The organism is Noviherbaspirillum aerium, from assembly GCF_008929045.1.
GTDB lineage: Bacteria > Pseudomonadota > Gammaproteobacteria > Burkholderiales > Burkholderiaceae_D > Noviherbaspirillum > Noviherbaspirillum aerium.
In genome coordinates this window covers 1-57511 of the sequence record NZ_VFAH01000013.1, presented here as the reverse complement: position 1 = coordinate 57511, position 57511 = coordinate 1, and the positions used below count along the sequence as shown (strand labels likewise).

Annotated in this window: 54 protein-coding genes, 2 tRNA genes and 1 pseudogene (1 of these 57 cut by a window edge); 33 read left to right on the top strand and 24 right to left on the bottom strand. The window is 57.8% G+C overall.

Going from position 1 to position 57511, the window contains the following annotated elements; all coding sequences use genetic code 11:
* On the bottom strand, nt 1-299 hold the beginning of the coding sequence (gloB, locus tag FH061_RS18285) for a hydroxyacylglutathione hydrolase (RefSeq protein WP_151637275.1). Its footprint begins 475 nt before the window's first position; the window shows 299 of its 774 coding nt (coding positions 1-299); it begins with the start codon at nt 297-299; its stop codon lies off the left edge, out of view.
* A 3-nt stretch (nt 300-302) separates the two neighbouring features.
* Here gloB and FH061_RS18280 point away from each other — a divergent pair, with 3 nt between their 5' ends.
* The 6 genes from FH061_RS18280 (at nt 303) to FH061_RS18255 (ending at nt 6733) form a co-directional block, all read left to right on the top strand.
* Nucleotides 303-1079, top strand: a complete 777-nt coding sequence (locus tag FH061_RS18280; protein WP_151637274.1) for a class I SAM-dependent methyltransferase — start codon at nt 303-305, stop codon at nt 1077-1079.
* 4 nt (nt 1080-1083) lie between these two features.
* Nucleotides 1084-1530, top strand: coding sequence for a ribonuclease HI (gene rnhA / locus FH061_RS18275; protein ID WP_151637273.1), 447 nt, complete (start codon nt 1084-1086; stop codon nt 1528-1530).
* 86 nt (nt 1531-1616) lie between these two features.
* Nucleotides 1617-2789: an efflux RND transporter periplasmic adaptor subunit gene (locus tag FH061_RS18270; RefSeq protein WP_151637272.1), complete on the top strand. Its 1173-nt coding sequence runs from the start codon at nt 1617-1619 to the stop codon at nt 2787-2789.
* A gap of 12 nt (nt 2790-2801) precedes the next feature.
* Entirely contained in the window at nt 2802-5903 is a 3102-nt protein-coding gene (locus FH061_RS18265) for an efflux RND transporter permease subunit (RefSeq protein WP_151637271.1), read from the top strand.
* A gap of 2 nt (nt 5904-5905) precedes the next feature.
* The gene (gene dnaQ, locus FH061_RS18260) at nt 5906-6622 is read left to right on the top strand and encodes a DNA polymerase III subunit epsilon (RefSeq protein WP_151637270.1); all 717 of its coding nucleotides are present in this window, start codon (nt 5906-5908) and stop codon (nt 6620-6622) included.
* 36 nt (nt 6623-6658) lie between these two features.
* Nucleotides 6659-6733: transfer RNA gene (locus FH061_RS18255), tRNA-Val, on the top strand.
* Between the two features lie 105 nt (nt 6734-6838).
* Here FH061_RS18255 and FH061_RS18250 read toward each other — a convergent pair.
* Nucleotides 6839-7267 (bottom strand): response regulator, encoded by a 429-nt coding sequence (locus FH061_RS18250; RefSeq protein WP_151637269.1) that lies wholly within the window; start codon nt 7265-7267, stop codon nt 6839-6841.
* 261 nt (nt 7268-7528) lie between these two features.
* Here FH061_RS18250 and FH061_RS18245 point away from each other — a divergent pair, with 261 nt between their 5' ends.
* Complete coding sequence (locus FH061_RS18245; RefSeq protein WP_151637268.1) at nt 7529-7906, top strand: hypothetical protein; 378 nt, start codon at nt 7529-7531, stop codon at nt 7904-7906.
* A 52-nt stretch (nt 7907-7958) separates the two neighbouring features.
* Here FH061_RS18245 and FH061_RS30550 read toward each other — a convergent pair whose 3' ends face one another.
* The 4 genes from FH061_RS30550 to FH061_RS18230 all read right to left on the bottom strand — a co-directional run bounded on the left by FH061_RS30550 (nt 7959) and on the right by FH061_RS18230 (nt 12004).
* Nucleotides 7959-8102, bottom strand: coding sequence for a hypothetical protein (locus FH061_RS30550; RefSeq protein WP_192805127.1), 144 nt, complete (start codon nt 8100-8102; stop codon nt 7959-7961).
* 663 nt (nt 8103-8765) lie between these two features.
* Nucleotides 8766-10988 carry a YgiQ family radical SAM protein gene (locus tag FH061_RS18240; protein WP_151637267.1) on the bottom strand — a complete coding sequence of 741 codons (2223 nt, stop codon included), beginning with the start codon at nt 10986-10988 and terminating at the stop codon, nt 8766-8768.
* 152 nt (nt 10989-11140) lie between these two features.
* A complete protein-coding gene (locus FH061_RS18235) occupies nt 11141-11632 on the bottom strand; it encodes a hypothetical protein (protein ID WP_151637266.1) in 492 nt (163 codons plus the stop codon).
* A 3-nt stretch (nt 11633-11635) separates the two neighbouring features.
* Nucleotides 11636-12004, bottom strand: a complete 369-nt coding sequence (locus tag FH061_RS18230) for a hypothetical protein (RefSeq protein ID WP_151637265.1) — start codon at nt 12002-12004, stop codon at nt 11636-11638.
* Nucleotides 12005-12282: 278 nt separating this feature from the next.
* On the opposite strand from FH061_RS18230, the gene FH061_RS18225 reads away from it, so the two are divergent.
* A complete protein-coding gene (locus FH061_RS18225) occupies nt 12283-12612 on the top strand; it encodes a hypothetical protein (RefSeq protein ID WP_151637264.1) in 330 nt (109 codons plus the stop codon).
* Between the two features lie 129 nt (nt 12613-12741).
* Here FH061_RS18225 and minE read toward each other — a convergent pair whose 3' ends face one another.
* The 6 genes from minE to kynB form a co-directional block, all read right to left on the bottom strand.
* Nucleotides 12742-13005, bottom strand: coding sequence for a cell division topological specificity factor MinE (gene minE, locus FH061_RS18220; protein ID WP_151637263.1), 264 nt, complete (start codon nt 13003-13005; stop codon nt 12742-12744).
* Nucleotide 13006: 1 nt separating this feature from the next.
* Nucleotides 13007-13822 (bottom strand): septum site-determining protein MinD, encoded by an 816-nt coding sequence (gene minD, locus FH061_RS18215; RefSeq protein WP_151637262.1) that lies wholly within the window; start codon nt 13820-13822, stop codon nt 13007-13009.
* A 25-nt stretch (nt 13823-13847) separates the two neighbouring features.
* On the bottom strand, nt 13848-14636 hold the full coding sequence (gene minC, locus FH061_RS18210) for a septum site-determining protein MinC (protein ID WP_151637261.1): 789 nt from the start codon (nt 14634-14636) through the stop codon (nt 13848-13850).
* A 252-nt stretch (nt 14637-14888) separates the two neighbouring features.
* A complete protein-coding gene (kynA, locus tag FH061_RS18205; protein WP_192805126.1) occupies nt 14889-15728 on the bottom strand; it encodes a tryptophan 2,3-dioxygenase in 840 nt (279 codons plus the stop codon).
* A gap of 11 nt (nt 15729-15739) precedes the next feature.
* Entirely contained in the window at nt 15740-16990 is a 1251-nt protein-coding gene (gene kynU, locus FH061_RS18200) for a kynureninase (RefSeq protein WP_151637259.1), read from the bottom strand.
* The gene (kynB, locus tag FH061_RS18195) at nt 16987-17634 is read right to left on the bottom strand and encodes an arylformamidase (protein WP_151637258.1); all 648 of its coding nucleotides are present in this window, start codon (nt 17632-17634) and stop codon (nt 16987-16989) included. Before kynB ends, kynU begins: the two co-directional genes overlap by 4 nt.
* A gap of 134 nt (nt 17635-17768) precedes the next feature.
* On the opposite strand from kynB, the gene FH061_RS18190 reads away from it, so the two are divergent.
* From FH061_RS18190 to FH061_RS18180, 3 genes are all read left to right on the top strand, one after another.
* Nucleotides 17769-18242, top strand: coding sequence for an Lrp/AsnC family transcriptional regulator (locus tag FH061_RS18190; protein WP_151637257.1), 474 nt, complete (start codon nt 17769-17771; stop codon nt 18240-18242).
* Between the two features lie 294 nt (nt 18243-18536).
* On the top strand, nt 18537-19283 hold the full coding sequence (phbB, locus tag FH061_RS18185) for an acetoacetyl-CoA reductase (RefSeq protein WP_151637256.1): 747 nt from the start codon (nt 18537-18539) through the stop codon (nt 19281-19283).
* Nucleotides 19284-19416: 133 nt separating this feature from the next.
* Complete coding sequence (locus FH061_RS18180; RefSeq protein WP_151637255.1) at nt 19417-20133, top strand: phasin family protein; 717 nt, start codon at nt 19417-19419, stop codon at nt 20131-20133.
* 176 nt (nt 20134-20309) lie between these two features.
* Here the strand turns inward: FH061_RS18180 and FH061_RS18175 are convergent, their stop codons facing one another.
* The 3 genes from FH061_RS18175 to FH061_RS18165 form a co-directional block, all read right to left on the bottom strand.
* Nucleotides 20310-21191, bottom strand: a complete 882-nt coding sequence (locus tag FH061_RS18175) for a Crp/Fnr family transcriptional regulator (protein WP_225984721.1) — start codon at nt 21189-21191, stop codon at nt 20310-20312.
* 612 nt (nt 21192-21803) lie between these two features.
* Nucleotides 21804-22448, bottom strand: coding sequence for a response regulator (locus FH061_RS18170; RefSeq protein WP_151637254.1), 645 nt, complete (start codon nt 22446-22448; stop codon nt 21804-21806).
* Nucleotides 22445-23611: a PAS domain-containing sensor histidine kinase gene (locus tag FH061_RS18165; RefSeq protein ID WP_151637253.1), complete on the bottom strand. Its 1167-nt coding sequence runs from the start codon at nt 23609-23611 to the stop codon at nt 22445-22447. The genes FH061_RS18170 and FH061_RS18165 overlap by 4 nt, the downstream gene beginning before the upstream one ends.
* A 441-nt stretch (nt 23612-24052) precedes the next feature.
* On the opposite strand from FH061_RS18165, the gene FH061_RS18160 reads away from it, so the two are divergent.
* A complete protein-coding gene (locus tag FH061_RS18160; protein WP_151637252.1) occupies nt 24053-24511 on the top strand; it encodes a DUF2721 domain-containing protein in 459 nt (152 codons plus the stop codon).
* Nucleotides 24512-24595: 84 nt separating this feature from the next.
* Here the strand turns inward: FH061_RS18160 and FH061_RS18155 are convergent, their stop codons facing one another.
* From FH061_RS18155 to FH061_RS18145, 3 genes are all read right to left on the bottom strand, one after another.
* A complete protein-coding gene (locus FH061_RS18155) occupies nt 24596-25561 on the bottom strand; it encodes a peptidase U32 family protein (protein WP_151637251.1) in 966 nt (321 codons plus the stop codon).
* A gap of 454 nt (nt 25562-26015) precedes the next feature.
* Nucleotides 26016-26091 (bottom strand) — tRNA-Asn (locus tag FH061_RS18150).
* 122 nt (nt 26092-26213) lie between these two features.
* Nucleotides 26214-27428, bottom strand: coding sequence for an amino acid aminotransferase (locus tag FH061_RS18145; RefSeq protein ID WP_151637250.1), 1215 nt, complete (start codon nt 27426-27428; stop codon nt 26214-26216).
* A 118-nt stretch (nt 27429-27546) separates the two neighbouring features.
* On the opposite strand from FH061_RS18145, the gene uvrB reads away from it, so the two are divergent.
* The 12 genes from uvrB to iscX all read left to right on the top strand — a co-directional run bounded on the left by uvrB (nt 27547) and on the right by iscX (nt 38443).
* The gene (uvrB, locus tag FH061_RS18140; protein WP_151637249.1) at nt 27547-29640 is read left to right on the top strand and encodes an excinuclease ABC subunit UvrB; all 2094 of its coding nucleotides are present in this window, start codon (nt 27547-27549) and stop codon (nt 29638-29640) included.
* Nucleotides 29641-29728: 88 nt separating this feature from the next.
* Nucleotides 29729-30520: a uracil-DNA glycosylase family protein gene (locus FH061_RS18135; RefSeq protein WP_151637362.1), complete on the top strand. Its 792-nt coding sequence runs from the start codon at nt 29729-29731 to the stop codon at nt 30518-30520.
* 208 nt (nt 30521-30728) lie between these two features.
* Nucleotides 30729-31241 (top strand): low molecular weight protein-tyrosine-phosphatase, encoded by a 513-nt coding sequence (locus FH061_RS18130; protein ID WP_151637248.1) that lies wholly within the window; start codon nt 30729-30731, stop codon nt 31239-31241.
* A 255-nt stretch (nt 31242-31496) separates the two neighbouring features.
* Nucleotides 31497-32492: a hypothetical protein gene (locus FH061_RS18125; protein WP_151637247.1), complete on the top strand. Its 996-nt coding sequence runs from the start codon at nt 31497-31499 to the stop codon at nt 32490-32492.
* Between the two features lie 288 nt (nt 32493-32780).
* A complete protein-coding gene (gene iscR, locus FH061_RS18120; protein WP_151637246.1) occupies nt 32781-33254 on the top strand; it encodes a Fe-S cluster assembly transcriptional regulator IscR in 474 nt (157 codons plus the stop codon).
* A 15-nt stretch (nt 33255-33269) separates the two neighbouring features.
* Nucleotides 33270-34523: an IscS subfamily cysteine desulfurase gene (locus FH061_RS18115; protein ID WP_151637245.1), complete on the top strand. Its 1254-nt coding sequence runs from the start codon at nt 33270-33272 to the stop codon at nt 34521-34523.
* A 27-nt stretch (nt 34524-34550) separates the two neighbouring features.
* Entirely contained in the window at nt 34551-34952 is a 402-nt protein-coding gene (gene iscU, locus FH061_RS18110; RefSeq protein ID WP_151637244.1) for a Fe-S cluster assembly scaffold IscU, read from the top strand.
* Nucleotides 34953-35001: 49 nt separating this feature from the next.
* On the top strand, nt 35002-35325 hold the full coding sequence (iscA, locus tag FH061_RS18105; protein WP_151637243.1) for an iron-sulfur cluster assembly protein IscA: 324 nt from the start codon (nt 35002-35004) through the stop codon (nt 35323-35325).
* Between the two features lie 94 nt (nt 35326-35419).
* On the top strand, nt 35420-35935 hold the full coding sequence (gene hscB, locus FH061_RS18100) for a Fe-S protein assembly co-chaperone HscB (RefSeq protein WP_151637242.1): 516 nt from the start codon (nt 35420-35422) through the stop codon (nt 35933-35935).
* A 54-nt stretch (nt 35936-35989) separates the two neighbouring features.
* On the top strand, nt 35990-37855 hold the full coding sequence (gene hscA, locus FH061_RS18095) for a Fe-S protein assembly chaperone HscA (RefSeq protein ID WP_151637241.1): 1866 nt from the start codon (nt 35990-35992) through the stop codon (nt 37853-37855).
* A 40-nt stretch (nt 37856-37895) separates the two neighbouring features.
* On the top strand, nt 37896-38234 hold the full coding sequence (gene fdx, locus FH061_RS18090) for an ISC system 2Fe-2S type ferredoxin (RefSeq protein ID WP_151637240.1): 339 nt from the start codon (nt 37896-37898) through the stop codon (nt 38232-38234).
* Nucleotides 38235-38248: 14 nt separating this feature from the next.
* Nucleotides 38249-38443, top strand: a complete 195-nt coding sequence (gene iscX, locus FH061_RS18085) for a Fe-S cluster assembly protein IscX (RefSeq protein WP_151637239.1) — start codon at nt 38249-38251, stop codon at nt 38441-38443.
* A gap of 47 nt (nt 38444-38490) precedes the next feature.
* Here iscX and FH061_RS18080 read toward each other — a convergent pair whose 3' ends face one another.
* The 6 genes from FH061_RS18080 to FH061_RS18055 form a co-directional block, all read right to left on the bottom strand.
* Nucleotides 38491-40020, bottom strand: a complete 1530-nt coding sequence (locus tag FH061_RS18080) for a PAS domain-containing sensor histidine kinase (protein ID WP_192805125.1) — start codon at nt 40018-40020, stop codon at nt 38491-38493.
* A 262-nt stretch (nt 40021-40282) separates the two neighbouring features.
* Nucleotides 40283-40978, bottom strand: coding sequence for an outer membrane lipoprotein (locus FH061_RS18075; protein WP_151637237.1), 696 nt, complete (start codon nt 40976-40978; stop codon nt 40283-40285).
* A gap of 286 nt (nt 40979-41264) precedes the next feature.
* The gene (gene lysS / locus FH061_RS18070) at nt 41265-42791 is read right to left on the bottom strand and encodes a lysine--tRNA ligase (RefSeq protein WP_151637236.1); all 1527 of its coding nucleotides are present in this window, start codon (nt 42789-42791) and stop codon (nt 41265-41267) included.
* Nucleotides 42792-42842: 51 nt separating this feature from the next.
* Nucleotides 42843-43947 (bottom strand): peptide chain release factor 2 gene (gene prfB / locus FH061_RS18065; RefSeq protein ID WP_151637235.1). Its coding sequence is split into 2 segments (ribosomal slippage): nt 42843-43865 and nt 43867-43947, totalling 1104 coding nucleotides; the frame shifts between segments, so codons are not numbered across the junction.
* Nucleotides 43948-44102: 155 nt separating this feature from the next.
* Nucleotides 44103-45797: a single-stranded-DNA-specific exonuclease RecJ gene (gene recJ / locus FH061_RS18060; protein ID WP_151637234.1), complete on the bottom strand. Its 1695-nt coding sequence runs from the start codon at nt 45795-45797 to the stop codon at nt 44103-44105.
* Complete coding sequence (locus FH061_RS18055; protein ID WP_225984720.1) at nt 45794-46930, bottom strand: hypothetical protein; 1137 nt, start codon at nt 46928-46930, stop codon at nt 45794-45796. Before FH061_RS18055 ends, recJ begins: the two co-directional genes overlap by 4 nt.
* 68 nt (nt 46931-46998) lie before the next feature.
* Between FH061_RS18055 and FH061_RS18050 the strand changes: the two genes are divergently transcribed.
* The 9 genes and pseudogenes from FH061_RS18050 to eno all read left to right on the top strand — a co-directional run.
* The gene (locus FH061_RS18050) at nt 46999-48264 is read left to right on the top strand and encodes a lipoprotein-releasing ABC transporter permease subunit (RefSeq protein ID WP_151637233.1); all 1266 of its coding nucleotides are present in this window, start codon (nt 46999-47001) and stop codon (nt 48262-48264) included.
* A 16-nt stretch (nt 48265-48280) separates the two neighbouring features.
* Complete coding sequence (gene lolD / locus FH061_RS18045; protein ID WP_192805124.1) at nt 48281-48967, top strand: lipoprotein-releasing ABC transporter ATP-binding protein LolD; 687 nt, start codon at nt 48281-48283, stop codon at nt 48965-48967.
* Entirely contained in the window at nt 48957-49754 is a 798-nt protein-coding gene (locus tag FH061_RS18040; protein WP_151637231.1) for a TatD family hydrolase, read from the top strand. The genes lolD and FH061_RS18040 overlap by 11 nt, the downstream gene beginning before the upstream one ends.
* A gap of 5 nt (nt 49755-49759) precedes the next feature.
* The gene (locus FH061_RS18035) at nt 49760-52261 is read left to right on the top strand and encodes a DNA internalization-related competence protein ComEC/Rec2 (RefSeq protein WP_151637230.1); all 2502 of its coding nucleotides are present in this window, start codon (nt 49760-49762) and stop codon (nt 52259-52261) included.
* A gap of 120 nt (nt 52262-52381) precedes the next feature.
* Complete coding sequence (locus FH061_RS18030) at nt 52382-53185, top strand: alpha/beta fold hydrolase (RefSeq protein WP_151637229.1); 804 nt, start codon at nt 52382-52384, stop codon at nt 53183-53185.
* An 8-nt stretch (nt 53186-53193) separates the two neighbouring features.
* The gene (locus tag FH061_RS18025; protein ID WP_225984719.1) at nt 53194-54135 is read left to right on the top strand and encodes a lipid A deacylase LpxR family protein; all 942 of its coding nucleotides are present in this window, start codon (nt 53194-53196) and stop codon (nt 54133-54135) included.
* Nucleotides 54136-54294: 159 nt separating this feature from the next.
* Nucleotides 54295-55956 (top strand): CTP synthase, encoded by a 1662-nt coding sequence (locus FH061_RS18020; RefSeq protein WP_151637228.1) that lies wholly within the window; start codon nt 54295-54297, stop codon nt 55954-55956.
* Nucleotides 55953-56807, top strand: coding sequence for a 3-deoxy-8-phosphooctulonate synthase (gene kdsA, locus FH061_RS18015; RefSeq protein ID WP_151637227.1), 855 nt, complete (start codon nt 55953-55955; stop codon nt 56805-56807). Before FH061_RS18020 ends, kdsA begins: the two co-directional genes overlap by 4 nt.
* Nucleotides 56808-57174: 367 nt before the next feature.
* Nucleotides 57175-57511, top strand: a pseudogene (gene eno / locus FH061_RS18010) (phosphopyruvate hydratase); the annotation flags it as partial.

Below are 57511 nucleotides of genomic sequence, written 5' to 3'. Positions count from 1 at the left end.
CCCAGTTTCGGGACCGTCACGGAGTTGCCCTCGTTCAAAGGATACGTAATCCCTGGAATCGGTTCTTGACGCGGGCCAAAAACCGGTACGGAAAACCGCGCAAGCAATTGCGGGACACCACCGACATGGTCAGCATGGTGATGTGTCAGTAAAATAGCAGAGAGGACGAGGCCGTGGCGATCCAGGCAGTCGAGGATCGGCGCCGCGTCGCCGGGGTCGACCACTGCAGCGTTTACGCCATCGTGAATCAGCCACAAGTAATTGTCCTGGAACGCCGGTACAGTCAGTACACTTAACATACGATGGATCATCCCTTGCCCGAAAAGGCCATTATAGCGCTCGGACCCTGGCTCGAAACGCCGGTGGGCGGCTACGTTCGCGCCTGGCAGCAGGAGCGCCTCGACATGCTGACGGCCGATATCTTCGGATTCAATGCCTTGCAGATCGGCCTGCCGCAGATCAACGCGCTGCGCGCCAACCGCATGCCCAACAAGTGGCTGACCGATACCCACATGCCGTCCGACCCGGCGAACACCGCCGCTACGCCGATCGTCGTGGTGCATGACTTCGCCGAATTGCCGTTCGCTTCGCAGAGCCTGGATCTCATCGTGCTGCCCCATGTGCTGGAATTCGCCGAGGAACCCCACCAGGTTCTGCGGGAAGTGGAGCGGGTGCTGATACCGGAAGGCCAGGTCATCATCTGCGGTTTCAATCCGGCCAGCCTGTGGGGCCTGCGCCAGGTGACCGGACGCCTGACCGGCGCTCATTTTCTTCCCGAGCATGGGGAATTCATCAGCCTGCCGCGGCTGAAGGACTGGCTCAAGCTGCTCAGCATGGAAGTCAACCGCGGCCATTTCGGCTGTTATGCGCCGCCTTGCCTGACGGAGAAATGGCTCACCCGCTTCGCCTTCATGGAAGAGGCGGGCAAACGCTGGTGGCCCTATCTCGGCGCCGTATACATGGTGCAGGCAGTCAAGCGGGTACGCGGCATGCGCCTGATCGGACCGGCCTGGATCAAGCAATCGGCCAAGGCGCCGCAAGGGGTCCCCGTGACAAATCGCGTACAAAAACACAAGTAGAAACATGGAAAAAGTTGAAATCTATACCGATGGCGCCTGCAAGGGAAACCCGGGCCCCGGCGGCTGGGGTGCATTGCTGATAGCAGGCCCCCACAGGAAGGAAATGTTTGGCGGCGAGCTCAATACGACCAATAACCGGATGGAACTGAAGGCTGTCATCGAGGCTTTGTCGGCCTTGAAGAGGCCATGCGAAGTCATTGTTCATACCGATAGCCAGTATGTGCAGAAAGGCATCAGCGAATGGATACACGGCTGGAAAGCCCGCGGATGGAAGACCGCCTCCAAGGAGCCGGTAAAGAATGTCGATCTGTGGCAGGCGCTGGACGCTGCGCGGTCGACGCATCAGATTGAATGGCGCTGGGTGAAAGGACACGCTGGCCACGACGGCAATGAGCGCGCCGACGCCCTCGCCAACCGGGGCGTTGCTTCGGCCGGCGCAACTGTTCTATAGTGTTACAGTTGCACAATGGAAAAATTGTGCCCGGGACCTGGACAGCGTCCCTCACATTATCGAGCGCATAGAACGACTCAAACAAAATGAAGCCACGGAGACTCCTTTACCCCACGGTTGCGGCCCTGGGCATCATGACGCTGGGCGCCTATGCCTATATCGAACAGCGCAAGCCTCATACCCCGGCCGAACAGACCGGCGCCGCCAAACCGGCGGACAACGCTGGCAAGGCAGGGCAGAGGGCTGGCTCCGGGGGGCCTGCGGCGGTCGATGTGACGCCCGTGACCGCGGTGCGGCTGGTCGAAGACGTGAATGCGACCGGCACCTTGCGGTCCAATGAGGCGGTCATGATCCGGCCGGAGGTGGCAGGACGGATCGCCAGACTGAACTTCAAGGATGGCCAGCAGGTAAGGAAGGGACAGGTTCTCGTCGCCTTCGATTCCACGGTGAACCAGGCCGAGGTGCAGCAGGCCAAGGCAGAGCTTGGCATTGCAAAGGCAAACTTCGAGCGGAACGCCGATCTCGCGAAGCAAAAGTTCATTTCCGAACGCGCACGTGATGAATCGCAAGCCAACGTTCAGGTTCTGGAAGCCAAGCTGGCGCTGGCCGAAGCCCGCCTGTCGAAGCTGGAAATCCGCGCGCCGTTCTCAGGCATCGTCGGCATTCGCAACGTCAGCGTCGGCGACTATGTAAAGGATGGCGCCGACCTGGTCAACCTGGAAGACATTTCCAGCGTCAAGGTGGATTTCCGTATCCCCGAACGCTACGCGGACGTCGCCCGCACCGGCCAGGCTCTCGAAGTGCTGGTCGACGCGCTGCCAAACAAGCCTTTCCGCGCAAGCGTCGATGCGATCGATCCGCAGGTCGACAGCTCTGGCCGCTCGGCGTTGCTGCGCGGCCGCATCGCCAATCCCGAAGCCCGCCTCAAGCCAGGCATGTTCGCCCGGGTACGCCTGATTCTTGCGGAAAGAGAGCGGGCGCTGGTCGTGCCTGAAGAGGCCATCGTCCCGCAGGGCACGAAAACGATGGTATGGAAAGTGATCGACGGCAAGGCGTCGAAGGTGGAGGTCAAGACCGGCCTGCGCCGCGCGGCCAAGGTCGAGATCACGCAGGGACTGGAGGAGGGCGACATTGTCGTCACCGCCGGACAGATCCGCCTGTCGCGTGACGGCACGCCGATCCGGATTGCGCCCGGCGGCAAATCCGCTACCGGACCCGTACCGCCGGACGGACCGGCCGCCCCTTCCAACAAGAGCTGAGCGGAGCCTGCCATGGTGTTATCCGATATCTGCATCCGACGTCCGGTCTTCGCGACGGTGATGTCGCTGGTGATCGTACTGATCGGCCTGGTCTGCTACAAGCGACTGGCCGTACGCGAGTACCCCAAGATCGATGAACCGGTGGTCACGGTGGAAACCCGCTATCCCGGCGCGAGTTCGGAAATCGTCGAGTCCCAGGTCACCAAGCCGATGGAGGACTCGATCGCCGGCATTGACGGCATCGATGTGCTGACCTCCATCTCCCGCGCCGAGCAAAGCCAGATCACGGTGCGTTTCCGTCTTGAGAAGGACCCGGATTCGGGCGCCAACGATGTGCGCGACCGCGTATCGCGCGTGCGTTCGAAGCTGCCGCAGACGATCGAGGAACCGGTGATCGCCAAGGTCGAGGCCGATGCCAGTCCCATCATCTGGCTGTCGTTCTCCAGCGATACCCTGTCGCCGCTCGACCTGACGGACATCGCCAACCGCATCGTCAAGCCGCGCCTGCAACTGCTGCCCGGCGCCGCCGACGTCCGCGTCAACGGCGAGCGCAAGTATGCGATGCGCATCTGGCTCAACCGCGACAGGCTCGCGGCATACAGGCTGGCGCCGGCGGATGTGGAAGACGCGCTGCGCAAGCAGAACATCGAAATCCCCGCCGGACGCATCGAATCGAAACAGCGCGAATTTTCCGTCGTCTCCCAGACCGACCTGACCACGCCGACCCAGTTCGAAGATATCGTGGTGCGCACCGTCAACGGCTATGCTGTGCGTATCCGCGATGTCGCCACCGTGGAAATCGGTCCGGCGGTCGAACGCTCCTCGGTGCGCTTCAATGGCCAGAATGCGGTGTCGCTCGGCGTGATTAGGCAGGCGACTGCGAACCCGCTGGAGCTGGCCGGGTATGTGAAGGCGGAACTCCCGAAGCTGAACGAGGAACTGGAGCCGCAAGGCGTCAGGATCAGCATTTCGGTCGACAACACCGTCTTCATCGAACGCTCGATCAGCTCGGTGTACAAGACCATCGGCGAAGCGGTAATCCTCGTCGCCCTGGTGATTTTCGTATTCCTGCGCTCGGTCCGTGCCTCCATCATCCCCCTGGTGACGATTCCCGTCTCGCTGATCGGCGCGTTCGCGCTGATGTCGCTCGCCGGCTTCACCATCAACACCCTGACACTGCTGGCGCTGGTGCTGGCGATCGGCCTGGTGGTGGACGACGCGATTGTCGTGCTGGAAAACATCTACCGGCATATCGAGGATGGCATGCGCCCCTTTGACGCGGCGCTCAGGGGCGCGAAGGAAATCGGTTTCGCGGTGATCGCGATGACGATGACGCTGGCTGCGGTGTACGCCCCGGTGGCATTCACGCCGGGCCGCACTGGACGCCTGTTCGTGGAATTCGCGCTCACGCTGGCCGGTGCGGTGATCGTTTCCGGCTTCATCGCCCTCACGCTGTCACCCATGATGTGCTCGGTGCTGCTGAAACATCAGCCTGCTCAGCAGCATGGCGTGATTTACCGAGCCATCGAAAGCGTATTGAACGGCATGACCGCCGCTTATCGCCGCCTGCTGACGATGACGCTTAGCGCGCGCTGGCTGGTCGTGCTGGTGTACTTCGTCGTCATCGGCGGACTGGTGTGGCTCGGAAGCACCATGAAAAAGGAACTGGCCCCCGTGGAAGACAGGGGAATCATCTTTACCGCCCTGACCGGACCTGACGGCGCATCGCTTGCCTATACCGAGAAGTACGCGCGCCAGCTCGAAGGCATCGCCGCCGAGACCAAGGAAATCGACCGCGTCTTCATCGTCGCGGGCAATCCCACGGTCGAGCGCGGCGTCGCCTTCATGCGTACCGTCGACTGGTCCGAACGCAATCGCAGCACCCTAGACATGATCAAGGAAATGCAGCCGAAGATGGCGGGCGTGCCCGGCGTGCTGGCCTTTCCGAATGCGCCGCCTTCTCTTGGCCAGTCGATCCGCGAGCGTCCGGTCAATCTCGTGGTGCTGAGCAACGCTTCCTATGAAGAATTGCAGCAGGTTGTTCAGCGCATCGTGGCCGAAGCCGGCAAGAATCCCGGCCTGGCCAATATCGACACCGATCTGCGCCTCAACAAGCCGCAGGTGAACGTGGAAGTGGACCGCGACAAGGCGGCCGATGCCGGCGTGCAGATCGAGACCGTCGGCCGCACGCTGGAAACCATGCTCGGCGGCCGCAACGTGACCCGTTTCAAGAAGGGCGGCGATCAGTACGATGTCATCGTGCAGATCAAGAACGGCGAGCGCGACGCGCCGGACGATATCAACAACATCTTCGTCCGGGCGGTCAGCAAGACACCCGGCGCGCAGGAGCAGATGGTGCCGTTGTCCAGTCTGCTGAAGGTGCGGGAAGCTGTGGCGCCGCGGGAGCTTAATCACTTCGGACAGCGCCGCGCCGTCGTCATCTCGGCCAATCTTGCCAACGGATACACGCAGGGTGAAGCGATCGACTTCATGGAAGACACCGCAAAGGCCATCCTCAAGCCAGGCTATGCCACCGACCTGGCGGGTTCCTCGCGCGAATACCGCGCATCAAGCGGCAGCCTGGCGATGACCTTCATTCTTGCCCTGGCCTTCATCTACCTGGTGCTTGCCGCCCAGTTCGAAAGCTTCATCGATCCTTTCATCATCATGCTGACCGTGCCGCTTTCGATGGCAGGGGCGCTGGCGGCGTTGCAATGGACCGGTGGCACGCTGAACGTGTACAGCCAGATCGGCCTGATCACGCTGGTAGGCCTGATCACCAAGCACGGTATCCTGATCGTGGAGTTCATCAACCAGTTGCGCGAGGAAGGCAAGGCACTGCAGGAAGCCATTGTCGAAGCGGCTGTCCTGCGCCTGCGTCCGATTCTCATGACCACCGGCGCGATGGTGCTGGGCGCCGTTCCGCTGGCACTGGCCACCGGCGCCGGCGCTGAATCGCGCATTCAGATCGGATGGGTGATTGTCGGCGGCATGACTTTCGGTACACTGCTGACTTTGTTCGTCGTTCCGACGTTTTACACTTTCTTTGCACGCCAGAAAACGCATGCGCCCGTCCCCGGGGCGCTGTCCACACCTGCTGCAGCTACACACTAGACATGCGACAAATCGTTCTCGACACTGAAACCACAGGCCTCAATCCCCGCTCCGGCGACCGCATCATCGAGATCGGCTGCGTGGAAATCGTCAACCGCAGACTGACGGGCAACAATTTTCATCTCTACATCAATCCGGAGCGCGACTCGGAAGAGGGCGCGCTTGCGGTACACGGCCTGACCACGGAATTCCTCAGCGACAAGCCGAAGTTCGCTGAAATCGCCGCTGAATTGCGCGACTATGTGCGCGGCGCCGAAATCATTATCCATAACGCTCCCTTCGACCTCGCCTTCCTCGATGCCGAGTTCGAGCGCCTCGGCTTGCCGCGCTTCAAGGAACATGTCGAAATGGTCACCGATACGCTGGTGCAGGCGAAGGAACTGCATCCCGGCAAGCGCAATTCCCTGGATGCGCTGTGTGATCGATACGGCATCTCCAACGCCCACCGTGTGCTGCACGGAGCCTTGCTGGATGCGGAGTTGCTGGCGGAAGTCTATCTCGCGATGACGCGCGGCCAGAACAGCCTGACCATCGAACTCGCCGTAGATGAACCTGACGCGGACGCTGAACAGATCATCGCGGCTGCGCCTGTGGAAGAGATGATTGTGCTTGCGGCGGATGACGGCGAACTGGCCGAGCATGCCTCGCTGCTGGACAAGCTCGACAAGGAAGTGAAAGGCACCTGCATCTGGCGTGCCGAACCTGCTCCTGCAAATTGATTCGCCGGAGCATTTGTGCCATAATAGCGAGCTCTCGGACAGTTAGCTCAGGGGTAGAGCACCGCCTTCACACGGCGGGGGTCACTGGTTCAATCCCAGTACTGTCCACCAGAATTCAAGACACCATCTTATAGCCATTCTTTGCGGCGGATGGGTCCAACAAAGGCCTGCACTCGCAGGCCTTTTGCATTTCAGGACCTTTTTCATGAATGCATCTTAGGCTGATTGCCGCGTGTGCGACGTCTGAGCTTCCATCGCATGGCAGAGTTTTTCACTGAAACCCTGCCATTCCATCGGCTTGACGATATAGCTGCTGATGCCGAGCGCATGGGCTGCTTCCAGGTCCTTGTCGATAGCCGAAGCAGAAAGAATGATGACCGGAATGGATGCCAGTTCGGGGGTTTGCCGTATTTTCGCGAGCACTTCAATGCCATTTATTCTTGGCAATTTCAGATCAAGGACGATGACGGCAGGATTCTCGCGCACCCGGGAAGCATGGGCGCCTGAAGCGAGCAGGAAATCAAGTGCTTCCTCACCATCGCGAACAACTTCCACTTCATGGGGAAATCCGCATTTTTCCATGGCAATTTGAACGAGTTCGATATCGAGCGGGTTATCTTCAACGACGAGGATGGTATCGGACATGAAAATTCCAACGGTACGTGCAGGTTTATCTCAAGCGCTTCTTGGCTAAGCAATGAAACCGGTTTTCAGGAACTGCCCGCGAACTGGGCATGATCAAAGATGCGTCTTGTTCAACTCTTGACGGCTTTCCGGGAAAAGGGTTCGCGGACCACGGACTGAATAGCCGGAAGGCGCCCCGTCCAGGAAGCCCGCCTTCGATCAGCCAAGGCCTTTGAACGGCAAGAGGCAAATCCTGACTAATAGGCAGGAGGCTATGATCTTATGAACAATAATGAACGCATGCCGTTCCAGAAGTTAAAGCTTTTCCTTCAATACATCTGGCGACTTGCAATACCGTTCTGGAAGTTCAAGGATGCGGGACGCGGAACAGTGGAGCAGCGTATTGCCAATTATCGGCACAATCGCGAACAGCGTGGCGTTTTGCCGTTTTATATGTGGAAGTGGGCAGGTATTGCACTTTGCATGATGCAACTCATGCGGGTGCTGTCAGATGTCATGTCGAATATGTCCGCCCAGAGTGCCAATTACCTCTGCGCGGCATTGTTTTGTATGAGCGCGGGAATCGGCTTTGCGTTTGCGTGTATCGTGCTGACACTGCTGATCGCAAGCTATCTCTATCTCAGTTATGTAGAAAGATAGATGTGGAAGGGGGATGCGGTAGACATCCCCGACATGGCGCTGGAATGTTACTTCAGGCGATCCATTGAATCGCAGCGTAGATCATGCCGATACTTACCGCGGCAGAGGAAGCGATGCACAGTGCGGCTTGAAGCTTGTTGTAGTTGAAGGTCTTTTCCGACTGGATGACGACTACGTCTTGATGTACGTTATGCATGCTGTCCCCATTGAGATAAAGCAATCGATTGCCTTGAGTCATTGTATAGAACAGCTTCTTCGAATCAATAGTCTTTTAGGCAACTTTTGCAAATATTTGATTGAGAATACGCAAAGCGAGTTGACTCGCGCAAATAATTGCAAAATTGCTACGGTATATAGTTTGCCATTCCTGCAAGTTAAAACGGAAGGGCGCGGATGCCAGCGCCTGGAGCGGATTGCGGGGAGTGTAGGGACGAATTGCTCTGTCTCGAAATGCAGGGCAAGGCAAACCGATGCTTCCGTACACTCATCCGCAATCCGCTCTAAAGGCAGGCTTAGCGACAAGTGCATCCACCTGCAATTCGCACTTGACTGTGTTTGATAAGCTGCTGCCGATCCCGGGACGCGCCTGCGGTGCTCGGCGTACATTCGTGCGCGTGCGCTCGGGCTCCTGAACGCAACGCGACTCCGAACCGCTCGCGACGCTTATCAAACACAGGTTAGTGCCAATGAGCGTCATTCGATGTCATGAGACTGCGCTTTCTCCCGACTGGTCGCGTTCCGTTCGCCGTCCATTGTCCATAGTCCCGCTATGGATTACTGATCTACCATCCCTGACTTGCCATGTAAAATCCGCTGACGCCATCCGACGTGGGAAGACACGGGATTGGCGTGAGCAGTTTTATTTCCTGCCTGCCTTCGCCGGCGCACTGAACTTTCCTGGCCGGTTGCCGGCAGGTTTTGGTCTGCGGGCCTGCTGCGCCTGCAAAGGCGAAGAGCCTGGTTTCTTGGTGCGGTTGAGGTCTTTCGGCATCGTTCGTTGCGACAGCTTGCCGCCCATGCCCATTGCCGGTGTGTCATAGCGGGGGACAAGGTGCCGGTCGCTGCTGCCGATCAGGTCGCCACGTCCCATGCGTTGCAGGGCTTCGCGCAGCATCGGCCAGTTTTCCGGGTCGTGATAGCGCAGGAATGCCTTGTGCAGGCGCCGGATCTTGCCCGCCCGTACCGTTTCCACGGTTTCCGAGTCTGCGGAAACCTTGTGCAGCGGATTCTTGCGTCCATGGTACATGGCAGTTGCCATGGCCATCGGGGTCGGAAGGAAGGTCTGCACCTGGTCGAGCTGGAAATTGTTTTGCTTGAGCCATAGCGCCAGCTTCAGCATGTCTTCATCGGTGGTGCCCGGATGCGCTGCGATGAAGTAGGGAATCAGGTACTGTTCCTTGCCCGCTTCCTTCGAAAAGCGCTCGAACATTTCCTTGAATGCGTAATACGAGCCCATGCCCGGTTTCATCATCTTGGAAAGCGGACCGTCCTCGGAGTGCTCCGGCGCAATTTTCAGCAGCCCGCCGACATGATGCGTCACCAGTTCCTTCACATACTCCGGCGAGCGCACCGCGAGGTCATAGCGCAAGCCCGAGCTGACCAGAATCTTTTTGATTCCGGGAATGGCGCGCGCCTTGCGGTAGAGCTGGACCAGCTTGCTGTGATCGGTGTTCAGGTTGACGCAGATGCTCGGATAAACGCACGAAAGGCGCCGGCATGACTCCTCTATCTTCTTGTCCTTGCACGCAAGGCGATACATGTTCGCGGTCGGTCCGCCCAAGTCCGAAATCGTTCCTGTGAAGCCCTTGGTCTTGTCGCGGATAAGTTCGATTTCGCGCAGGATCGATGGCTCGGAACGGCTCTGGATGATGCGTCCTTCATGCTCTGTGATCGAACAGAAAGTGCAGCCGCCGAAGCAGCCGCGCATGATGTTGACCGAGAAGCGGATCATTTCCCATGCAGGAATGCGGGCCTTGCCATAGGATGGATGCGGCGCGCGCGCATAGGTCAGGTCATAGACGCCGTCCATCTCGTCCATCGCCAACGGCAGCGGCGGGGGATTGAGCCATACGTCGCGCTCGCCGTGCGCCTGTACCAGAGCACGGGCGTTGCCCGGGTTGGATTCAAGGTGAAGAATGCGGGACGTGTGCGCATAGAGCACCGGGTCATCCTTCACCGCTTCATACGCTGGCAGCCGCACGACGGTCTTGTTGCGCTGCTCTCTGAGTGCCGCCTGCCGTTCTTCGCGGCTGAGGATCAGCACAGGCTTCTCTGCAGGCACGGCCGCATCCGTCGCGCAGCTTGAGGGCTCCTTCGACTTCATTTCATAAGGGTCGGCATGCGGCTCGATGCGGCCGGGAGTGTCGTAGCGCGTCGAGTTGGCTTCGCTCCAGTCGGAGCCAGGCTTCCAGTCGCGCGATACCATGAATGCCGTGCCGCGCAGATCGCGAATCGCACGGATAGGTTCGCCGGCAGCCAGGCGGTGCGTCAATTCCACCAACGCGCGTTCGGCATTGCCGTAGAGCAGGATATCCGCCTTGGAATCGGGAAGAACCGAACGTCGGACCTTGTCGGACCAGTAGTCGTAATGCGCGATGCGGCGCAGGCTGGCTTCGATGCTGCCAATCACGATATTCGTCTCGGGAAAAGCTTCGCGCGCCCGCTGCGCATAGACCGTCACCGCGCGGTCGGGACGCTTGTTGGGATCGCCATCTGCGGTATACGCATCCTCGGAACGGATCTTGCGGTCCGACGTGTAGCGATTGATCATCGAATCCATATTGCCGGCGGTAACGCCGAAATAGAGATTGGGTTTGCCGAGCGCCCGGAATGCTTCCGCCGAATGCCAGTCGGGCTGGCTGATGATGCCGACGCGGAATCCCTGTTTTTCCAGCAGCCGCCCGATCAGCGCCATGCCGAAGCTGGGGTGATCGATATAGGCATCCCCGGTGATCAGGATGACGTCGCAGCTGTCCCAGCCGAGAGAGTCCATCTCTGCGCGGGACATCGGCAGAAACGGCGCCGGTTTGTTGTAGTCAGGCCGGAAACGGGGGTAGGAAAACAGGTTTTTCGGGGTATTCATGTTGGGGCGGATTGTACCGGAAATGCAAGGGCGCAGCGCTTCGGGCGCAGGCGAGGGCGGCGGGAAGAACGGACTAAGACCGCCATGCGGGGCGCAAGTTGCAGGCGGAAGGTATGCTGATACCGAAGCGTTAGTCTATTTCTCTGACGCACTCAAGGGGCTGCTGCGGGCCTTCCCGAAAAGCCATGGAAGAATTGTCCCATGATGCCGCCGCTGGAGGGGAGACGGTGCCCGTTCGCATACATGCATTGCTGATAGCTGATGTCATAGCGCTGCTGCAGACGTCCTGCCGCTGTTTCGGACGCGTTGATACCGGCCAGCCCGCCGAGCGCAAAACCGCCGCCTGCTCCAGCTGCCGCACCTCGTCCTCCGTTGATTGCGGCACCGGCTGCGGCACCCAGCGCCGTTCCCAGCGCAGTCGAACCGATTCCGCTTGCAGTAATTGCGCTCTCGCCGCCGGCATTGTTGAGCTGCTCCGATGCAAACTGCCGGCAAAGCTCGTTATCCGCACGAAACTGGTCAAAGTTTTTCCCCGTCCCCGGGAGAACCATGACGCTAGGCGCATTGGGTGAGGGCACGGCACATCCGCTGGTGAGCAATATCAAGCATACGAGTGACGTGGGTGCGGCAATGTCGATTTTCATGGTTCATCTCAAGTCTGGCTGCAGATTTACCACTTCCCAGCCCTGAGGGCAATCCTTGGCATGAGGAAAATAGGTTTGACTATTCCGGCAATAGAAGTGCCAATGGCTTCGCTGCATCTCTCTTGCGTTTTTCTCCATGTAGGCTTTGGGTATAACCGGCACCGTCATGACAGGCGGATAGGTATAAATAGGGGCATGATAGCTGTGCTGGTATTGCCAGGGATTGGTCCCAGACACTGCGCCATGAATCCCTGACGGTGACGCCGGAGACAACGGGTCGGTCTTCCATCGCGTGTCTTGGGCCCATGCGAGCTCGGTGAAAAAAAGGCCGACCATCATGACAAGGAAGAAACGCGGGCGCATAAAGCTCATGATGTTCTCCAGTGACGTTCGCTGTTCACAAAGTACAAAGCTCTCTCAACGCAAGAGCAACACGAACTTTTGACAGAATGTCATCATCCGAGTTCGCGCATACAGGTTGCAACGCAATTGTCTCTATATATGCGACAGCAGCGGAACCCAAGGCGTCGACACCGGCTGGTCTCTTTCTCCATCGGCGGCTTTCTTCGGAGCGACTGGAACTCGCCCGCGAGGGGCTTATCAAACTTACCCTTGTCGATCAGACACCATTCAGCGGAAGGAGAAACACCATGATGCAGACAAACGAATTACAGCAGCGCCTGAGTCATGTGGAAGACATCATTCACGATGCCGCCCGTCGTTGCGAATCGACCAACGGTGTTCCGATGGCGGTAAAGGACAGCATGCAGCTGCTGGACCAGCGAATCATGCAGAGCAATGACATGATGCAGTCACAGGATGAAAGCCGCATCCGCCAGTATGTCGACGACCTGGAGCAGATCGGCGACCGGGCGAAAGATGCATGTGAAAATGCGCCGCAGGAAATGGATAGCAGTCTGCGGGATGTCGTGATGCAGGCGCATCGGGAACTATCCGATCTGAAGCACCAGCTTCACTGACAGGGCAGCAAGCTCGCGGACCGGGCGGCAGGAAATGGATTGAGCTTGAAAGGTTCTGGCGGGAGCAGCAAGCAGCTGCCTGACCATTCCCATGGATGGGCTGGCCAGGCAGCGTGGATGATGCCTTGATTATTTCGCCGGTGCGGCGTCAGGCAGCACCACATTCACATCCAGCACTTCCAGGTTGCCCTGGCGATCGAGAGAAATCTTGATGTCGTCGGCGTTGACCTTCGCGTACTTCGAAATCACTTCGATCAATTCCTTGTGCAGGGCGGGCAGAAAGTCAGGGCCGTCGCGGCCGTTCCGCTCGCGCGCAATGATGACCTGCAAGCGCTCCTTGGCCGCGCTTGCGCTCTTGGGCTTGGTATTGAACAGGAATGAGAGCAGCGCCATGTCACCTACCTTTGAAGAGTCTCTGGAACAGGCCAGGTTTTTCGTAAGCGATAAAGCGCAGCGGCACCTCATGTCCGAGGAAGCGTGCGACCACGTCCTGATAAGCCTCGGAGACATCCGAGCCGGTCATGTGGATGGCCGGATTGCCCTGGTTCGAGGCGTGGAGTACCGATTCGGATTCGGGAATGATGCCGATCAGCGGAATGCGCAGGATTTCCTGCACATCGGTGTAGGATAGCATTTCGCCCGCTTCGACCCGCTTGGGGACATAACGCGTGATCAGCAGATGTTCCTTGACCGGCTCGCCGCCTTTCTGGGCGCGGCGCGATTTTGCCTGGATGATGCCGAGGATACGGTCGGAGTCGCGGACCGAAGAGACTTCCGGGTTGGTGACCACGATGGCTTCGTCAGCGAAGGTCAGGGCCATCACCGCGCCATGCTCGATGCCGGCCGGCGAATCGCAGACGATGTACTCGAAATCCATCTTTGCCAGTTCGTTCAGGACGCGCTCGACGCCCGCTTCGGTCAACGCATCTTTATCGCGCGTCTGGGACGCCGGCAGGACAAACAGATTCTCGCAGTGCTTGTCCTTGATCAGCGCCTGGTTCAGCGTGGCTTCATTGTTGATGACGTTGATCAGGTCATACACGACGCGACGCTCGCAACCCATGATGAGGTCGAGATTGCGCAGGCCGACGTCGAAGTCGATCACTGCGGTCTTGTGTCCGCGCAAGGCAAGCCCGGATGCAAAGCTGGCGCTGGAGGTGGTTTTGCCGACGCCTCCCTTGCCGGACGTTACAACAACGATTTTCGCCACAAAAAACTCCTTAATAGACAAATGACTAAGCGCGAATGGACAGAATATCTATCCGGTCGCCTTCAAGACGTACCTGTGCCGGCTGTTTCGCCAGATCCTTGGGCAAGCCGCCGTCGAATGTGCGATAGACGCCGGCGATGGAAACCAGCTCGGCTTCCATGCTCAAGGTGAAAATTCGGGCATCCGAATTGCCGCTGGCGCCTGCCAGCGCGCGTCCGCGCAAGGGAGCATAAACATGGATGCTGCCGTCGGCAATCAGCTCGGCGCCATTGTTGACGATGGCATTGACAATCAGGTCGCTGCCGCGGGCATAGATGCGCTGTCCGGCACGGACTGGAGCGTCGACGATCATCGCCGGCATGGCCGTGGGCACCTCAACACGTTCCACGACGCGCTCAATGACAGGAGCCGTCGGTGCAGGAGGCGCCGCAGCGGGTGCCGGCGCGGCGTGGATTGCAGCCGGTTCTGATTCCCGTGTTTCCTGGCGCTGCTGGGCCAGCGTATCGATGCTCAAGCCGTGAGCGACGATCTGCGATTGCAGATCCGAAGGCGCCCCGCGCACGGCGACGAGATTGAGCTGGTAGGTGCGAAAGAGCGCGGTCAGGGCTGGCCAGTCGATCGAGCCGATGTCCTGTCCGCAACCGCTGACATCGACTACAACCAGATCATGATCAAAATAGTCCGGGGCGCCGCCAGTAGCCTGTTTCAATGCCGCGTCGATTGCGGCGAGTTCGGTCGTGCGCAGGATCGCCGACACGGCGACGACCGTTGAAATCTTGAGTTCGATGGGCTTGCTGCCTTGGTTATTTGACATAGGTGCGTATCGGTAATGGCGAATACTGCATGAGCAAAATAGAATGTCCGGCCCGCCAAATGAATCGGGCCGCGTCAAAAGCGGCCCGAACGTGAGGGGGAAAGCGGACTTCTCTACAGCGCATTGATCAATTGCTCACCACTCGCTCTTTGCTTTGCGCGATATTATACCTGTTGCAGCGGCGCTATCCTCCTGATTTTCCATACTATTCCATTGCTGTTCGTGCTATTGAAGCGTTTGTACTGGCGCCGCCTACAGGGCGGTACGCAGCGCGAACAGTTCGGGAAAGAGCACGACTTCCAGCATTTTTTTCAGGTAGCTGGCGCCCGCAGTGCCACCGGTGCCGGTCTTGAATCCGATGATGCGTTCGACGGTAGTCACATGGCGGAAACGCCAGTAGCGGAAAGCGGTTTCGAGGTCGACCAGCTTTTCAGCCAGTTCATACAGTGCCCAGTGCTTGGACGGGTTTCGATAGACTTCCAGCCAGGCGGCCTTGACCGATTCGTCGGCAGTCGTCGGTTGCGTCCAGTCGGCATGCAGCCGGGCCTCGTCGACCGGCAATCCGGCGCGGGCCATGGCCAGGACAGCCTCGTCATAAATGGACGGAGCGCGCAGGGCGGCGTCGAGGCGGGCATGCACTTCCGGCGACGTTTCATGAACGCTCAGCAGCACTGCATTCTTGTTCCCCAGGATGAATTCGATTTCCCGGTACTGGAAGGACTGGAAGCCGGAGGATTGGCCGAGGTAGGGCCGGATGGCCGTGTACTCCGGCGGCGTCATGGTGGCCAGCACGTCCCAGGCATGCACCAGCTGGTCCATGATGCGCGCGACCCGGGCCAGCATCTTGAAGGCGGGCGGCAGATCGCCCTGATGCATCTGCCGCCGCGCGCCCTGCAGTTCGTGCAGCATCAGCTTCATCCATAGTTCGCTGGTTTGATGCTGGACGATAAACAGCATCTCGTTGTGGTCGGGCGATCGCGGGTGCTGCGCCGACAGTATCTGGTCAAGACCGAGATAGTCGCCATAGCTCATCGCCGTGCTGAAATCCATCTTGGCGCCATGCCAGGATCCGGATTGTTTTTCCTTTTCCATTCGTATCTCCATCAGGTGACCGCGTCGCGCCGGGCGTCAGGATCATATTGTTTGCGGTCGAGGATGTCGGCAAGCGTTTCAACGGCATCCCAGACATCGGTAAAGCTGGTATAGAGAGGCGTAAAGCCGAAGCGCATGATATGCGGTTCGCGATAGTCGCCGATGACGCCGCGCTCGATCAGTGCCTGCATGACCGCATAGCCGTGCGGATGCGCGAAACTGACCTGACTGCCGCGCTGTGCATGTTCGCGCGGCGTGACGAGTTCGAGAGGGTGCCGGCTGCATCGGGTTTCCACCAGTTCGATGAACAAGTCGGTAAGCGCCAGCGACTTGGCGCGGATCGCTTCCATCGAGGTCTGCATGAAGATGTCCAGGCCGCACTCGACCAGCGCGAGCGAAGTGATGGGCTGGGTGCCGCACAATGCCCGCCGTATTCCTTCGATCGGCTCGAAACGCGGCTGCATCGTGAACGGGCTCGCATGCGACCACCATCCGGACAGCGGTTGGCGAAAAGCCGCCTGATGGCGTGCCGGCACCCAGATGAAGGCCGGGGCGCCGGGGCCGCCATTCAGGTATTTGTAGGTGCATCCGACCGCAAAGTCGGCATCGGCGCCGTTCAGGTCCACCGGGACGGCGCCGGCCGAGTGGGCAAGGTCCCACAGCATCAGCGCGCCGCGTGAGTGGGCCAATGCCGTGACTCCAGCCATGTCATGCATGCGCCCGGTGCGGTAGTTGACATGCGTGAGCATCACGACCGCCGTTTTCTCATCGATCACCTGCGGCAGCTCGTCATGCGAGTCGACCAGCCTGATTTCATAGCCGCGGTCCAGCCATGACGCGAGTCCTTGCGCGATATATACGTCAGTCGGGAAGTTGGCGCGCTCGGTGACGATGGTCCTGCGGTTCTCCTGCGGACGCATTTCTTCCTGCTGCCGCAAGGCTGCGGCGAGTGCCTTGAACAGATTGACGGAGGTGGAATCGGTCACCACGACTTCATCGGCGGAGGCTCCGATGAGCGGCGCGAGCTTCGCGCCCAATCTTGCCGGGAGATCGAACCATCCGGCCTTGTTCCAGCTGCGGATCAAGTCGTCGCCCCATTCCGCTTCGACGACCTGCCTTGCACGGTCGAGTGCATTCTTCGGCCTTGCGCCCAGCGAATTGCCGTCCAGGTAAATGACGCCGGCCGGCAATGCAAACTGGTCGCGCAGCGCCTGCAGCGCATCGTCGGCATCCATGGCGGTACAGCGGGAACGCGGGATCATGCGGTATCTCCTTTCAGGCGCCTCAAGACGGCGCGAACCGGGCTGGCATCCAGGCCGGCAAGTTTCAAGGGCAGGGCGATCAATTCATAGTCGCCCGGTGCGACGGCGTCCAGCACGATGCCCTCCAGAATGGCAATCCGGGCGGCGCGAACAGCGTGATGGGCATCCATGGTTTTGGATTCCTGCGGATCGAGCGAAGGGGTATCGATACCCACCAGCACCACGTGGTGTTGCGCCAGCAGGGAAATCGTTTCGGGAGCGATACTGGCGAAACCCTCGTCCCAGCGATCCTGAGGCGCATTGGCGTAGGTGCGCAGCAACAGGCGCGGCGGGCTGTTTTCCAATGCCTGCGCGACATGGTGCGGTTCAATGCGTTTCGCGCCAATGCAGTCGATGACGCGGCAAGGGCCGAGATAGGCATCCAGCGGGACGGCATCGATAGCTTCTCCGTCCGGGTCATAGTGTGACGGCGCATCGCAATGCGCTCCGGTGTGCGTCGACATGGTGAAGCGGCTGACACGGACCGGACAGCCATGCTCTATTTTCCAGGTCGGTTCGGCGCTGTAGACCGTGTCCCCCGGCCAGACTGGAGTTGCTGGTGACAGCGCGGGACTGATGTCCCAGAGCAATTCGGTTGTGGACATATAGCGTTCATGGTTTTGGCGATGAATGCATTTTATGACGCTTGAGACAGTTTTTTTCTTCAAAATCGACGATGGATTCACTCTAAGTTAGAATTAAATTTCAATATTCCCGTTTAATGCAGAGAAACATTCGAATGAATCTTGACACCATCGATATCAAGCTGCTCAACCTGCTGCAGACGGACGGCAGAATGAGCAATCTGGAGCTTGCGGAGAAAGTCTTTCTATCGCCCTCGTCCTGTCTGCGCAGGGTGCGATTGCTGGAAGAAGCCGGCATGATCAGCCGTTACAGCGCTATCCTGAATCCGGTAGCGCTCGGCCTTGAAGTGGATGCTTTCGTGCAGGTGACAATGCGCCGCGACGTTGAACACTGGCATGAGAATTTTTCCGCCTCGCTGCAGGCGTGGCCGGAGGTGGTTGGTTCGTACATCATTACGGGGGAAGCCAATTACCTGCTTAGAGTCAGGGCCCGCAGCCTCAAGCATTTTTCAGCCTTTGTGCTCGAGAAACTGTACAAGTCAAATGGAGTGCTGGACATCCGATCCAATATCGTATTGCAGACTTTGAAAGACACGCAGTCGATCGCGACCGAACTGCTGGGAGACTGAAGTCAAGTAATGGACGAGTATCACGCCGATACTGCGCAGCAAATGTTTAACTCACTCCACTGGGACGGGCATTACCGACCAAATCGCATGGGCATGTACAGCAGCATTATCGGCACGAACCAAACATGGGGTGCCCAATCCAATGTGTCTGCACACTTTTACGGTGCTTGCTGGTCCTCGTCCGTGTTTGAAACATTGGGCCGGATCTGTATCAAGCAGTTAGCAAGCGTGAAGCGGGTGCGTATGGTCAGACCGCACCGTTAATCGATACAGCCTATACGATGAGGAGACGCCATGAATACCAAACGCGTAGCAGTTGTCACAGGCGGCATGGGTGGCTTGGGCGAAGCGATCTGCAAAATGCTTGACCGGTCCGGTTTTCAAGTGGTCGCAATCTATTCGCCCTCCAATACCAACGCCAAGGCATGGCTGAGCGAACGCAAGAACGAAGGCCATGATTTCGCCGCCGCCTGCATCGATGTATCCGAATTGTCCTCCTGCGAAGCGGGGGTCATGCAAATCCTCAGGGATGTCGGGCGAATCGATGTTCTTGTCAACAATGCCGGCATCACCCGGGACGCAACTCTCCGAAAACTATCCCATGAGGATTGGGTCGCCGTCCGCAAGACTAACCTGGATAGTGTCTTCAATATGAGCAAGCTGGTCATGCACGGCATGCTGGAGAACCAGTGGGGCCGCATCATCAATATCGCATCCGTCAATGCCCAGAAAGGCGCCTTTGGCCAGACCAACTATGCGGCTGCCAAGGCCGGCGTGCATGGCTTCACCAAGGCTCTGGCGCTGGAGGTTGCCAGCAAGGGCATTACTGTCAATACCGTTTCCCCGGGCTATCTCAGTACCAAAATGGTCTTGCAGATTCCAGCCGACATCCTGGAGGAAAAGATACTTCCGCAGATCCCCATCGGCCGCTTGGGCAAACCTGAGGAAGTCGCGGGCCTTGTCGCCTACCTGTGCTCCGAGGAAGCCGGCTTTCTGACGGGCGCGAACATCGCCATCAATGGCGGACAGCACATGTACTGAGCGTGAGTTGCGGAAAAGCGGGATTGATATGGCTCAAGCGGCCTGCAAGGCCGAGGCTTCCGGTAGTTGAATCCGCAGAGAATAGCACTGGCCGTAAAAGTCCCTTACTCATTGCTTATATCAGGATCGACAAATGCAAAACATGGCAAATCCATTCTTGGATGTGTATCGAACTCAAATCGAGGCGTCCCGGCGGTTCCTCGACACGATTTTTGCGAGTGCGGAAAAGATCGATCGGGTGTTGCGAGGTGCGGCGCATCACGCTGTGAATGAACAACTCAATTTTGCCGAGGCCTTTGCTCAGGCCAGAGATCCGGCATCGCTCAATGCCGCCTTGCAGTCCGGCGTGGTATCGCGCAACTCCGATCAGGCAGTCAACTATCAGCGCGAATTGGTTCGTATCGTCGTGGAAATGCAAAGTGAACTGGGCAAGGGCGTGCAGGATTATGTCGAGCATTTGCGTGCCCAGACAACCGGCGGTCTGAGCCGGCAGGACAGTGTATCCATGGCGTTGCCAGCATCCGAAACCGTATCCCATCCATTGAGCGGCCTGTTCTCTGCATGGCAGGGTGCATTCAAGGAAGCCAGTTCTCTGGCTCAGCGAAATCTGTCGAATGTCAGTTCCGCATTCGGCAACACAGGGGCGTCTAGTGACCGTGAAACATCGCGATATGTCGCTGCCAGTGCTGGTGCCGTGAGTGATATTGCGTCGGCTGCGGAGAGCGGGAGCGCGGAAGCGACCGAGACCGGTCTGAACGGCGATGTAGCTGCAAGTGAGCCAGTTGTCACCGCATCAACCACGAATGCGGAACGGAAGCCGGTACCCGCTGGTAGTGGCAAAAAGAAGTAGCAATGGCAGGGAAATTGCTGGCCGCATGCTTCCATGCGGCTTGGCACTTCATGTGCGCAATCTTATCAGGGGAAGATCTGGCACTGCGTAGGTGATGCGATGCCATCCATGGACATCAATAGAAAAAGCCCGTCAATCTGACGGGCTTTTTTTTATTGCTCAGTTCTCTCATCCGCTCATGCGGTAGCCAACTGCGTTCCCCAATCGGGATCAGGCTGATCATTCGGTTTGGTCGCGGCTTTGGACTTTTTTGCGGCCACCTGCTTCGCTCGCGAACTCGAAGGCGGCAGACGGCGCAAGGTGCGCAAAGCTTCAAGATCCTTGATGCCAATCGAGCGCTGATCAACGGTAATCAGGCCGATTTCGTTGAACGCGGAGAGGGTCCGGCTCACAGTTTCCAGAGTCAGACCGAGGTAGCTGCCGATTTCATGACGTGTCATGCGCAGATTGAACAGCTTGCTGGAATAACCCATGTCCGCATAACGCTCGGAAAGGTTGACAAGAAAGCGCGCCACTCTCGCCTCCGCACTGAGCGCTCCCAGCATGCTGACCATCGCCTGTTCACGAACCAGTTCGCGGCTCATGACGCTATACATTGCATGTTCGAATTCCACATGCGCGCGTCCAAGCGCAGTCAGTTTCTTGAACGGCAACAGAATCAAGTCGCAGTTGGACAGTGCAACAGCTTCGGAAGCATAGCGTTTTGTATGGATGCCATCCACGCCAAAGAGATCGCCCTTCATGGGAAAACTCAATACCTGTTCGTTGCCAAACTCATCGATCAACACTGTCTTCAGGAACCCGGAATGCACGATGTAGAGCGTGTCGAACGGCTGTCCGATGGTATGGATGCGCTGCCCGGTCTTGAACTGTACATGCTGGAACAGCAGTTCCTCGTCCGTATGGATCGCTGCTGATGGAATGCGAAGCACGTCGCACAATTCTTTCAGATTCGACCACAATTTACCCTGCCGTTGCCAACCCGCTTCGACGGAAGATGAGTGCACTGCTGAAGTTGGTGTGTCGGTGCGGACATCAGATGCTTGAGTTGACAACATAGTCATCTCCTAATTCAGGTAATTCAGTTAATGCATGCGGGTTCAGACTGGCACGCATAGGATCCAGTGCCGCCGATTTGTTCAGTCCTTGCATTCAAGGGTTTTGATCTAGAACATCGGTCGTGCATTGTCAGCTTGTGGCACTTCATAAGAGGTAATAAGAGGTAGCCAGTATCGCAACTGCAACAGGGCTTTGGCTATCGGGAGGGGCTGAATTGAAGTGTAGGGAAGATATGCCACTTGTAGGAATGCGCCTACAAACGTGTGTAACATTTTCTGAGCGGCACCAGAGGTTGACATGGAATTCGCTACTTTTAGTTTGCGGGCCTGTTTCCACCTCATTCGGAAATGCAAAGGCGCTGTAGGCATTGCAGTGTCAGGCACGACGACGCGTCGTAGCAACGCTACCACGTGCCATCGCCAGCGCGTTATGGTGCGAACGCATCTCCCGAATCAAGTGTGGATAGGGCCTAAAGCGGAGCAGCAGACAGGCAATGCCGTATCCTGACTACCAAAAAGGAAAACAGGATGAAAACGAAAACGTTTTGGAAAGGAGAAACTAGGAAGGAAAGCAGGAGGAGGGCATGCGAACAGGAGCTGATTGCTCCTGTTTCAATTTTTTAAAGGTCCGAGAAGCCGGTGCTGAACTGCATACTGAACCATCTCGGCGAGGGAATTCATGTTCATCTTGGTAAGAATGCGGGTCTTGTGCGTGCTGACGGTCTTTGCGCTCAAATGAAGGAAGTCTGCAATTTCAGTAATCGATTTGCCGCTTACCAATAAGGTAAATACTTCAAATTCACGATTTGAAAGCTGCTTATGCGGCAAGTCTTCATTGGCGGGCATGACGTCCATTGCCAACTGTTCCGCCACCTCGAGGCTGATATACGGTCGGCCGGATGCGACTTTGCGTATGGCACTGACCAGTTGCGTGCCAGCGCTTTCTTTTGTCAGATAGCCGCGCGCACCTGCGCGAATCGCGCGAACCGCATACTGTTCCTCTTCATGCATGGTCAAAATCAGGATGGGCAGCTTGGGCACTTCATCTTTGATTTGCCGGATCAGTTCCACTCCGCTACGGCCTGGCATGGAGAGGTCCAGCATGAGCAGGTCGAATCCGCCCTTGCGCACATGCGCCAATGCTTCGAAACCATCTACGGCTTCACCGACCACTTCAATGTCGTCAGCTCCATCGAGAATGCGCTTCAATCCTTCACGCATAATAGTATGGTCGTCGGCGATTACGATTCGAATCATAGGCTGCTTGTTGGCGGTGTAGACGTCTGTTCTATGGGAAAAATAGGTTCAACAGGTATTGAAGCTTCGATCATTACCCCATGTGGCTCGGCATTGCGTATGGTGATTGTACCTCCCAACACAAAGATGCGTTCCTGCATCGCTATCAAACCGTAGCAATCCGGTTTATGTTCGGTTCCGGGTTCCATGCCAATTCCATCATCCTGAATCATAACATTGAGTTGATGATCTGTATGTGCAAAAGCAATTTTTGCCGTTCCCGCGTGCGAATGTCTTTCTATATTCGATAGACTTTCCTGTATGAGGCGGAATATGGCAGACTCAATAGCATCGTCCAGTTTCTGGATGCACCCGGAAGTTTCAACGGTGCAACTTATTCCACTTCTTTTCTGAAAACTCTCCGCCATCCATTCCACGGCTGCGAGCAGGCCAAAGTCGTCCAGTAAAGGAGGGCGCAAAGCCGACGCCATGCTCTTGGTCATGGTGATGACGTTATCCAGGAGTCCCTGCATCTGGGCCACTCGTGCCGGCAGGCCGTCATCCGTGGCTGGAAGGCTGTTTTCCAGCCAATCAAGGTCAAGTTTGAGGACGCTGAGACGCTGGCCGATATCGTCATAGAGTTTTTTCGAAAAGCGGCGTTTTTCCACCTCCGTGGCTTGCTGGGTCGATGCGGCCCATTTCCTCAAGTCCGCCGGACCGACCGGTCGCTGGTTGATTTCATGCGAAGGCCTGCGGGCTGTCGCGCTGTGCAGAATAAGGGCAAGATAAAGTTCTCCATGCACCGCGACGCGCGATATGCTGGTATTCATCACCAGCTGGTCGCCGTTGGCATGCATGCCTTTCAGTTCCACCTTGGTGCGCCGGGCGTTGAATCGCGCTGTGGATAAGCGCTCGATTCGCCGTTTCTGTTCATTGCCAAGCCTTGGGGGCAGCAATATGTCCAGAGACTTGTCCATTAGGCTGTCTGCACTATAGCCAAAAATACGTTCTGCTTTCTGATTCACCAAAACGATATGACGCTGTGCATCTACGACGATCACGCCATCCATGGCTGATTCGATGATGGACAATAGCGATGGACCTACTTTGTTTGCGGGGAAGCGGGCAAGGGTAGTAATGAAATTCGGTAATTGCCCCGGATTGGATTCCAAGTAAGTTGTCATCACAATTTCTCTATTGCCTGGTAAGTGTTTGCCAGCTCTTGAAGTCTACCGATAATGTCGAATGGCATGTTTCGGTCGTAAAAGTGCTGAAGCTGATTTGCCTATTGGATTGACCGGCACCTCTGCATGGGAATGGCACGATAAATCGGGATCTCTTTTCTCAACATTCAAATCGATCATATCGAGCACCAGATTCAAATGATTTGATGAAAACAATATCCTCGAACAGTGGTGTCTAGGATATGTCAGCGTCGGACAGCGAAAAAATCCGATTGACTGATTAAAATCACGTGACGTTGAGAAGGCACAATTCTGCGATTGCTATATAGTAAGCGCGGCTCTCCACCGGTTCCACCAGGTACTAGCGGGTTTGCGATCGCTCAATGACGCCAATATGTGGAATGACGCAAGCACGCCGCGTCTTACTATCTGACCAATACCATGACCCTTGATATTCAACTTGGCGAGATCAGCCATATCATTCAGCTCGCTATTGCACCTGTGTTCCTGCTCACCGGGGTTGGCACAAAGCTCTCAGTGCTTACCAATCGGCTGGCGCGCATTATCGATCGCTCACGCATTCTTGAGGACAGGATCAATGCCACTACGACGGCAGACCATACCGATGCCTATGTGGAGCTTGACTATCTTTACCGCAGGGCGCACCTGATCAACCGCGCGATTACATTGAGTACTTCCTGCGGGCTGCTGGTCTGCATTGTGGTAGCGTCATTGTTTATCGGTGATGCGCTTAATCTCGGTCTGGCGGGATTTATCGGGTTTTGTTTTGTACTGGGAATGTTCGCGCTGATTGGCAGTTTCGTTTACCTCTTGCGCGAGATTTTTGTGGCAACCAGGACCATATCCATCCGCAACCGGCGTCTTGCAAAGAAGAAGTAAGCTTCTCAACGCAGCTCAAGCCATGGAAACGAGTTCGCTGCCGTCGGCATGGCCATCAACATTGCAGCGCTTACTAATGAAAACTCAGATTGGTGATGCAAGTTGCTTGAGCTCCACCAGCCATGCCGGACGCACATTGTAATGCTCAGTATCCTGTGAACATTCATCAATGGCTGTGCGCCATATCCTTGTAAATCGTGCAATTTTCGCAGGCGAATGATCCTGCAGTTCGATCCTCAACGCGCGTACATGAATGGCTGTCAACTGAGGAAGAACACGCAGCACGTTCCATTGCTCGGCGCAGGCGTGTTGAAAAATATAATCATTTGTGGCCTCGTCAGCGGTAGCGCAACGTTCGATCGCACCACAATGTGTGGCGGATGAAGTGGTGAGGTCATGACGCCTTTCCTGGGTCGTCAGTCGCCGATACCCTGCGTTCCCAGCCTTGTAGAATTTGGATTGAGGAGCAAGGATGGCACTGCCACGGCCATAACCGACAAGTTCCACATCGATTTTCAATTCGGTGGTGATCTCCTTGATTTGAGCGACGGAAACCACAGGTGGCAAGATGAGGCGCGAGATGGGAATACTTCGTTGCATGTGTTTGATTGCGCCAGGCTCGACTATCGACGGCGGAACCAAATAATGGATCGCGAGCTTCGGATAATGTGCTGCTGTGTATAGCATCAATGCCGGGTCGGACAGTGCAATGGCATCGATACCCAGGCTTGATGCATCCCTGATGATGGATATCGATCTTGCCCAGGATGTTGCGTCCGACTTTAATGGAGCGAAGGAAAATATGATCTTCGCTTCATGCTCATGAGCGTAGCGGATCCCTTTTCTTAATGCGGCGTCATGAAGGAGTGAAAATCCTGAATGAGTGCGTGGAGTAATGGGGGAGCAGTCGATTTTTATGGAATTGGCTCCATTATCAATAGCGGCCTTCAAGCTTGTCATGTTAGGTGCCTGACATACAAGCTCCAGCTTTTCCACGACTGGTTCGGATGCTTTCCGGATGAAAAGCACTTGTGCAGAAGTTCTTGCCATGTCTCCTCCTATACCCTATGCCATTGTTTGGGGGTAATAAACGCAGACATTTGGTTGTAACCGCAGTACAGTTTGCAACTGCTGTCGAGCTTCATCTCATGACGAAAGCTAGCGTAGGTTTACCAGACATGAAAAACTTTCCGTCTGTAACAGTGAGTGGCATGAAATATGGTAAAGATCCATATTTTCCTGTTTGCAATGATTTCAATGTGGCAGACGATTCTCGATGGCAATTGATATTGCGCAAACAAGATTGCCACTTGGAATCTTTTTGTTGGGACTTAAAATTGGATAGGGTAAGAATCCGCAGGCGTCGCGACGGATAGATGAGCCAAGATATGAAGGGCAGATATCCACACTTCGAATTTGCTCATAAGGCATACGGCAAAAGAGAGGGCCCTGTGTTTACGCGGGTCGAAAAAAAAGGGCCACAAAAGTGGCCCTTCGAATTCTTTGGCTCCCCGACCTGGACTCGAACCAGGGACCTGCGGATTAACAGTCCGTCGCTCTACCGACTGAGCTATCAGGGAACAGAGCAGCTATTATAGGCCGATCTTTCCGCAGATGTCAAAGATTTGAGCGGGTTTCATTGGCGGCCGAATGATCTCATCCGGCGCGAGTCTACCCGCTGATTACGCGGCTGGGTCGGTGCTTAGAGAACCTTTGCGATCGCGTCGACCACGGCATCGATATTCTTTGAGTTAAGCGCGGCCACGCAAATACGTCCGGTATCGACCGCGTAGATTGAATATTCGTCGCGCAGGCGGCCGACTTGTTCCTTGGTGAGTCCGGAATAGGAGAACATGCCGCGTTGCTTGATGACGAAATCGAAATCATGGCCGGGAGCCTTGCTCTTGAGCTTGTCGACCAGTGCCTGACGCATTTCACGGATACGTACGCGCATGCCGGCAAGTTCGTCTTCCCAGAGCTGACGCAATTCCGGATTGGAAAGGGCGGAAGCGACCACCTGGCCACCGTGAAGCGGCGGGTTGGAATAGTTGGTGCGAACCACGCGCTTCAATTGCGACAGGACGCGGCTTGCTTCATCGGCGCTGACTGCGGCAATGCTCAAGGCACCGACGCGTTCGCCATACAGCGAGAACGACTTGGAGAACGAGTTGGAAACGAGCAGCGGACCACCGGCTTCTGCAAACCGGCGCACGACCTTGCCATCTTCTTCGATGCCATCGCCAAAGCCCTGATATGCCATATCGAGGAAAGGAATAAGGCCGCGCTGTGTCACGACGTTAATGACTTCCGTCCATTGCTCTTCTGTCAAGTCCGCGCCGGTCGGATTATGGCAGCAGGCATGAAGAAGCACGATGGAGCCCGCCGGCATTTCCTTCAATGCATTGAGCATGCCGCTGAAATTCACGCCGCGGGTTGCGGGATCATAGTAGGGGTAGTTGTTGACAGTGAAACCGGCGGCTTCAAACAGGGCACGGTGATTTTCCCAGCTCGGATCGCTGATCCACACCTGCGAGTCAGGCGAAAAGCGTTTCAGGAAATCGGCGCCAATCTTCAGCGCTCCCGTGCCGCCCAGTGCCTGAACCGTTACTGCACGTTTTTCTTGAACTACCGCGCTATCGGCCCCAAATACAAGCTCTTGCACCGCTTTGTCATAAACAGCCAGACCGTCGATCGGCAGATAACTGCGCGGCGCGGGCTTTTCCATCAGTTGGGTTTCCGCCTTGCGAACGCAATCGAGCAGGGGAACCTTGCCGTTGTCATCGTAATAAACGCCGACTCCAAGATTCACTTTGTTCGGATTTTTGTCAGCATTGAAAGCTTCGGTAATGCCGAGAATGGGGTCGCGCGGCGCCATTTCGATAGCGCTGAACAGAGAGGCGGATTGGGTTTGGCTCATCGTGATAACATGAAAAATTGGCCGCAGAAGGAAGCATGATGCGGCCGGGTTGTAGTCAGTTCGGGCATAGGCCTCGAAGCAAGGTGCAACTTATTATTCTACCAAAGGTCGAATTGAGATGGCAGATTTATCCCAGGTTTCAAGCCCGATCGACGAATCGAAAATCGTCACTTTCCCGGATTCTCCTTACAGGCTATTTCAGCCATTTCCGCCTGCCGGAGATCAGCCGGTAGCAATCGATAAGCTGGTCGAGGGCATTGAGGACGGCCTGTCGTTTCAGACCCTGCTCGGCGTAACCGGTTCGGGAAAAACCTACACCATGGCAAACGTGATTGCCCGGCTGGGACGGCCGGCGATCATCTTCGCGCCCAACAAGACCCTGGCCGCACAGCTATACAGCGAATTCCGCGAATTCTTTCCGCAGAATGCCGTCGAGTATTTCGTCAGCTACTACGACTACTATCAGCCGGAAGCCTATGTTCCGCAACGGGACTTGTTCATCGAGAAGGATTCCTCAATCAACGAGCATATCGAGCAGATGCGGTTGTCGTGTACGAAATCGCTGATGGAACGCCGTGATGTCGTGATCGTGGCGACCGTGTCCGCCATCTACGGTATCGGTAATCCGAATGAATACCACAAGATGATCCTGACCTTGCGCGCCAAGGACAAGGTCAGCCAGCGCGATGTGATCGCGCGCCTGATCCAGATGCAATATACGCGCAATGAAGTTGATTTTGGCCGCGGCACTTTCCGCGTGCGGGGCGATACGATCGATGTCTTCCCGGCTGAGCATGCCGAACTGGCTCTGCGTATTGAAACCTTTGACGACGAGATCGACAGCCTGCAATTGTTTGACCCGCTCACTGGGCGCGTACGGCAGAAAATACCCCGCTTTACCATCTATCCCGGATCACATTACGTGACGCCGCGCTCCACTGTCTTGCGCGCGATCGAAAGCATCAAGGAAGAGCTCCGTGAACGCCTCGAGTTCTTCCGCAAGGAGAACAAGCTTATCGAAGAGCAGCGGCTTGAGCAGCGTACCCGCTTCGACCTGGAAATGATGCAGGAAATCGGCTTCACGAAGGGCATCGAAAATTATTCGCGTCATTTGAGCGGCGCGAAGCCGGGCGAACCGCCGCCAACCCTGGTCGATTATCTGCCCCAGGACGCCGTAATGTTTCTCGACGAATCCCACGTGCTTCTCGGGCAGTTGAACGGTATGTACAACGGCGACCGCGCACGCAAGACCAATCTGGTCGACTATGGATTTCGCCTGCCGTCGGCGCTCGACAATCGTCCGCTCAAGTTTCAGGAATTCGAGGGAAAAATGCGTCAGACGATTTTCGTATCGGCGACGCCGGCAGAGTATGAAGGTCAGCATTCCGGCCAGGTCGTCGAGCAGGTGGTACGACCAACAGGACTGGTTGATCCGCAGATTGCCGTCCGCCCGGCGAGCAGCCAGGTCGATGACCTGATGTCCGAAATTTCGGATCGGATCAAGAAAAACGAGCGCGTGCTGGTGACTACCCTGACCAAGCGCATGGCCGAGCAGCTGACGGAATTCCTGGGCGACAATGGCGTCAAGGTCCGCTACCTGCATAGTGATATTGACACGGTGGAGCGCGTTGAGATCATTCGCGATCTGCGCCTTGGCACCTTTGATGTCCTGGTTGGCATCAACCTGCTGCGCGAAGGTTTGGATATTCCCGAGGTATCCCTGGTCGCCATTCTCGATGCGGACAAGGAAGGCTTCCTGCGTTCGGAGCGAAGCCTGATCCAGACCATCGGCCGCGCCGCGCGTAACTTGAATGGCATGGCCATCCTGTATGGCGACAGGATTACCGATTCCATGAGGCGCGCCATCGATGAAACCGATCGCCGCCGCACCAAGCAGATTGCGTTCAATACCGCAAACAACATTATTCCTGCCGGCGTGAAGAAGGAAATTCGAGACCTGATCGACGGAGTCTATAGCCCGCAAGAAGCGCGGGGCGAATTGCTGGTTGCGCAGGAGCAGGCAAAGTATGAGTCAATGAGCGAAAAGCAGGTGAGCAAGGAAATCAAGCGGCTCGAAAAACTCATGGTGGATCATGCCAAAAATCTGGAGTTCGAAAAGGCGGCTAAAATCCGGGATCAGTTGCATCTGTTGAAAGAGCAGCTATTCGGCGCTCCCGGTATGGATAATGTCGTGCCCCTGATCAGCAAGTAGGCTTTTCGGGCGGCGGCCAGTGCCGCCGCCTTGTCGGGCATTTCCGCCATGGGAGACGTTTGTGTTTCAACCTTGGCCATTCCTGCATATGCCTTCATCCCTGCCTGTATCTCTGAACCAAGCCTTGGAGCTTGCCCATCCTTCGTGGAAGCCGATCCTAATCAGCGGATTGAACGCCGTCGCTGCCGCTGATCCGGCTTATCTTCCTTCCCTCGCCGAGAGCAGCTACCTCCCGACGCAAGGCCGGATTTTTGCCGCGTTTGCCAAGCCGATTGACGAAGTGCGGTATGTGCTGGTTGGTGAGGGGCCCTATCCGCGCGAGGAAAGTGCGACGGGAGTGTGTTTCATGGATGGGGCAGTGGAGTCGCTTTGGTCGGAGAAAGGCTTGTCCAAGCAGGTCAATCGGGCCACCTCGCTGAGAAACTTCATGAAGATGCTGCTGGTTGCCGACGGCATGCTGGATCTGGAGAATACATCGGGCGAGGCTATTGCCAGCGTATCGGCAAAGGCGCGCGCGGTTGGTTCGTCCTTTATCCAGACTCTTACCGAGCTTCAAGGCAATCTGACTCGGCACGGATTCCTGCTGTTGAATGCAAGCCTGGTATTTCGTCCTGATGTTCCTCCCGTCCGCGATGCGAAGGCATGGAGGCCATTTCTGGAAGTTGTGTTGAATGCCTTGGTCGCCCATTTCGTGAGCAAGGATTTGCCGGCGCCTACGCTTGTGCTCTGGGGGAAAATCGCTGAGCAGCTAGGAGCGCTTGACGTGACGGCGAAATTTCCCCGTGCGGTTTCGGAGCATCCTTACAACCTATCCTTTATCGGCAACAAGGCAATGCAGGACTTGTTTTCGCCCATGCATCTACTGCAGCGGCAGAAATAGCCCTTCAGCAGTCCTGTCTCGCGGAAGCGCACATCATCTTGCGAATGTGTTTTCCTGATTTCAGTCATGCTTCGGCAGGCTAATCTGCTGCTCATAAAACACTTTTGTTAAAAATCATGGCAACGAACATGTAATTTGCCAAGATGAATTCATCATCCCGCTTGATCTAATGCTGCTACAGGGCAGGGACGTTGATGGAGGCAGATTTATGGATACGACACGCGTTCTCTTCGTTTGCATGGGCAATATTTGCCGCTCCCCGACTGCCGAAGGGGTACTGCGCAAGATGGCATGCGACGCAGGATTGCACGAATATATCCTTATCGATTCCGCCGGAACCCATGATTACCATGAAGGCGAAGCGCCCGATCCGCGTGCACAGATTGCTGCACGCAAGCGAGGCTATGATTTGAGCCGGTTGCGTGCCAGAAAAATTGAAAGCGCTGATTTTGTGCGCTTCGACCTGATCATTGGAATGGATTTCAACAACCTTGAAATTCTGCAGCGCAAATGTCCTCCCGCTTACCAACATAAAATTGGCTTGCTGATGTCCTATGCAACACAGCACGCAGCATCCATCGTTCATGATCCTTATTACCGCGGTTCGAAAGACTTCGATCTTGTGCTTGATTATATCGAGGACGGGTGTCGCGGCCTTTTCAAAGCCATTGCCAGTAATGGGATAAGGACCAGTCCGGAACAAGTTGAATCCAACCGCTAAGCGATCAGTGCGCTGCGATTCCATTGGGGTCGGATAAACGCGATCAGCAATATGGCTTATAAATTGAGATCGGCGCGTTGGCCTATCCTTCAATGTAAAAAATGCAAATAAACGCGAGTTACGAATCATTCTTGGGAAAGGTAAATATTAAGCACCACCACAGCCGAGGCTGGAATATCTGATTGTTATCAATAGAATAATTACATGGTACAAAGATTGCTAGGATAAAAGTAATTCCAGCAATGAAATGACATCATGAAAACCTTCTTGCCGGCCGTATTTTCAATAGTCTGTTTAACTTTAACTGCAGGCAATGCAGCTGCCGCATTGCATGAAAGGGTGGATGAAAAAAGCATGATCGGCCCTGCTGCGTCAGATCCTGCTTCCTCTCCCCACTTTGATGAACCCGCGCCAGGGTCTGAACGGACAATCCCGCATTCTTTGTCCATATCGCCATACTCCACCAATGACTACTTCTACAAGCAGTCACCCAGCCGCAAAACCATGGGGTTTTATTTTGAAGGGAAAAGAGGGACGGTAGCTGACCTGATGGATCAACCATCCTTCCTTGCGGACAACGAGGCGATGCGTCTTGCAAACTGGCAGGAAGGTTTCAACGTCAATGACAAAGGGTTCATGCTTGGCTATCGCTGGAAGCGCCTCAGCATAGAGGGCACTTCTCTGCAAGCCGCCGGACGGGCCAAGGAAAATGCGGTTCAGCAACAAGGGGGCACAATACGCGCGAACTGGCATTCCACCCGGCTGGCCTTCAGCCCCGCAGAAAACTGGCTGATCAAGCTAAGCCGGGGGTCAGTCAGCAATCTGGATAATCTTGTTCCTGGCGAGCAGGTGCGCCGTACCGCGCTTGCTGCGACTTATAGTCTGCCCTTCACTGGCGGAGACTGGCAGGCCACATTCGCGTGGGGGCGCAATGCACGCAAGAATCGCCAGAGTCACTCCGGACTGCTGTTCGAGTCGACATTGCGCGTGGCTGGCGTACATTCGATCTTCGGCCGTATCGAACAGGTCGGAAGCGATAGCCTCATGCGTGAGAATGAAGCCCTGCAACGCCATTTGTTCACGTTGAACCGCGTCACTGCGGGCTACTATCAGGATCTCCGAATCCAGGGGCCGGTTGGATTGGACGTCGGCGCTTTCATCAGCCGCCATCTGGTACCTTCGCATATGGCAGGGTCCTACGGCAAGGATCCCACCGCTTACATGATATTTGTCCGCTTCAAGCTGCAATAGCTTGCTTTCCAGCCGATGAAAAAAGGATTCCGTCTCATAACGGAACTCGCCGCCGGCAGGTCTCTGCAAATTGTGAAATAATTTCAAACTTGTAAGCAATTCGGGCAACCCCGTCTCCCGCCTGTTCACCCGTGCGTTATTGCCACGAAAAGCATGAACACGGCCTCAAGCGCGTCCCCCTCCAATACCTGACAAATTTACTCAACTTTGATATACTTGACTAAAATCTTCGGGATCTAGGTTTATTCGGCTTAACAACCGCGAAGTATTGCACTGGAGTTGAGGGATATGCGTCTGACTACTAAAGGCCGTTTTGCAGTAACTGCGATGATTGATCTCGCGCTGCGCGACGACAAGGGGCCGGTGACATTGTCGGCAATCAGCCAGCGGCAAGAGATTTCGCTGTCTTATCTTGAGCAGTTGTTCGGTAAGTTGCGCCGCCATGAAATCGTCGAGTCGGTACGCGGTCCTGGCGGCGGTTATACGCTGGCACGCAAGCCGGAAGAAGTCACCGTGGCCGACATCATTATTGCCGTCGATGAGCCGATCGATGCAACCCAGTGCGGTGGCAAGGAAAATTGCCATAGTCCCGGACATGAACACGGCACCCGTTGCATGACACATGATTTGTGGGCAACGCTCAATGCCAAGATGGTCGAATACCTGGATTCCGTGTCGTTGAAGGACCTGGTAGACCAGCAGCGACAAAAGAACGCCGAACATAACGTGGTATTGATGCCGCGCCCCCATATAGCCGCCTGATTGGAGTTAGCCAGTATGAACGCACCTTTGGAAAAAAGCTTGATCGATACCATCAAGGCACCGCATTTTCCGATTTACATGGATTACTCGGCCACGACGCCGATCGATCCCCGGGTCGCCGAGAAAATGATTCCCTATCTGCGCGAGCAATTCGGTAATCCGGCATCGCGCAGCCATATGTATGGCTGGACGGCCGAGAAGGCAGTGGAAGAGGCGCGTGCGCATGTGGCAGCGCTGGTCAATGCCGATCCCCGCGAGATTGTCTGGACCTCCGGCGCCACCGAAGGCAACAATCTTGCGCTCAAGGGCGCCGCGCATTTCTACAAGACCAAGGGCAAGCACATCATCACCGTCAAGACAGAGCACAAGGCCGTTCTCGATACGGTACGTGAACTGGAGCGCCAGGGTTTCGAAGCGACTTACCTGCAACCGCAGGACAACGGTCTGATCACGCTGGAGCAATTGCAGGAGGCGATTCGCCCCGACACCATCCTTGTTTCCGTCATGCTGGTCAACAACGAAATCGGTGTGATTCAGCCGATTCCGGAGATCGGTGAACTCTGCCGTTCCAAGGGCATCATTTTCCATTGCGATGCCGCCCAGGCAACCGGCAAGATGCCTATTGACCTCGAAAAATGGAAGGTTGACCTGATGACCTTTACCGCGCACAAGACTTACGGCCCGAAAGGCATCGGTGCGCTGTATGTGCGCCGCAAGCCGCGGGTACGTATCGAGGCGCAGATGCATGGTGGCGGCCATGAGCGCGGCCTGCGTTCCGGCACGCTACCCACGCATCAGATCGTGGGCATGGGCGAAGCTTTCCGCATCGCCAAGGAAGAGATGGACCAGGAGATCACACGGATCAAATCCCTGCGTGACCGCCTGGCGAAAGGACTGACCGAAATCGAAGAGGTGTATATCAACGGCGACATGGATCATCGCGTGCCGCACAACCTCAACGTCAGTTTCAACTATGTCGAGGGTGAGTCCCTGATCATGGCGATCAAGGATATCGCGGTATCTTCCGGTTCCGCTTGTACTTCGGCCAGCCTGGAACCATCTTATGTGTTGAGGGCGCTGGGGCGCAGCGATGAACTGGCGCACAGTTCGATTCGTTTCACCATCGGCCGCTTCACGACGGAAGAAGATATTGACTTCACCATCGAGCTGATCAAGTCCAAGGTTGCGAAACTGCGCGAACTGTCGCCGCTCTGGGATATGTACAAGGACGGGATCGATCTCAGCACGATCCAATGGGCTGCGCACTGATTTTTAAAAGATACAAGGAGCAAGAAAATGTCTTACTCGGAAAAAGTACTCGATCATTATGAAAACCCGCGCAATGTGGGCGCATTCGACAAGGGCGACGATACGGTCGGCACTGGCATGGTGGGCGCGCCCGCCTGCGGCGACGTGATGAAGCTGCAGATCAAGGTCGGCGCCGACGGCGTCATTGAGGATGCGAAATTCAAGACCTACGGCTGCGGTTCCGCGATCGCCTCGTCTTCTCTCGTGACCGAATGGGTCAAGGGAAAAACACTGGACGAGGCACTGTCCATCAAGAACACCCAGATCGCGGAAGAGCTCGCGCTGCCGCCGGTGAAGATCCACTGTTCCATCCTCGCCGAAGACGCCATCAAGGCGGCTGTGCAGGATTACAAGACCAAGCACGGCAGCGAAGCCAAGGAAGCGGCCTGATCAGGCGCCGCTGCCTAAACAACGGAGTCGAGAAGGAAACTGAAGCGTTATGGCAATCACATTGACCGAGAAAGCTGCAAAGCATATCAATCGTTATATCGAACGGCGCGGCAAGGGCATTGGTTTGCGCTTCGGCGTGCGTACGACCGGTTGTTCCGGTCTGGCGTACAAGCTGGAGTATGTCGATGAAAGCGCGCCTGAGGACAGCGTGTTCGAGTCGCATGGCGTGAAGGTGTATGTCGATCCAAAAAGCTTGCCGTATATCGACGGGACCGAACTGGATTTCGCTCGCGAGGGATTGAACGAAGGTTTCAAGTTCAATAATCCCAATGTGAAAGACGAGTGCGGTTGCGGTGAAAGCTTCCGCATTTGAATGAACCGGGTGACTTCTTCCTGCGCGGAGAAGAGCCCTGTCCAAGCTTGTTCAAGCCTGTTGAAGTACGAACAGGCTTTTCTTTTGGGTGGTCATGCAAAATCATTTTGAGCTTTTCCAGCTGCCGCAGCAATTTGCGATCGATGGCGCAGCACTTGATGCGGCCTATCGCGAAGTGCAAAACCGCGTGCACCCGGACAAGTTTACCAACGCCGGCAGTTCGGAGAAGCGTGTCGCGATGCAGTGGGCGACACGAGCCAACGAGGCGTATCAGACATTGAAGAATCCGTTCAAGCGCGCGGCTTATCTATGCGAACTGAATGGTGTTGATTTGCAGATCGAGTCCAATACCGCCATGCCGAAGGAATTCCTGATCCAGCAGATGGAATGGCGTGAGGCACTGGAGGACGCAAGAGCGGATAAGGATCTCGATGCACTTGACCGTCTTGACCGGGAACTGCGTGCAGCCCGCAAGGAAGAGATCAGTGACATCGGCAGCATCTTGGATAAAAGAGACTTTGCGACCGCCGCCCAGCGCGTGCGGCAATTGATGTTTCTCGAAAAGTTTGCCGACGAAGTACAGGCAGTTTTTGAACAACTTGAAGGCTGACGATCGACAACGACCGCCTTGCGGACGTGACCGTGCCGATACCGAAAAACTAATATGGCTTTACTTCAAATTTCCGAACCGGGCATGTCCACCGCGCCGCATCAGCACAGGCTGGCGGTAGGTATCGATCTTGGCACGACCAACTCGCTGGTGGCGACGGTGCGCAGCAGCATTCCTGAGGTTCTCAGCGACGAAGAGGGGCATCCGTTGCTGCCATCGATTGTCCGCTATCTGCCGAACGGACATGCGCATATCGGTTACAAGGCGCAGGCGGCGCAGACCACCGATCCGAAGAATACTGTGGTGTCGGTCAAGCGTTTCATGGGTCGTGGACTCAAGGACATTGCCTACGCCGAAAATCTGCCTTACGACTTCGTCGATGCGCCGGGAATGGTGCAACTGAAAACCATAGCCGGTGTTAAAAGCCCGGTGGAAGTCTCGGCCCAGATTCTCGCCACGCTGCGCCAGCGCGCGGAAGATGCGCTCGGCGATGAGCTTGTCGGTGCGGTGATCACGGTGCCGGCCTATTTCGACGACGCGCAGCGCCAGGCCACCAAGGATGCGGCCAAACTCGCCGGCCTGAATGTTCTCCGCCTGCTCAACGAGCCGACCGCCGCGGCCATCGCGTACGGACTCGACAATGGTTCGGAAGGGGTGTATGCCGTCTATGATCTTGGCGGTGGAACATTCGACATCTCCATCCTCAAGCTCACCAAGGGCGTGTTTGAAGTGTTGGCCACTGGCGGTGATTCGGCGCTCGGCGGCGACGATTTCGATCACCGCATCCTTTGCTGGGTGGTGGAGCATGGCAACCTCGCTCCCTTGTCCGACAAGGACATGCGCATTCTGATGGTCAAGGCGCGCGAAGCCAAGGAATTGCTGTCGACACAGGCGGAAACGCATATCGATGCCATCCTGAACTCGGGCGAGGAAGTGCATCTGACCCTCACTGCGGAAGTCTTTGCTCAGATCACCCAGCATCTTGTCTCCAAAACGATGACTCCCTGCCGCAAGGCCTTGCGTGACGCCAACCTGACGGTCGATGACGTCGATGGCGTGGTGCTGGTGGGCGGAGCAACTCGCATGCCGCATGTGCGCAAGGCGGTCGGCGATTTTTTCGAGACTACGCCGCTGGCCAATATCGATCCCGACAAGGTGGTTGCGCTTGGCGCCGCCATTCAGGCCAATCTGCTTGCCGGCAACCGTGCTCCCGGCGACGACTGGCTGCTGCTTGACGTGATCCCGCTATCGCTGGGCATCGAAACCATGGGCGGGCTGGTCGAGAAAGTCATACCGCGTAATTCCACGATTCCTTGTGCGCGTGCCCAGGAGTTCACCACGTTCAAGGACGGTCAGACAGCAATGGCTATCCATGTGGTGCAGGGCGAGCGTGAACTGGTTGCGGATTGCAGGTCGCTTGCGCGCTTCGAGCTGCGCGGCATTCCGCCAATGGCCGCGGGCGCTGCCCGGATTCGCGTTACCTACCAGGTCGATGCGGACGGCCTGCTTTCAGTGTCGGCGAGGGAGCAGCATTCCGGAGTAGAGGCATCAATCACCGTCAAGCCGTCCTATGGACTCGGAGATGACGATATCGCCAGGATGCTGCAGGACTCCTACAATTCGGCGGACATCGACATGAAGCTGCGCGCATTGCGGGAAGAGCAGGTGGAAGCGGAGCGTATTCTGCTTGCCACCCAGTCCGCTCTGGAAGCGGATGCCGCGCTGCTGTCCGAGCAGGAACGTTCGGACGTGGAGGCATCGATGGAAAAGGTGCGCGAATGTCTTCAGGGCGAAGACCACGTTGCCATCAAGGCTGCCGTCGAAGCACTCGCCAGAGGCACGGAAGAGTTTGCCGCCCGGCGCATGGACCGCAGCGTTCGCGCCGCGCTCGCCGGCAAAAAGCTCGACCAGATTGCCTGAGAAATCGAATTTATCTCATCCATTTTGCAAGGATTCCCAAGTGCCCCAAATCGTCGTACTTCCTCACGCAACCCTGTGCCCGGAAGGTGCAGTCATTGAAGCGCCGGCAGGCAAGACCATTTGCGATGCTTTGCTTGAACACGATATCGACATCGAGCATGCCTGCGAAAAATCGTGCGCCTGCACAACCTGCCATGTCGTCGTGCGCGAAGGCTTCCAGTCGCTGAATGAATTGGAGGAAAAGGAGGAAGACCTGCTGGACCGCGCTTGGGGTCTTGAAGCCACGTCCCGGTTGTCCTGCCAGGCGGTGCTTGCCGAAGAAAATGTAGTGGTCGAGATTCCGAAATACACGATCAACCATGCGAGCGAAAATCACTGAACGGACGTGCCGACATGAAATGGACTGATACGACCCGCATCGCCGAAGAGTTGTTCGACAAATTTCCTGATGTCGATCCGCTAACCGTGCGGTTCACCGATCTGCACAAGTGGGTCTGCGAGCTGGACGGGTTTGACGACGACCCGCAGCGCTCGGGCGAGAAAATCCTGGAAGCGATCCAGATGGCATGGATCGAAGAAGCCCAATAACTTTTCCTCACCGCAGTTATCGAACAGCCTCTGGCTGGCGATAAGGATCAGACCGCATTGAGCGGCAGCGACACCACAAGGGTGGTGCCGCTATCCGGCTTGCTGTCAATTTCCAGCTCGCCGCCAAGCGCATTGATTCGCTCTTCAATGCCGACAAGGCCGAAGGAATTGGCCCTTCTCCTGCAGTCCGGGTAAATGCCAATGCCGTTATCGGCAATTCGCATGATCAATTGCCCGGCCTCCTTGTACAGCTCGATCTCGACCTGGCTCGCCTGCGCATGCCGGATCACGTTGTTCAATGATTCCTGCAGGATGCGGAACAGCGCAGTGGCTCGATTGTCGTCGAGGCTGATATCGTCTTCCATAGCCAGTTCGCAAGCAATGCCGCTGCGCCGCTGGAAGTCCTGAACCTGCCACTCGATTGCCGCCGTCAAGCCAAGATCCAATACGGTTGGGCGCAGGTTATTGATGGCTGCGCGTACGGCTTTCATGGTGGCATCGATATGATTGAGCGCGATGGTGACACGTTCATTCAATTTCGGATGCGCGGAGCCGGTACGGGTGTGCAGCATGGAGACATCGATCCGCAATGCCAGCAGATTCTGTCCTAGATCATCGTGGATTTCACGCGCAATCCGTTTGCGCTCATCCTCCCGTACGCGCTCCTGATAGGACACCAGGTGCCGCAGCATCTGCCGCGAATGCCTGAGCTGTTCTTCCGCCTTCTTGCGTTCGGTGATGTCGGTGCAGCTGCCGATATAGCCAAGGAATCTTCCTGACGGGGAGGTGCGCGAGACTCCGTGTGCCAGCATGTAGTGATGATGACCGTCGCGGTTTCGCAGCCGATACTCCACCGTGAACGGCCGGCGCTCTTCAAATGCGGCAGCCTGCTCCGCAAGGCAGGACTTCAGGTCCTCCACATGGATGCCTTCGGTCCAGCCATATCCCAGTTCCTGTTCCAGCGGGCGGCCGGTAAAATCCAGCCACATTTTGTTGAACCAGACATACTGCTGATCCGGACCGGTAATCCAGATGAGCACTGGCGCGGAATCGGCCATCAAGCGAAATCTTTCTTCGCTTTCTATCAGGGCCAACTCAGCCTGCTTGCGTTCGCTGATGTCGCACAGCACGATGCGGCACGCTTTTCCTTCAACGTCGGCATTGGCTTCCACATGGGCAAAGAACGGTTTTTTATCCACATCGAGAAATGTGAGTTCGCAGGTCGTCTTTGTCGTGCTTTGAGTCACCTGCCGCAAGAAGTCCTGGAAGACCGCATGCATATCCAGACAAACAAAGTCGATCAGATTTCTACCCCGAAGCGTGTCGCGTGAAATGCCGAACAGGCCTGCGCCAGTGAGGTTGACTTCCTGAATGAGTCCGTTCTGCGTGGTCAAGAAGTAGCCGACCGGAGCGAAGTCGTACAAGTCGGCAAAGGGGGTTTTTCGCCAGTCAGCCCGCTTCTCGCCGAGGTAGGGGAAAGGTGCGTCGGCCATCCGGCCGAGCGCCTTCGCCTCCGTGATGTAACGGTCGATACTGCCGCTGTCCGACGATTTCGGTCTATCGGTTCGCCTCCGCATCAGCGGTGCTTGCATGGGATGTTTGTCGTTGCCGTGTTCCACAAGCAGTTTTCTCCGCAAGTTGAAAAGCAAATGGAAATGCAAAAAAGACAAGTATGCTGCCGCGTGGACCCAATGACAAGTGTTCAGGCTTCAAGTCGCGAGCTTGCCCCCTGCAGGCGGAGTCAATCTTTCGCCACTTGACTTCCCGCAACTGCCGGCACGGTTGAAAAAACTCGTTCGGCCAGCATGTTGGGAATAGTAATGCTGCGGTCCATGCTGCTTACGTACGGGCGACCAGTTGTCCATTGACTACGCGGACGCGGTCTCCAGAGGACCATGCCGGCTGCTGGGTGAATGGGAACGTGCGTACAGCACCGTTTTCCATGCGAACCCTGACCTGGTAAGTCGTTGTTGCCCGTGTGCGTTTCTCTACTTCATTGCCGGCGTATCCTCCGCCAACCGCACCTGCGACTGTTGCAATCTTCCGGCCGCTCCCGTCGCCAATCTGATTGCCCAGCACGCCGCCAAGCACCGCGCCCGCCACCATGCCAACTCCGCTGGCTTGCGCGGGTTGCTGTATCGCCTGAATGGATTCGACCTGCCCGCAGCTTTTGCAAACGGCGGGTGCCTGTGCGACGGAAGGAGACTGTTGGTGGGCTTGAGTGCGCTGTGCCTTGGTCTGCGGGGAAGGCGGGGCCTCATTGCGCTCAAGTCTGTCGCGCGTACTCGTCTGGGAAGGCGCGCTGGCTACCGGCTCAGGAGCAGGAGCGCGTTCCACCAATGCTGCCGGCGATGTTGCCGCTGCTGCTGCGCCAATGGAATTACCCACATTGCCTGATGCGATGGCGCTTGTGCTGTGGGAATTGGGAATCATCCCCGTAATGGCTGCTACGCCGGTCAGGCTTACCAACATGACGGAAATTGCTGCACCTGCAACCAGCGGGTGAATGCGGTTTGGTGTCTTGATGTTTTCCATGCTGTCCTCCTTTGAAAGTCGCTGTCATTGTCTTCGCCTATGAATGCTGATGGCGTCAATGGCAGCTTTGATTCATTATCGGAGTTGGGTCTCGGAAATAAAACACAAGTAGTGTGTAAGCTGTAATGCTTTGTAACCCGTTTGCGCAGGATCAGATTGGAACGGGGGTGACGATATCGTCGAAGCGGAAGGGTAGGGAAGGGACGGAAAAGAGCGGAGTGATTTCGTCCGCTCCCTGCAGGCAGGTTGCTTGCCCGCCCCGCGACCCGGCGGGACAGACAGCTGCTCAGTCTTCCTTGCGCAGATGCGGAAAAAGAATGACGTCGCGAATGTTCGGAGAGTCGGTAATCAGCATCATGAGGCGATCGATGCCGATACCGCAACCACCGGTAGGGGGCATGCCGTATTCGAGCGCGCGAATATAGTCGGCGTCGTAATACATGGCTTCTTCGTCTCCGGCATCCTTCGCCGCGACCTGCGCCTGGAAACGCGCCGCCTGGTCTTCCGGATCGTTCAATTCCGAAAAGCCGTTGGCGATTTCGCGGCCGGTAATGAAGAGTTCGAAACGTTCGGTGATGCCGGGCACGGTATCGGAGGCGCGGGCAAGCGGCGAGACCTCCACCGGGTAATCGATGATGTAGGTCGGTTCCCACAATTGCGATTCCGCCGTTTCCTCGAAGAGGGCAAGCTGCAATGCGCCCAAGCCGGCGTTTGCGAACGGCTCCACGCCGAACTTCTTGAGTTCGGACTTGAGAAAGCCGGCGTCCTGAAGCTGTTCGTTCGTGTAGTGCGGTGCAAACTTGTTGATGGCTCCGACAATCGTCATGCGATGGAAAGGCTTGCCCAGGTCAAGCTCTTTGCCCTGGTAGGTAAGCTGGGCCGTGCCATGCGCATCGATCGCCGCCTGGCGGATGACGGCTTCGGTGAAGTCCATCAGCCATTTGTAATCCACATAGGCCGCGTAGAACTCCATCATGGTGAACTCGGGGTTGTGCCTTGGCGACACGCCTTCGTTACGGAAATTGCGATTGACTTCGAACACGCGTTCGAAGCCGCCGACCACCAGGCGCTTCAGGTAAAGCTCGGGAGCGATGCGCAGGAACATCTGCATGTCGAGCGCATTGTGGTGGGTGACGAAGGGCTTTGCCGCGGCGCCGCCCGGAATGGGGTGCAGCATCGGCGTTTCGACTTCCATGAAGCCGTGACTGTCCATGAAGCGGCGGATGGACGACATGGCGGCAGTGCGGGCCTTGAAGGTGCGGCGCGTTTCCTCGCTGGTAATGAGATCGACATAGCGCTGGCGATATTTCGTCTCCTGGTCGGACAGTCCGTGAAACTTGTCCGGCAGCGGACGCAGCGATTTTGTCAGCAGGCGCAGTGCCGTCACCTTGACGGACAATTCGCCGGTCTTGGTCTTGAATAATGTGCCTTCAGCGCCGAGCAGGTCGCCCAGATCGTAATGCTTGAATGCCGTGTGCGCGGCTTCGCCGGCATTGTCATTGGTGATATAGAGCTGGATGCGGCCTTCCGCATGGCGGCCCGAGCCGTCCTGGATAGTTGCGAACGAAGCCTTGCCCATGACGCGCTTGAGCATCATGCGCCCGGCGACGCGAACCGTTACCGGACTGGCATCCAGCTGTTCATTGGCCAGTTCGCCGTATTGCGCATGCAGGTCGGCAGCCTTGTGCTCCGGACGGAAATCGTTCGGGAAGGCAATGCCCTGTTCCCGCAGGGCGGCCAGCTTGGCGCGGCGCTCGGCGATGATGGAATTCTCATCCTGTACCGGCGCGGCGTTTTCGATTTGATTAGTCATTTGATGTTTGCGTGATTGGGCAGATGGCTTGGTGCAGGCACGGGCGCGGAATCAGACACCCTGTTTCAGGGAGGCGGCGATGAAATCGTCCAGGTCTCCATCGAGCACGGCCTTGGTGTTGCCGACCTCATGGTTGGTGCGCAGATCCTTGATGCGTGACTGATCCAGTACGTAGGAACGAATCTGGTGGCCCCAGCCGATATCGGTCTTGGCGTCTTCCATTTTCTGCTGCTCGCTCATGCGCTTTCGCAATTCGAGTTCGTACAGGCGGGACTTCAGCATGGCCCAGGCTTCGGCGCGGTTGCGATGCTGGCTGCGGTCGTTCTGGCACTGCACGACAATGCCGGAAGGCCCGTGCGTCAGGCGCACCGCGGAGTCGGTCTTGTTGATGTGCTGGCCGCCCGCACCGGAGGCGCGGAAGGTATCGGTGCGTACATCCGCCGGATTGATGTCGATCTCGATCGATTCATCGACTTCCGGATAGACGAAGACGCTGGAGAACGAGGTGTGGCGTCCGTTGGCGGAATCGAACGGCGACTTGCGCACGAGGCGGTGCACGCCGCTTTCGGTACGCAGGAAGCCGTAGGCGTATTCGCCTTCGACCTTGATGGTCGCGGTCTTGATGCCGGCGACTTCGCCTTCCGACTCTTCAAGAATCTCGGTCTTGAAACCCTTGCGTTCGCAATAGCGCAGATACTGGCGCAGCAGCATCGATGCCCAATCCTGGGCTTCCGTGCCGCCGGCGCCTGCCTGAATATCGATGAAGCAATTGTTGGGGTCCATCGGATTGGAAAACATCCGGCGGAATTCCATGCCTTCAACGAGTTTGCGCAGTTCGTCGGCATCCTGTTCGATGGCTTGCAGGGTATCCTCGTCCTGCTCTTCCCGCGCCATCTCGAACAGATCGCGCGCATCCGCGAGATCGGCATCGATCTTGGTCAGGCTGAGGACGATGGCCTCAAGCGATTTCTTTTCCCGACCGAGGTCCTGGGCGCGCTTGGGATCGTTCCAGACGCTCGGATCTTCGAGTTCGGCGTTGACTTGTTCGAGTTTCTCCGACTTCACATCGAAGTCAAAGATACCTCCGAAGTTCTGCTGCGCGGCCAGACAGGTCCGCAAGCAGCGAGGAGAGGGAATTTAGGCGTTCGGCTTCCATGGCAGTATCTCTTGCAATCAAACCTTACATTATACCCGAGGGGTAAGCGGTTCAATGCAAACCCGGCCGGATTTTCGGCTGTACAGGGACGATTGCGGCCTCTCGGCGGCATGAAGCGGCACGTGGCCGCGGCGCTTGACTGACCGCTTGCGGGTTCAGGCGGGCTGAGCATGCTCCACCAGCAATTGCACCCTGGTTGCGCCATTGAATTCATTTGCATCGAGCCGATAGGCGACAAGCACACGTTCGGGCAAGTCGTCGGTCCGGCCGAACCAGATGGCGTCATAGCGTCTTCCGCTTTTCTCCAGCGTCAGCTTCAGGTGTTTTTCCTTCAGGATACGCTGGCTGATGATGCGGAACTCGTCGCAAAAAACCGGCGGTGCGAAACCCTGGCCCCAGACCTGGCCGTCAATGAGCTCGATGAACTGGGGGGTGAAATAAGCTTCTTCCAGCGGCCCGTCGGTTTCGATGATGCGCTCCAGCTGATGCTCCGTCAGCCAGTCGCGTCCGACGGTTTCGAAGGCGCGGGAGAAGGCGTCGAAGGCTTCGGCCGGGATGGTCAGGCCCGCTGCCATGGCATGCCCGCCGAATTTCTGGATCAGGCTGGGCGCTTGCTTGGATACAAGATCGAGCGCGTCGCGCAGATGGAAGCCCGCGATCGAGCGGCCGGAGCCCTTGATCAGGCCTTCGCCTCCTGGAGCAAAGGTGATGGTGGGCCGGTAGAACTTGTCTTTGAGGCGCGAGGCGACGATGCCGATCACGCCCTGGTGCCAGGATTCGTCGAATACGCTAATCGTCGTGCTGCTGGCCGGCTCGAAGGTGTCGAGCAGGCTCAGGGCGGTATCCTGCATTCCGGCTTCGATGTCTCGCCGCTCCCGGTTGATGCTGTCGAGCTGCTGTGCAATGGCCCATGCCCGGCCTTCGTCATCGGTGGTCAGGCATTCGATGCCGAGCGACATGTCGGCCAGGCGGCCGGCGGCATTCAGGCGCGGGCCGAGGGCGAAGCCGAGGTCGAAAGGCGTGGCGCGCCGCGCTTCCCGTCCAGCCGCGCGGAACAGTGCGGCGATGCCTGCATGCATGCGCCCGGCGCGCATGCGCTTGAGGCCCTGGGCGACCAGGATGCGGTTGTTTGCGTCGAGCTTGACCACGTCGGCCACGGTGCCAAGCGCCACCAGGTCCAGCAGGCTGTCGAGCTTGGGCTGCGTCTGCGCATCGAACAGCCCGCGCTTGCGCATTTCCGCGCGCAGGGCAAGCAATACATAGAACATCACGCCGACGCCTGCCAGATTCTTGCTCGGAAAACCGCAGGAAGGCTGGTTCGGATTCACGATCACGCGCGCGTCGGGTAACCTGTCTCCCGGCAGGTGGTGATCGGTCACGACGACATCAATTCCGCGCCGCTTGGCTTCTTCAACGCCGTCGATGCTCGCAATGCCATTGTCGACGGTGATGATGACGTCGGGAGATTTCTCCCGGATGGCGAGTTCGACGATCTCCGGCGTCAGGCCGTAGCCGTATTCGAAACGGTTCGGCACGATGTAGTCGATGCGGGCGCCGAGGGCGCGCAGGCCGCGCAGCGCGACGGCGCACGCGGTTGCGCCGTCGCAGTCATAGTCGGCGACCACCACCATCTTCTTTCCGGCGGCGATGGTATCAGCCAGATAACTCGCCGCCGCATCGATGTGCAGCAGTCCGGAAGGCGTGATAAGGGAGGCGAGCTCGCTTGACAACTCGCGCGCGTCGACCAGGCCGCGGGCTGCGTACAGCCGCGCAAGCACGGGATGCACGCCTTGCTGATGCAGCATTTCGGCGTGGCGGAAGGAATAATTGCGGGCGGCGATGCGGGTCATGTGCTCAAAGAGGCAAGATTGGGTTTGACCCAGAATTTTCGCAGCGACGACCGGGATGCGGTACAGCGGAAAAGGCGGGAGTCATTGGTAAGAATCGGTGTCAGCGCATCCATTTTTCCGGATTTGAGTCGTTCATGCAATGGCGCGAACCAGTCTTTTTCCAGTCGGTTGAAGGCAGCTATCCATTCTGCCCAGTCATTCGACAGCGCCGGTCCCACGAGGTCGTCGAGCGCAAGCAGGGCCGGGCCGCTTTCCGCTGCGGCCAGCTCAGCGACGGAATTCGCCTTCAAGTGCCGGGGCGATGACGCTGCCACGGCGGCCATCCAGCCATTCAGGTTGAATACGGCGCCGTAAGGCGATGTGCCTGCGGGCATTGCCGCATTCGAGCCGCCCCACAGCCAAAGGGAATTGACGGGCTTGAGGCCTCGCTCTTCCCGCTCGTCGTTGAAAGCTTGCTGAAACCAGTGCATCTGCACTTCGTTTTGCACTTTGCGCCACTCGCGTTCGCCGGGGCCGCGCGGCATCCAGATGTCGATATTGTGTCCGCCAGCGGCGTCCGGAGAGGAGGTGGCGAGTTCCGCCCAGTCGTCGGAACGGAGCAGCCAGGTGCTTTCATTGCAAAATCGCAAATCCCGGCCACTTTCCTCGAACAAGGGTTTTGCGATTTCAAACAGGTGGCGGGATTCCGTTTCCGTTAGCATTAACTGGCGCGGATCGGTCAGGACGAGATGGTCGCGCGCGATGTGGATGTAAACCGGCTGAATGACAAACCAGAAGCCGGAATCGACCGCTGTACTTGCTATATCTGCTATACCTGCTGCACCCGTCGAGCGAAGCAGTTGCGCTCCCACCGGAGGGCTGCCGCTGCGTTCGAGCTGCGCCAGAAGACCGAAGCGGCGGACCATCCAGGTTTCGTGCGGAAGTGCGCGCGCGAAGTCGTCGAAGCGCTCATGCCGGTTCGCGGCAGGTTCGGATTTCGAGCGGGAGAGAAGAGTGGCGAGGGCGGGGGCGTCGACCTCCCGGAGCAGATCGGCGGCGAGTTCGGCCGGCGGCAAGGCGAAGGGGATCAGGATATCGAGATGACTCATGTCGCGATTGTATGGCAAACTGCGCACTTCATCGGATGTTGCCATTCCATCTACATCGATCTGTAAAATCCGCCACCGGCGGACAATGTGCAACTTCTCACAGGGAGTAGTTTTTGAGTATCGTCAAGAATCTGCCGTTCGAATGGCTGGTCGGCCTGCGCTATACGCGGGCCGGGCGCCGCAGCGGCCGCAACAGTTTTATCTCTTTTATCTCGCTGATTTCCATGGCGGGCATCGCGCTGGGCGTCGCGGCTCTCATCGTGGTCCTGTCGGTGATGAACGGTTTTCAGAAGGAAGTGCGTGACCGCATGCTGTCGGTGCTGTCGCATATCGAAGTCTATGATGCCACCGGCAGCCTGCCGGACTGGCAGGTGACGGCAAAGGAAGCCATGCAGGTCGCCGAAGTGAAGGGTTCGGCTCCTTACGTCGCCGCGCAGGCCATGATGACGCGTGACGATACCGTGCGCGGCGTCATTATCCGGGGCGTGCTGCCGCAGGAAGAACCGAAGGTGTCGGACGTCGCCTCGCAGGTGAAAAGCGGCAGCTTCGAAAACCTGCGCCCGGGGGAATTCAACATCGTCCTCGGACGCGAGCTTGCGCGCGGCCTGCATGTCAATGTCGGCGACAAGGTCACCATGATTGCCCCGCAAGGGCAGATTACGCCGGCGGGCGTGCTGCCGCGTCTCAAGCAGTTCACCGTGGGAGGCATCTTCGAGGCCGGGCATCACGAGTACGATTCCGGGCTGGCTTTCATCCATATCGACGATGCAATGCGCATGTTCAAGCTCGAAGCGCCTTCCGGGCTTCGTCTGCGCGTTGAAGACATGCAGCGCGCTCCGGAAGTGGCGCTGACGCTTTCCAAGGTCCTTAACGGCAATCTGTACATCCTCGACTGGTCCAAGCAGAACCGGACCTGGTTTGCGGCGGTGCAGACGGAAAAACGCATGATGTTCATCATTCTGACGCTGATCATCGCGGTCGCCGCGTTCAACCTGGTCTCCACGCTGGTCATGACGGTGACGGACAAGCAGGCCGATATTGCGATCCTGCGCACGCTCGGCGCTTCGCCGGCATCCATCCTGAAGATATTCATGATCCAGGGCGCGATGGTCGGCCTGCTGGGAACGGCCATCGGGGTGGGCCTGGGCGTGCTGGTGGCGCTCAATATCGACGTCATCGTGCCATTTATCGAACGCCTGCTCGGCGTCCAGTTCCTGTCGAAGGAAATCTATCTGATCACCGAATTGCCGTCGGATCTGCGCTGGCCCGATGTCTGGACCATTGGCGGGGTTGCGGTGGTGCTCGCCTTCGTTGCCACGCTGTATCCGAGCTGGCGCGCGGCCAATGTGCGTCCGGCCGAAGCGCTGCGTTACGAATGAGGTGAGGACAATGAATATGGATCAAACAGTATTGTCGTGCCGCGGCCTGTCCAAGACCTACACCCAAGGAAAATATTCGGTGAGCGTGCTGAAGGACATCGATTTCAGCGTGTCGAAAGGAGAGCGTGTCGCGATTGTTGGCGCGTCCGGCTCGGGCAAGTCCACGCTGCTGCATCTGCTTGGCGGACTCGACACGCCGAGCAGCGGCAACGTTACCTTGCTCGGCAAGGATTTCGCCGGCATGAGCGAAAGCGCGCGCGGCGCGGTCCGCAATTCCTCGCTTGGCTTCGTCTATCAATTCCATCATCTGCTGCCCGAGTTCTCCGCGCTCGATAATGTCGGCATGCCGCTCATGATTCGGCGCACCTCCCGCGCAGATGCCCATGAGGCGGCGCAGAAAGTGCTTGCGCGTGTCGGCTTGGCCGCACGGGTCTCGCATGTGCCGGGGGAACTTTCCGGCGGCGAACGGCAGCGCGTGGCCCTGGCGCGTGCGCTGGTCACCCAGCCCGCCTGTGTGCTGGCGGACGAACCGACGGGCAACCTCGACCGCGCGACGGCCCACAATACATTCGACCTCATGCTGGAATTGTCGCGCACGCTCGGCACCGCCTTCGTCATCGTCACGCATGACATCGAACTCGCGCGCCACTGCGACCGCGTACTGCGCTTGTCGGAAGACGGCTTGCATCCTTATGTGGATTGACACCCACTGCCATCTTGACGCGGCCGAGTTCGCCGGCGATGCCGCAGGCATCGCGTCCAGGGCCGGCCAGCGTGGCGTATCGATGATTGTCATTCCCGCGATTGCCGTCGACAACTTCGATACGGTACGCAGGCTTGCCACCGCAAATGTGAATTGCAGCTATGCGCTGGGCATTCATCCGATCTTCGTGCCGCAGGCGCAGGAAAGCGATCTTCTTCAGCTGCGCAAGACGGTCGAGGCAGCTATGGATGATGCTCGCCTGGTGGCGATCGGCGAGATCGGACTGGACTTCTTCATTCCGCAATTGACCCAGAGCCCGCTGCGTGAAAAGCAGGAACATTTCTATAGCGAGCAGCTGAAAATCGCGCGCGACTTCGACCTCCCGGTTCTGCTCCACGTCCGGCGCTCGCAGGACATGATACTCAAGTACCTGCGGCGCATTACCGTTCGCGGCGGCATCGCCCACGCCTTCAACGGCAGCTTCCAGCAGGCGGAAGAGTTCATCCGGCGCGGCTTCAAGCTCGGCTTCGGCGGAGCGATGACCTTCACCCGTGCGCTGCAGATACGCAGGCTCGCCGCCGATCTTCCGGAAGAGTCGCTGGTGCTCGAAACCGATGCGCCCGACATCTCGCCGGCCTGGCTGCATCCGGAGCGCAATAGTCCGGAGCAGCTGCCCGCGATCGGCACGGTGCTGGCGGAGCTGCGCGGCGTGGATGAGCGGCATATCGCCGGCGTCACCAGCCGCAATGCGCATGCTGTCCTGCCCAGGCTGGCCGGCATCGCCTGACCTGCATGCGCAGTACCCTGATCGGTTTCGCCGCGGGCGCTGCGGTATTGCAGCATCAGGCGTCGCTGCCCCTGACGCAATGGCTCGTCCTGGCACTCGCGGCCGCCATTGTCGTTCTCGCGTTTGCAGACAGGCGTATGCATACCGCATGGCGCTGCGTGCTGATGGCTGTGTCCGGCATGGTGATGGGATTCGCCTGGGCCGGTATTCTGGCGCAGCATTACCTTGATGACGAACTCTCAAAGGATTGGGAAGGCCGGGATGTCGCCGTGGTCGGCACGATCGACAGCCTGCCTTACGCATTTGCGCAGGGCGTCCGTTTCAACCTGGCGGTCGAACGGGTAGTGCAGCCCGACGCTGCGGCGGCTGCCGTGCCGAAACGCCTGGCACTGTCCTGGTATTCGGCACAGGTCAGGGATGACCTAGCGCAGGCAACGGCGCCGAAGCCGGGAGAGCGCTGGCAACTCAATGTCCGCCTGCGGCGGCCGCATGGCAATGCGAACCCGCATGGCTTCGATTACGAAGCCTGGCTGCTGGAACAGGGCATACGTGCCACCGGCTATGTCAGGGCGGACGCGAAGTCCTCTCTCAAGAATCAGCGGCTCGATGGTTTCGTGCCGGGTGTCGGCAATGCCATCGAGCGTTGCCGGGGATGGCTGCGCTCGCGTATCGAAACAGCGCTCGTCGGCAAGGAATATGCAGGCGTCGTCGTCGCGCTCGTTATCGGCGATCAGCGCGCGGTAAGCCAGGATGACTGGCAGGTATTCAATCGCACCGGCATCGGCCATCTGATCTCGATCTCCGGCTTGCATATCACCATGATTTCCGGCCTGGTGGCCGCGCTGTTCTCGGCGCTCTGGCGACGCTCGTTTTTCATTGGAACGCGTCTGCCCCTGCTTCTTCCGGCGCAGAAGGCGGCGGCACTGGCGGGACTGGGGGCGGCCTTGCTGTATGTGATGCTGGCCGGATTCGGCGTGCCTGCGCAGCGTACCCTTTATATGCTCGCGGTCGTGGCGCTGGCGCTGTGGTCCGGACGCATCACAGATGTGTCGCATGTGCTGTGCATGGCCCTGGGGGTGGTCGTGCTGCTCGATCCCTGGGCGGTATTGTGGCCCGGTTTCTGGTTGTCGTTCAGTGCCGTCGCCATTCTCTTGTTCGCGGGCAGCGGACGGACCGTATCTGCATCTGAAGCATCCGCCAGTATCCAGCGCAGCCTGCCGACGAAGCTGAAGACGGCCAGCCATCTGCAGTATGTCGTGACCATCGGGCTGGTGCCGTTCACCTTGCTGCTGTTCGGCCAGATTTCCCTGGTAAGTCCTGTTGCCAACGCGCTTGCGATCCCTTTGGTCAGTTTCGTCATCACGCCGCTGTCGCTGCTGGGTGCCATCGTGCCCGCGCTGCCCGGGGACTGGATGCTGATCGCAGCGCATGCCTTCATCTCCTGGCTTGCCGGGTTTCTGACTTGGCTCAGCGCATTTTCGTTTGCGGTATGGAGCACGCCCGCGCCGCCGTGGTGGGCTTTTGCCATCGCGCTTGCCGGCACGCTCTGGCTGCTGGCGCCGCGAGGATGGCCGCTGCGCTGGATGGGCGCGATATGCCTGCTCCCGGTGCTGCTTGCCGTGCCGACGCGGCCTCGGGACGGGCAGGTATGGCTGACTGCATTCGATGTCGGCCAGGGCACGGCGGTGCTGGTCGAAACGTCCCGTCACCGGATGCTGTATGACACCGGGCCGGCATATTCGGCCGAATCCGACAGCGGCAACCGGGTGATCCTTCCCTATCTTGCCGGCCGCGGCATCCGCAGCCTCGACATGATGATGGTCTCGCACAGCGACACCGACCACTCCGGTGGCGCCATGTCCATCCTCGATGAAATCGATGTCGCCGACGTGTCGTCTTCGCTGCCGCTAGAGCATCCCATCGTGCTGCGGTCCAGGCATCACCGGCGATGCGAGGAAGGGCATTCATGGACCTGGGACGGTATCCGGTTCGAACTGCTGCATCCCGGCGCCGCCAGCTATGCATTCAGCAAGCTCAAGCCGAATGCCCGCAGCTGCACGCTCAGGATCAGCACCGGCGGTCGCGCGGCGCTTCTGCCGGGCGATATCGAGGCGGCCCAGGAACTTGCACTGGTCAGGCATGATCCGGAACGCCTGCGCGCGTCTATCCTGCTGGCGCCGCATCATGGCAGCGGTACATCCTCGACGCCGCAGTTCCTCGCCGCTGTCAATCCCGAGCTGGCCTTGTTCCAGGTGGGTTACCGCAACCGCTACCGCCATCCCAAAGCCGAGATCTATGACCGCTATGGAGAACTGGGCATACGACGCTTGCGCAGCGACGAATCCGGCGCTGTCACGATCGTGATGGATGAACGCATCCAGGTGAGGGAATACCGCCGCGAACGCGCCCGTTATTGGCAGGACACGCCGGCCGCGGCTCCTGCGGACATCAAGGCGGGAGCAATGAGCGGGACAGTGAAGGGAAAGGCGGAGGCTGAACCTGACTGAGATATTCGAATTACAATCCTATTCTTTGTGAATGCTCTTTTGGCGGACGTTTCCATCTTGCGATGACAGGTCGAGACTTGAGCGGCCCAGCACACCGACCTTGCGACATTAAGCTTTTCAATGAAAAAACCCATCCTGCATTTCGCGCACGCAAACAGCTACCCGGCAGGTACCTATCGCGTCTTCTTCGAGCATCTGCAGCAGCACTATGCGGTCGAGGCGCTCGACATGCATGCCCATAATCCGGCATATCCCGTCACCAATGGCTGGCCCGCTCTGGTGGAAGAGCTGATCGACGAACTCCTGTCGCGCTATAGCGAACCGGTCATCCTGGTCGGTCATTCGCTGGGCGGCATGCTGAGCCTGATGGCGGCCAAGGCGCGGCCGGATCTGGTGCGTTGCGTCGTGTTGCTGGATTCTCCGGTTGTTGCCGGATGGCGAGCAATGCTGCTTCGAGTTGCGAAAAAAATCGGCGCCGACAGGAAATTCTCCCCCGCGAGATTTTCCGAGAAACGGCGCAACCACTGGCCCGATGCGGATGCCGCCTACGAGCACTATGCCTCCAAACCGATGTTCGCCGCATGGCCCGAATCCGTATTGCGCGACTATATTGCGCACGGCATCAGGCCGCATGCGGACGGCGGCGTTACGCTCAAGTTCACGCGCGAAACCGAAACGGCGGTCTATCGCAGCCTGCCTCATCATCTCGGGCGTCTGGTCCGGCGCGGCTTTCCCGTACCGGTGGGCTTCATCGGCGGAAAGGACTCGGTTGAATGCCGGCAAGCCGGCCTGCAGGCAACGCGCCGCCTGGTGGGTCGGCATTTTCGCCAGCTCCCCGGCGGCCACCTGTTTCCCATGGAATCTCCGGCGCTTGCCGCAGGCGCCTTGCATGACATGATCAGATCCCTTCTTCACTCATCCTGAAAACAACTATGCACACCCGGCACATCAGGCAATTTATCGGAATGGCAGGAATTGTTATGACCGGCTTTGCCGAGGCAGGCACCATGTCGACGTTTCTCGATGATTTCCGCAAGGCTCGGGAGGAGGGGCGGACCTCGCATGTCGTCGGCATCGACAATGACACCTTGCTGCTGAACCGCGACGACGGCTTCTATACGAGCGGCATGAGCTATGGCCAAGCATCGACCCTGCGCGGAACGGATGGCGCCGTGACATACGGCTGGCGCGTCGCGCAGGAGTTGTATACCGCCTCGGACATCAAGTTGCCGCCTGCTCAGATCGGGCCTCCCGACCATCCCTATGCAGGCTGGCTGTATGGCGGCATTTTCAAGGAAAGCCACCGTAACGACGGGACTTCCATGCGCTACGGCCTGGACCTAGGATGTCTCGGTCCATGCGCGGGCGGACGCTGGACCCAGACCAATTTCCACCGGGTGATCGACCAGCCGCTACCCCAGGGCTGGTCGAGGCAAGTCAGAAATGAGATTGGTGTCGTTTTGCATGGTGAAATTACGCCTGTGCGCTGGCGGGCCGGCAATGCTTTCGACCTGGCGCCATCGGTGCAAGGGCGTATCGGCAATATTTACACCGACCTGGGTGTCGGCCTGACGGCACGGGCCGGAAGCCTGAACCTGCTGCCGCAGCAGCCGGCGTTCTATGGATTCCTGCGAGCCGAGGCGCGCGCGGTTGGCTACAACGCCACCCTGCAGGGCGGACTTTTCTCGAAAAACAATTCCCATACCGTCGATCCCAAGCGCGTCGTCGGAGAGATCGAAGCCGGAGTCGTCTGGACGGGACAGAACTTCGGCGCCAGGCTGGGTCTGGTCCGTCGGAGTAATGAAATCCGTGATTTGCCGGATGCCGAAGGAGCGCAAAACTTTTTGCGCCTGCAATTCTCTTATACCCCATGACATTGCCGCGGGCGCAATTGCCGCGCCCGCGGCAATGTCATGGCAGTGACCAATCGCGCCCGGTCCGGAAACACAAAATCCGGTAAACAAAAGGATGGCAAAACCGGATTGGGGTATAATTTGAATTTCCCGCACGTGCCGTTCGGCACATCTCCAGCAATGACCAAGTTTGTATTCGTTACTGGCGGCGTTGTCTCATCCCTCGGTAAAGGGATTGCAGCCGCATCTCTCGCTGCGATCCTCGAATCGCGCGGCCTCAAAGTCACCCTGATCAAGCTCGATCCCTATATCAACGTCGACCCCGGAACGATGAGCCCGTTCCAGCATGGCGAAGTATTCGTCACGGACGACGGCGCAGAGACCGATCTTGATCTTGGCCACTATGAGCGTTTCATCACCGCGAAGATGAAGAAGCTCAACAACTTCACCACCGGCCAGATCTATGAATCCGTGATCCGCAAGGAACGCCGCGGCGAGTATCTGGGCAAGACGGTGCAGGTGATTCCGCATATCACCAATGAAATCCAGGACTACATCCATCGCGGTTCGGAAGGCTTTGATGTGGCGCTCGTGGAAATCGGCGGCACCGTCGGCGACATCGAATCGCTGCCGTTCCTCGAGGCCGCCCGCCAGCTGAGCCTGCGCGCCGGCCGCAATGCGGCGGCATTCGTGCATCTGACGCTGGTTCCCTATATCGCCTCCGCCGGCGAGCTCAAGACCAAGCCGACGCAGCACAGCGTGCAGAAGCTGCGCGAGATCGGCATCTCGCCCGATGCGCTGCTGTGCCGCGCCGACCGCCGCATTCCGGATGACGAGCGTTCCAAGATTTCCCTGTTCTCCAATGTGCAGGAAGACGCGGTCATCTCGGTCTGGGATGCGGACACCATCTACAAGATTCCGCAGATGCTGCATGACCAGGGCCTCGATCGCATCGTTTGCGAAAAGCTTGCTCTCGATCCGAAGCCGGCCGATCTCTCCGTGTGGAACAAGCTGGTCTTTGCGCTCGAGCACCCGAAGGCGGAAGTGACCATCGGCATGGTCGGCAAGTACGTTGATCTCACCGAGTCGTACAAGTCCCTGACCGAGGCATTGCGCCATGCCGGCATTCATACCGAAAGCCGCGTCAACATCGAGTACATCGACTCGGAAGAAATCGAGGAGCGCGGCACCGCCGCCCTGGAAAAATACGATGCCATCCTGGTGCCCGGCGGCTTCGGCAAGCGCGGCGTCGAAGGCAAGATCGCGGCGGCCCGCTATGCGCGCGAGAGCAAGGTGCCTTACCTCGGCATCTGCCTCGGCATGCAGGTGGCCCTCATCGAATTCGCCCGCAACAAGGCCGGTCTCGCCAATTCGAACTCGACGGAATTCGATCCGAATACCGATCATCCCGTCGTGGCCCTGATCACCGAATGGCAGAACCATGACGGCAAGGTCGAGAAGCGCGATGCCAACTCCGACCTCGGTGGCACCATGCGGCTCGGCGCGCAGACCTGCGCGGTCAAGCCCAATACCATTGCCGCTGAAATTTATGGCAACGAAGTGACCGAACGCCATCGCCATCGCTACGAAGCCAACAATCATTACCTTGGCCGAGTGGAAGAGGCCGGTCTGGTGGTGTCTGCCCGTACGCCGACGGAAAATCTGTGCGAGATCATGGAATTGCCGCGCAACGGCGAAAATGCGCATCCCTGGTATGTCGGCGTTCAGTATCACCCGGAGTTCAAGTCCACTCCGCGTGACGGTCATCCCCTGTTCATCTCTTTTATCAAGGCGGCGCTGGCGCGCAAGCAGGCGGCAGCGGCCCAAAGGAAGGCAGCATGAAGCTGTGTGGATTCGAGGTCGGCCTGGACCGGCCTTTCTTTCTGATTGCCGGTCCGTGCGTGATCGAGTCGGAGCAGATGGCGATGGATACTTCCGGTCGCTTGAAGGAGTTGACGGCCGAACTCGGTATTCCCTTCATCTACAAGTCCTCGTTCGACAAGGCAAACCGGTCTTCGGGCACATCGTTCCGTGGGCTGGGCATGGAAAAGGGCCTGGAAATTCTGGCGCAGGTGAAGCGCCAGATCGGCGTTCCGGTGCTGACCGATATTCATGAAATCGATGAAATCAAGCCTGTGTCCGAAGTGGTCGATGTCCTGCAGACACCGGCCTTTCTTTGCCGCCAGACGGATTTCATTCGCGCCTGCGCGCAATCGGGCAAGCCGGTCAATATCAAGAAGGGCCAGTTTCTCGCACCCGGCGACATGAAGAATGTTATCGACAAGGCACGTGCCGCCGCCAAGGAAGCGGGTCTGTTGGAAGACAATTTCATGGCGTGTGAACGAGGCGTTTCCTTCGGTTACAACAACCTCGTTTCCGACATGCGCTCCTTGGCGATCATGCGCGAAACGGGTTGCCCGGTCGTCTTCGATGCCACGCATTCGGTACAGCTGCCCGGCGGCCAGGGCACATCGTCGGGTGGCCAGCGCGAATTCGTTCCGGTGCTTGCACGCGCCGCAGTCGCCACCGGCATCTCGGGCCTGTTCATGGAAACCCATCCGAATCCGGCGGAAGCCAAGTCCGATGGTCCGAACGCCGTGCCGCTGGCCCGAATGAAAGATCTGTTATCCACACTGGTGGAACTGGACCGCGTGGTCAAGAAGGCTGGCTTCATCGAAACCGATTTTTCTTGATCGGAATTTGCGATTTGCCCGGGCGTTGCGCGTCCATCCATGAATAATGCTGCTATCCCGGAAATTTCTCCGGGCCGCGGAAGCTGCAAGGCATTCCGCGGTTGCCGGCCTTGCCGATAGCCGCTCCTGCGCTGTCCGCATGCAGCAAACGCGCAGAATGTCAGCAACATGCCGTTCATCACCCGCGCAGACCGCCGGCAGACATCGGGCTGCATAGGACTGCGTTACCTATGGGGCAATCCAGTGCTGCCATGTCGGTGCGGACGCGGGTCGGGCGCGGACCATGCTACATGCCAAATGCCAGGTGCAGTATGAGAAGGCGCGCAAGCCGCGCCCTTACGAGTTTTCTTTGATTTGGGAGAATAGAATGAGTGCCATCGTAGATATCATCGGCCGTGAAGTGATCGATTCGCGCGGCAACCCCACCGTCGAGTGCGACGTGCTGCTGGAATCCGGCGTCATGGGCCGTGCGGCCGTGCCGTCGGGCGCATCCACCGGCTCCCGCGAAGCGATCGAACTGCGCGACGGCGACAAGAGCCGTTACTTCGGCAAGGGCGTGCTCAAGGCCTGCGAAAACATCAATACCGAAATCTCCGAAGCCATCATGGGCCTCGACGCCAATGAGCAGGCTTTCCTGGACCGCACCCTGATCGATCTCGACGGCACCGAAAACAAGGCCCGTCTCGGCGCCAATGCGACACTGG

Bases quoted from the DNA above. Each gene is read 5' to 3' on its own strand.
- FH061_RS18155 (WP_151637251.1), bottom strand. From the start codon at position 25,561: ATGGCAAGAACTTCTGCACAAGTGCTTTTCATCCGGAAAGCATCCGAA.
- FH061_RS18055 (WP_225984720.1), bottom strand. From the start codon at position 46,930: ATGGCAACATCCGATGAAGTGCGCAGTTTGCCATACAATCGCGACATG.
- FH061_RS18030 (WP_151637229.1), top strand. From the start codon at position 52,382: ATGAAAAAACCCATCCTGCATTTCGCGCACGCAAACAGCTACCCGGCA.
- phbB (WP_151637256.1), top strand. From the start codon at position 18,537: ATGAATACCAAACGCGTAGCAGTTGTCACAGGCGGCATGGGTGGCTTG.
- dnaQ (WP_151637270.1), top strand. From the start codon at position 5,906: ATGCGACAAATCGTTCTCGACACTGAAACCACAGGCCTCAATCCCCGC.
- FH061_RS18170 (WP_151637254.1), bottom strand. From the start codon at position 22,448: ATGATTCGAATCGTAATCGCCGACGACCATACTATTATGCGTGAAGGA.
- FH061_RS18225 (WP_151637264.1), top strand. From the start codon at position 12,283: ATGATGCAGACAAACGAATTACAGCAGCGCCTGAGTCATGTGGAAGAC.
- iscX (WP_151637239.1), top strand. From the start codon at position 38,249: ATGAAATGGACTGATACGACCCGCATCGCCGAAGAGTTGTTCGACAAA.
- FH061_RS18230 (WP_151637265.1), bottom strand. From the start codon at position 12,004: ATGAGCTTTATGCGCCCGCGTTTCTTCCTTGTCATGATGGTCGGCCTT.
- FH061_RS18265 (WP_151637271.1), top strand. From the start codon at position 2,802: ATGGTGTTATCCGATATCTGCATCCGACGTCCGGTCTTCGCGACGGTG.
- rnhA (WP_151637273.1), top strand. From the start codon at position 1,084: ATGGAAAAAGTTGAAATCTATACCGATGGCGCCTGCAAGGGAAACCCG.
- iscR (WP_151637246.1), top strand. From the start codon at position 32,781: ATGCGTCTGACTACTAAAGGCCGTTTTGCAGTAACTGCGATGATTGAT.
- hscB (WP_151637242.1), top strand. From the start codon at position 35,420: ATGCAAAATCATTTTGAGCTTTTCCAGCTGCCGCAGCAATTTGCGATC.
- minC (WP_151637261.1), bottom strand. From the start codon at position 14,636: ATGTCAAATAACCAAGGCAGCAAGCCCATCGAACTCAAGATTTCAACG.
- minE (WP_151637263.1), bottom strand. From the start codon at position 13,005: ATGGCGCTGCTCTCATTCCTGTTCAATACCAAGCCCAAGAGCGCAAGC.
- lolD (WP_192805124.1), top strand. From the start codon at position 48,281: ATGGATCAAACAGTATTGTCGTGCCGCGGCCTGTCCAAGACCTACACC.
- FH061_RS18160 (WP_151637252.1), top strand. From the start codon at position 24,053: ATGACCCTTGATATTCAACTTGGCGAGATCAGCCATATCATTCAGCTC.
- FH061_RS18250 (WP_151637269.1), bottom strand. From the start codon at position 7,267: ATGTCCGATACCATCCTCGTCGTTGAAGATAACCCGCTCGATATCGAA.
- kynA (WP_192805126.1), bottom strand. From the start codon at position 15,728: ATGGAAAAGGAAAAACAATCCGGATCCTGGCATGGCGCCAAGATGGAT.
- FH061_RS18235 (WP_151637266.1), bottom strand. From the start codon at position 11,632: ATGAAAATCGACATTGCCGCACCCACGTCACTCGTATGCTTGATATTG.
- FH061_RS18075 (WP_151637237.1), bottom strand. From the start codon at position 40,978: ATGGAAAACATCAAGACACCAAACCGCATTCACCCGCTGGTTGCAGGT.
- FH061_RS18240 (WP_151637267.1), bottom strand. From the start codon at position 10,988: ATGAATACCCCGAAAAACCTGTTTTCCTACCCCCGTTTCCGGCCTGAC.
- recJ (WP_151637234.1), bottom strand. From the start codon at position 45,797: ATGACCCGCATCGCCGCCCGCAATTATTCCTTCCGCCACGCCGAAATG.
- FH061_RS18270 (WP_151637272.1), top strand. From the start codon at position 1,617: ATGAAGCCACGGAGACTCCTTTACCCCACGGTTGCGGCCCTGGGCATC.
- FH061_RS18020 (WP_151637228.1), top strand. From the start codon at position 54,295: ATGACCAAGTTTGTATTCGTTACTGGCGGCGTTGTCTCATCCCTCGGT.
- FH061_RS18280 (WP_151637274.1), top strand. From the start codon at position 303: ATGGATCATCCCTTGCCCGAAAAGGCCATTATAGCGCTCGGACCCTGG.
- iscA (WP_151637243.1), top strand. From the start codon at position 35,002: ATGGCAATCACATTGACCGAGAAAGCTGCAAAGCATATCAATCGTTAT.
- FH061_RS30550 (WP_192805127.1), bottom strand. From the start codon at position 8,102: ATGCATAACGTACATCAAGACGTAGTCGTCATCCAGTCGGAAAAGACC.
- FH061_RS18180 (WP_151637255.1), top strand. From the start codon at position 19,417: ATGCAAAACATGGCAAATCCATTCTTGGATGTGTATCGAACTCAAATC.
- FH061_RS18080 (WP_192805125.1), bottom strand. From the start codon at position 40,020: ATGCGGAGGCGAACCGATAGACCGAAATCGTCGGACAGCGGCAGTATC.
- FH061_RS18025 (WP_225984719.1), top strand. From the start codon at position 53,194: ATGCACACCCGGCACATCAGGCAATTTATCGGAATGGCAGGAATTGTT.
- hscA (WP_151637241.1), top strand. From the start codon at position 35,990: ATGGCTTTACTTCAAATTTCCGAACCGGGCATGTCCACCGCGCCGCAT.
- FH061_RS18130 (WP_151637248.1), top strand. From the start codon at position 30,729: ATGGATACGACACGCGTTCTCTTCGTTTGCATGGGCAATATTTGCCGC.
- FH061_RS18040 (WP_151637231.1), top strand. From the start codon at position 48,957: ATGTGGATTGACACCCACTGCCATCTTGACGCGGCCGAGTTCGCCGGC.
- FH061_RS18135 (WP_151637362.1), top strand. From the start codon at position 29,729: ATGCCTTCATCCCTGCCTGTATCTCTGAACCAAGCCTTGGAGCTTGCC.
- kynB (WP_151637258.1), bottom strand. From the start codon at position 17,634: ATGTCCACAACCGAATTGCTCTGGGACATCAGTCCCGCGCTGTCACCA.
- FH061_RS18165 (WP_151637253.1), bottom strand. From the start codon at position 23,611: ATGACAACTTACTTGGAATCCAATCCGGGGCAATTACCGAATTTCATT.
- kynU (WP_151637259.1), bottom strand. From the start codon at position 16,990: ATGATCCCGCGTTCCCGCTGTACCGCCATGGATGCCGACGATGCGCTG.
- FH061_RS18035 (WP_151637230.1), top strand. From the start codon at position 49,760: ATGCGCAGTACCCTGATCGGTTTCGCCGCGGGCGCTGCGGTATTGCAG.
- uvrB (WP_151637249.1), top strand. From the start codon at position 27,547: ATGGCAGATTTATCCCAGGTTTCAAGCCCGATCGACGAATCGAAAATC.
- FH061_RS18190 (WP_151637257.1), top strand. From the start codon at position 17,769: ATGAATCTTGACACCATCGATATCAAGCTGCTCAACCTGCTGCAGACG.
- FH061_RS18115 (WP_151637245.1), top strand. From the start codon at position 33,270: ATGAACGCACCTTTGGAAAAAAGCTTGATCGATACCATCAAGGCACCG.
- kdsA (WP_151637227.1), top strand. From the start codon at position 55,953: ATGAAGCTGTGTGGATTCGAGGTCGGCCTGGACCGGCCTTTCTTTCTG.
- FH061_RS18175 (WP_225984721.1), bottom strand. From the start codon at position 21,191: ATGTTGTCAACTCAAGCATCTGATGTCCGCACCGACACACCAACTTCA.
- FH061_RS18125 (WP_151637247.1), top strand. From the start codon at position 31,497: ATGAAAACCTTCTTGCCGGCCGTATTTTCAATAGTCTGTTTAACTTTA.
- iscU (WP_151637244.1), top strand. From the start codon at position 34,551: ATGTCTTACTCGGAAAAAGTACTCGATCATTATGAAAACCCGCGCAAT.
- FH061_RS18245 (WP_151637268.1), top strand. From the start codon at position 7,529: ATGAACAATAATGAACGCATGCCGTTCCAGAAGTTAAAGCTTTTCCTT.
- lysS (WP_151637236.1), bottom strand. From the start codon at position 42,791: ATGACTAATCAAATCGAAAACGCCGCGCCGGTACAGGATGAGAATTCC.
- FH061_RS18145 (WP_151637250.1), bottom strand. From the start codon at position 27,428: ATGAGCCAAACCCAATCCGCCTCTCTGTTCAGCGCTATCGAAATGGCG.